Source organism: Streptomyces huiliensis (assembly GCF_020037025.1).
GTDB lineage: Bacteria > Actinomycetota > Actinomycetes > Streptomycetales > Streptomycetaceae > Streptomyces > Streptomyces huiliensis.
Window position 1 is genome coordinate 1 of the sequence record NZ_JAIQLH010000016.1, and the last position, 55,590, is coordinate 55,590.

Annotated in this window: 53 protein-coding genes and 4 pseudogenes; 35 read left to right on the plus strand and 22 right to left on the minus strand. The window is 71.2% G+C overall.

What is annotated here, in order from left to right:
* Window positions 1-332 precede the first annotated feature (332 nt).
* Window positions 333-800, minus strand: a complete 468-nt coding sequence (locus tag JNW98_RS03945) for an SRPBCC family protein (protein ID WP_223766645.1) — start codon at window positions 798-800, stop codon at window positions 333-335.
* A gap of 180 nt (window positions 801-980) precedes the next feature.
* Here JNW98_RS03945 and JNW98_RS03950 point away from each other — a divergent pair, with 180 nt between their 5' ends.
* Window positions 981-1,478 carry a GNAT family N-acetyltransferase gene (locus tag JNW98_RS03950; RefSeq protein ID WP_223766646.1) on the plus strand — a complete coding sequence of 166 codons (498 nt, stop codon included), beginning with the start codon at window positions 981-983 and terminating at the stop codon, window positions 1,476-1,478.
* Between the two features lie 257 nt (window positions 1,479-1,735).
* Here JNW98_RS03950 and JNW98_RS03955 read toward each other — a convergent pair whose 3' ends face one another.
* Window positions 1,736-2,374 (minus strand): HEAT repeat domain-containing protein, encoded by a 639-nt coding sequence (locus JNW98_RS03955; RefSeq protein ID WP_223766647.1) that lies wholly within the window; start codon window positions 2,372-2,374, stop codon window positions 1,736-1,738.
* A 371-nt stretch (window positions 2,375-2,745) separates the two neighbouring features.
* Between JNW98_RS03955 and JNW98_RS03960 the strand changes: the two genes are divergently transcribed.
* Window positions 2,746-4,554, plus strand: a complete 1,809-nt coding sequence (locus JNW98_RS03960) for a 3-hydroxyacyl-CoA dehydrogenase family protein (protein ID WP_223766648.1) — start codon at window positions 2,746-2,748, stop codon at window positions 4,552-4,554.
* Window positions 4,555-4,693: 139 nt separating this feature from the next.
* Window positions 4,694-5,554, plus strand: a complete 861-nt coding sequence (locus JNW98_RS03965) for a TetR family transcriptional regulator (RefSeq protein WP_223766649.1) — start codon at window positions 4,694-4,696, stop codon at window positions 5,552-5,554.
* Window positions 5,555-5,701: 147 nt separating this feature from the next.
* On the opposite strand, the gene JNW98_RS03970 is transcribed toward JNW98_RS03965, so the two are convergent.
* The 3 genes from JNW98_RS03970 to JNW98_RS03980 form a co-directional block, all read right to left on the minus strand.
* Window positions 5,702-6,901, minus strand: coding sequence for an MFS transporter (locus JNW98_RS03970; RefSeq protein WP_308015468.1), 1,200 nt, complete (start codon window positions 6,899-6,901; stop codon window positions 5,702-5,704).
* Between the two features lie 124 nt (window positions 6,902-7,025).
* Window positions 7,026-7,454: an Rrf2 family transcriptional regulator gene (locus tag JNW98_RS03975; protein ID WP_223766650.1), complete on the minus strand. Its 429-nt coding sequence runs from the start codon at window positions 7,452-7,454 to the stop codon at window positions 7,026-7,028.
* 200 nt (window positions 7,455-7,654) lie between these two features.
* On the minus strand, window positions 7,655-8,359 hold the full coding sequence (locus JNW98_RS03980; RefSeq protein ID WP_223766651.1) for an NAD(P)-dependent oxidoreductase: 705 nt from the start codon (window positions 8,357-8,359) through the stop codon (window positions 7,655-7,657).
* A 119-nt stretch (window positions 8,360-8,478) separates the two neighbouring features.
* Between JNW98_RS03980 and JNW98_RS03985 the strand changes: the two genes are divergently transcribed.
* Window positions 8,479-9,273 carry a TetR/AcrR family transcriptional regulator gene (locus tag JNW98_RS03985; protein WP_223766652.1) on the plus strand — a complete coding sequence of 265 codons (795 nt, stop codon included), beginning with the start codon at window positions 8,479-8,481 and terminating at the stop codon, window positions 9,271-9,273.
* A gap of 66 nt (window positions 9,274-9,339) precedes the next feature.
* Here the strand turns inward: JNW98_RS03985 and JNW98_RS03990 are convergent, their stop codons facing one another.
* From JNW98_RS03990 to JNW98_RS36480, 4 genes are all read right to left on the minus strand, one after another.
* Complete coding sequence (locus tag JNW98_RS03990; RefSeq protein ID WP_223766653.1) at window positions 9,340-9,666, minus strand: DUF1048 domain-containing protein; 327 nt, start codon at window positions 9,664-9,666, stop codon at window positions 9,340-9,342.
* 1 nt (window position 9,667) lies between these two features.
* Entirely contained in the window at window positions 9,668-10,024 is a 357-nt protein-coding gene (locus JNW98_RS03995; RefSeq protein WP_223766654.1) for a DUF1048 domain-containing protein, read from the minus strand.
* On the minus strand, window positions 10,021-10,347 hold the full coding sequence (locus JNW98_RS04000) for a PadR family transcriptional regulator (protein WP_223766655.1): 327 nt from the start codon (window positions 10,345-10,347) through the stop codon (window positions 10,021-10,023). The genes JNW98_RS03995 and JNW98_RS04000 overlap by 4 nt, the downstream gene beginning before the upstream one ends.
* Window positions 10,348-11,344: 997 nt before the next feature.
* Window positions 11,345-11,698, minus strand: a complete 354-nt coding sequence (locus JNW98_RS36480; protein ID WP_308015469.1) for a MerR family transcriptional regulator — start codon at window positions 11,696-11,698, stop codon at window positions 11,345-11,347.
* A 66-nt stretch (window positions 11,699-11,764) separates the two neighbouring features.
* On the opposite strand from JNW98_RS36480, the gene JNW98_RS04010 reads away from it, so the two are divergent.
* Window positions 11,765-12,649 carry an NAD(P)H-binding protein gene (locus JNW98_RS04010; protein WP_223766657.1) on the plus strand — a complete coding sequence of 295 codons (885 nt, stop codon included), beginning with the start codon at window positions 11,765-11,767 and terminating at the stop codon, window positions 12,647-12,649.
* Window positions 12,650-12,822: 173 nt separating this feature from the next.
* Here the strand turns inward: JNW98_RS04010 and JNW98_RS04015 are convergent, their stop codons facing one another.
* The 3 genes from JNW98_RS04015 to JNW98_RS04025 all read right to left on the minus strand — a co-directional run bounded on the left by JNW98_RS04015 (window position 12,823) and on the right by JNW98_RS04025 (window position 14,096).
* Window positions 12,823-13,566 carry a glycine-rich domain-containing protein gene (locus tag JNW98_RS04015; protein ID WP_223766658.1) on the minus strand — a complete coding sequence of 248 codons (744 nt, stop codon included), beginning with the start codon at window positions 13,564-13,566 and terminating at the stop codon, window positions 12,823-12,825.
* Between the two features lie 99 nt (window positions 13,567-13,665).
* On the minus strand, window positions 13,666-13,872 hold the full coding sequence (locus tag JNW98_RS04020; protein WP_223766659.1) for a hypothetical protein: 207 nt from the start codon (window positions 13,870-13,872) through the stop codon (window positions 13,666-13,668).
* Between the two features lie 2 nt (window positions 13,873-13,874).
* Entirely contained in the window at window positions 13,875-14,096 is a 222-nt protein-coding gene (locus JNW98_RS04025) for a hypothetical protein (RefSeq protein WP_223766660.1), read from the minus strand.
* Between the two features lie 297 nt (window positions 14,097-14,393).
* Between JNW98_RS04025 and JNW98_RS04030 the strand changes: the two genes are divergently transcribed.
* The 6 genes and pseudogenes from JNW98_RS04030 to JNW98_RS04055 form a co-directional block, all read left to right on the plus strand.
* Window positions 14,394-15,341 carry a helix-turn-helix domain-containing protein gene (locus tag JNW98_RS04030; protein ID WP_223766661.1) on the plus strand — a complete coding sequence of 316 codons (948 nt, stop codon included), beginning with the start codon at window positions 14,394-14,396 and terminating at the stop codon, window positions 15,339-15,341.
* Complete coding sequence (locus JNW98_RS04035; RefSeq protein ID WP_308015471.1) at window positions 15,292-15,417, plus strand: DUF397 domain-containing protein; 126 nt, start codon at window positions 15,292-15,294, stop codon at window positions 15,415-15,417. The genes JNW98_RS04030 and JNW98_RS04035 overlap by 50 nt, the downstream gene beginning before the upstream one ends.
* Window positions 15,418-15,425: 8 nt before the next feature.
* Window positions 15,426-15,620 carry a DUF397 domain-containing protein gene (locus JNW98_RS04040; protein ID WP_223766662.1) on the plus strand — a complete coding sequence of 65 codons (195 nt, stop codon included), beginning with the start codon at window positions 15,426-15,428 and terminating at the stop codon, window positions 15,618-15,620.
* An 81-nt stretch (window positions 15,621-15,701) separates the two neighbouring features.
* The gene (locus JNW98_RS04045) at window positions 15,702-16,229 is read left to right on the plus strand and encodes a hypothetical protein (RefSeq protein WP_223766663.1); all 528 of its coding nucleotides are present in this window, start codon (window positions 15,702-15,704) and stop codon (window positions 16,227-16,229) included.
* Between the two features lie 123 nt (window positions 16,230-16,352).
* Complete coding sequence (locus JNW98_RS04050) at window positions 16,353-16,835, plus strand: nitroreductase family deazaflavin-dependent oxidoreductase (protein ID WP_223766664.1); 483 nt, start codon at window positions 16,353-16,355, stop codon at window positions 16,833-16,835.
* 353 nt (window positions 16,836-17,188) lie between these two features.
* Window positions 17,189-17,368 (plus strand): annotated as a pseudogene (locus tag JNW98_RS04055) (transposase); the annotation flags it as partial.
* Between the two features lie 403 nt (window positions 17,369-17,771).
* On the opposite strand, the gene JNW98_RS04060 reads toward JNW98_RS04055, so the two are convergent.
* Entirely contained in the window at window positions 17,772-17,954 is a 183-nt protein-coding gene (locus tag JNW98_RS04060) for a hypothetical protein (protein WP_223766665.1), read from the minus strand.
* Between the two features lie 489 nt (window positions 17,955-18,443).
* On the opposite strand from JNW98_RS04060, the gene JNW98_RS04065 reads away from it, so the two are divergent.
* From JNW98_RS04065 to JNW98_RS04075, 3 genes and pseudogenes are all read left to right on the plus strand, one after another.
* Entirely contained in the window at window positions 18,444-19,193 is a 750-nt protein-coding gene (locus tag JNW98_RS04065; protein WP_223766666.1) for a transposase family protein, read from the plus strand.
* A gap of 229 nt (window positions 19,194-19,422) precedes the next feature.
* Window positions 19,423-20,067 carry a maleylpyruvate isomerase N-terminal domain-containing protein gene (locus JNW98_RS04070; protein ID WP_223766667.1) on the plus strand — a complete coding sequence of 215 codons (645 nt, stop codon included), beginning with the start codon at window positions 19,423-19,425 and terminating at the stop codon, window positions 20,065-20,067.
* A 64-nt stretch (window positions 20,068-20,131) separates the two neighbouring features.
* Window positions 20,132-20,518: pseudogene (locus tag JNW98_RS04075) on the plus strand (transposase family protein); the annotation flags it as partial.
* 188 nt (window positions 20,519-20,706) lie between these two features.
* Here JNW98_RS04075 and JNW98_RS04080 read toward each other — a convergent pair.
* Window positions 20,707-20,910, minus strand: a complete 204-nt coding sequence (locus JNW98_RS04080; protein ID WP_223766693.1) for a cold-shock protein — start codon at window positions 20,908-20,910, stop codon at window positions 20,707-20,709.
* Here JNW98_RS04080 and JNW98_RS36805 point away from each other — a divergent pair.
* Window positions 20,890-21,395 (plus strand): annotated as a pseudogene (locus JNW98_RS36805) (transposase family protein); the annotation flags it as partial. The gene JNW98_RS04080 and the pseudogene JNW98_RS36805 overlap by 21 nt on opposite strands.
* 46 nt (window positions 21,396-21,441) lie before the next feature.
* Here the strand turns inward: JNW98_RS36805 and JNW98_RS04090 are convergent.
* Together JNW98_RS04090 and JNW98_RS04095 are read right to left on the minus strand one after the other, a co-directional pair.
* Window positions 21,442-21,936 carry an HdeD family acid-resistance protein gene (locus JNW98_RS04090; protein ID WP_223766668.1) on the minus strand — a complete coding sequence of 165 codons (495 nt, stop codon included), beginning with the start codon at window positions 21,934-21,936 and terminating at the stop codon, window positions 21,442-21,444.
* Window positions 21,937-22,287: 351 nt separating this feature from the next.
* Window positions 22,288-23,754: an MFS transporter gene (locus JNW98_RS04095; protein WP_223766694.1), complete on the minus strand. Its 1,467-nt coding sequence runs from the start codon at window positions 23,752-23,754 to the stop codon at window positions 22,288-22,290.
* A 636-nt stretch (window positions 23,755-24,390) separates the two neighbouring features.
* Here JNW98_RS04095 and JNW98_RS04100 point away from each other — a divergent pair.
* The 3 genes from JNW98_RS04100 (at window position 24,391) to JNW98_RS04110 (ending at window position 28,213) form a co-directional block, all read left to right on the plus strand.
* Window positions 24,391-25,806, plus strand: coding sequence for a family 2B encapsulin nanocompartment shell protein (locus JNW98_RS04100; RefSeq protein WP_223766669.1), 1,416 nt, complete (start codon window positions 24,391-24,393; stop codon window positions 25,804-25,806).
* 82 nt (window positions 25,807-25,888) lie between these two features.
* Window positions 25,889-27,322, plus strand: coding sequence for a family 2 encapsulin nanocompartment cargo protein terpene cyclase (locus JNW98_RS04105; protein ID WP_223766670.1), 1,434 nt, complete (start codon window positions 25,889-25,891; stop codon window positions 27,320-27,322).
* 15 nt (window positions 27,323-27,337) lie between these two features.
* Complete coding sequence (locus tag JNW98_RS04110) at window positions 27,338-28,213, plus strand: geranyl diphosphate 2-C-methyltransferase (protein ID WP_223766671.1); 876 nt, start codon at window positions 27,338-27,340, stop codon at window positions 28,211-28,213.
* Between the two features lie 66 nt (window positions 28,214-28,279).
* Here the strand turns inward: JNW98_RS04110 and JNW98_RS04115 are convergent, their stop codons facing one another.
* Window positions 28,280-29,047: a phytanoyl-CoA dioxygenase family protein gene (locus tag JNW98_RS04115; RefSeq protein WP_223766672.1), complete on the minus strand. Its 768-nt coding sequence runs from the start codon at window positions 29,045-29,047 to the stop codon at window positions 28,280-28,282.
* A 404-nt stretch (window positions 29,048-29,451) separates the two neighbouring features.
* Between JNW98_RS04115 and ccrA the strand changes: the two genes are divergently transcribed.
* From ccrA to pssA, 7 genes are all read left to right on the plus strand, one after another.
* Window positions 29,452-30,789, plus strand: a complete 1,338-nt coding sequence (ccrA, locus tag JNW98_RS04120; protein WP_223766673.1) for a crotonyl-CoA carboxylase/reductase — start codon at window positions 29,452-29,454, stop codon at window positions 30,787-30,789.
* Window positions 30,789-32,804: an ethylmalonyl-CoA mutase gene (locus JNW98_RS04125; RefSeq protein WP_223766674.1), complete on the plus strand. Its 2,016-nt coding sequence runs from the start codon at window positions 30,789-30,791 to the stop codon at window positions 32,802-32,804. Before ccrA ends, JNW98_RS04125 begins: the two co-directional genes overlap by 1 nt.
* A complete protein-coding gene (locus JNW98_RS04130) occupies window positions 32,801-33,778 on the plus strand; it encodes an HpcH/HpaI aldolase/citrate lyase family protein (RefSeq protein ID WP_223766675.1) in 978 nt (325 codons plus the stop codon). The genes JNW98_RS04125 and JNW98_RS04130 overlap by 4 nt, the downstream gene beginning before the upstream one ends.
* Window positions 33,779-33,783: 5 nt before the next feature.
* Window positions 33,784-34,296 carry a MaoC family dehydratase gene (locus tag JNW98_RS04135; protein WP_223766695.1) on the plus strand — a complete coding sequence of 171 codons (513 nt, stop codon included), beginning with the start codon at window positions 33,784-33,786 and terminating at the stop codon, window positions 34,294-34,296.
* A 1-nt stretch (window position 34,297) separates the two neighbouring features.
* Entirely contained in the window at window positions 34,298-35,503 is a 1,206-nt protein-coding gene (locus JNW98_RS04140; RefSeq protein ID WP_223766676.1) for an acyl-CoA dehydrogenase family protein, read from the plus strand.
* Between the two features lie 192 nt (window positions 35,504-35,695).
* A complete protein-coding gene (locus JNW98_RS04145) occupies window positions 35,696-36,352 on the plus strand; it encodes a phosphatidylserine decarboxylase (RefSeq protein WP_185943551.1) in 657 nt (218 codons plus the stop codon).
* Window positions 36,339-37,193 carry a CDP-diacylglycerol--serine O-phosphatidyltransferase gene (gene pssA / locus JNW98_RS04150; RefSeq protein WP_223766677.1) on the plus strand — a complete coding sequence of 285 codons (855 nt, stop codon included), beginning with the start codon at window positions 36,339-36,341 and terminating at the stop codon, window positions 37,191-37,193. The genes JNW98_RS04145 and pssA overlap by 14 nt, the downstream gene beginning before the upstream one ends.
* Before the next feature lie 306 nt (window positions 37,194-37,499).
* Here the strand turns inward: pssA and JNW98_RS04155 are convergent, their stop codons facing one another.
* Window positions 37,500-38,615 (minus strand): glycerate kinase, encoded by a 1,116-nt coding sequence (locus JNW98_RS04155; protein WP_223766678.1) that lies wholly within the window; start codon window positions 38,613-38,615, stop codon window positions 37,500-37,502.
* A 187-nt stretch (window positions 38,616-38,802) separates the two neighbouring features.
* On the opposite strand from JNW98_RS04155, the gene JNW98_RS04160 reads away from it, so the two are divergent.
* Window positions 38,803-40,524: a BCCT family transporter gene (locus JNW98_RS04160; RefSeq protein WP_223766679.1), complete on the plus strand. Its 1,722-nt coding sequence runs from the start codon at window positions 38,803-38,805 to the stop codon at window positions 40,522-40,524.
* Window positions 40,525-40,566: 42 nt separating this feature from the next.
* Here JNW98_RS04160 and JNW98_RS04165 read toward each other — a convergent pair whose 3' ends face one another.
* On the minus strand, window positions 40,567-40,755 hold the full coding sequence (locus JNW98_RS04165) for a hypothetical protein (protein ID WP_223766680.1): 189 nt from the start codon (window positions 40,753-40,755) through the stop codon (window positions 40,567-40,569).
* Between the two features lie 156 nt (window positions 40,756-40,911).
* Here JNW98_RS04165 and JNW98_RS04170 point away from each other — a divergent pair, with 156 nt between their 5' ends.
* Window positions 40,912-42,906: a hypothetical protein gene (locus JNW98_RS04170; protein WP_223766681.1), complete on the plus strand. Its 1,995-nt coding sequence runs from the start codon at window positions 40,912-40,914 to the stop codon at window positions 42,904-42,906.
* A gap of 149 nt (window positions 42,907-43,055) precedes the next feature.
* Here JNW98_RS04170 and JNW98_RS04175 read toward each other — a convergent pair.
* Window positions 43,056-44,281: pseudogene (locus tag JNW98_RS04175) on the minus strand (DUF5954 family protein).
* Between the two features lie 11 nt (window positions 44,282-44,292).
* Between JNW98_RS04175 and JNW98_RS04180 the strand changes: the two are divergent.
* From JNW98_RS04180 to lanKC, 6 genes are all read left to right on the plus strand, one after another.
* Window positions 44,293-44,640 carry a hypothetical protein gene (locus tag JNW98_RS04180; protein ID WP_223766682.1) on the plus strand — a complete coding sequence of 116 codons (348 nt, stop codon included), beginning with the start codon at window positions 44,293-44,295 and terminating at the stop codon, window positions 44,638-44,640.
* Between the two features lie 592 nt (window positions 44,641-45,232).
* Window positions 45,233-46,198: a MerR family transcriptional regulator gene (locus JNW98_RS04185; RefSeq protein ID WP_223766683.1), complete on the plus strand. Its 966-nt coding sequence runs from the start codon at window positions 45,233-45,235 to the stop codon at window positions 46,196-46,198.
* A gap of 278 nt (window positions 46,199-46,476) precedes the next feature.
* Window positions 46,477-47,823: a radical SAM protein gene (locus tag JNW98_RS04190; protein WP_223766684.1), complete on the plus strand. Its 1,347-nt coding sequence runs from the start codon at window positions 46,477-46,479 to the stop codon at window positions 47,821-47,823.
* 170 nt (window positions 47,824-47,993) lie between these two features.
* Complete coding sequence (locus JNW98_RS04195; protein ID WP_223766685.1) at window positions 47,994-48,734, plus strand: SIR2 family NAD-dependent protein deacylase; 741 nt, start codon at window positions 47,994-47,996, stop codon at window positions 48,732-48,734.
* A gap of 226 nt (window positions 48,735-48,960) precedes the next feature.
* Complete coding sequence (locus JNW98_RS04200) at window positions 48,961-49,149, plus strand: hypothetical protein (RefSeq protein ID WP_223766686.1); 189 nt, start codon at window positions 48,961-48,963, stop codon at window positions 49,147-49,149.
* 186 nt (window positions 49,150-49,335) lie between these two features.
* On the plus strand, window positions 49,336-52,194 hold the full coding sequence (gene lanKC / locus JNW98_RS04205; protein ID WP_223766687.1) for a class III lanthionine synthetase LanKC: 2,859 nt from the start codon (window positions 49,336-49,338) through the stop codon (window positions 52,192-52,194).
* An 87-nt stretch (window positions 52,195-52,281) separates the two neighbouring features.
* On the opposite strand, the gene JNW98_RS04210 is transcribed toward lanKC, so the two are convergent.
* Entirely contained in the window at window positions 52,282-52,812 is a 531-nt protein-coding gene (locus tag JNW98_RS04210) for a methylated-DNA--[protein]-cysteine S-methyltransferase (protein WP_223766688.1), read from the minus strand.
* Between the two features lie 215 nt (window positions 52,813-53,027).
* Entirely contained in the window at window positions 53,028-54,539 is a 1,512-nt protein-coding gene (locus JNW98_RS04215) for a DNA-3-methyladenine glycosylase 2 family protein (RefSeq protein WP_223766689.1), read from the minus strand.
* 134 nt (window positions 54,540-54,673) lie between these two features.
* Between JNW98_RS04215 and JNW98_RS04220 the strand changes: the two genes are divergently transcribed.
* Both JNW98_RS04220 and JNW98_RS36485 read left to right on the plus strand, forming a co-directional pair.
* Window positions 54,674-54,898, plus strand: a complete 225-nt coding sequence (locus tag JNW98_RS04220; protein ID WP_223766690.1) for a hypothetical protein — start codon at window positions 54,674-54,676, stop codon at window positions 54,896-54,898.
* Window positions 54,899-54,904: 6 nt separating this feature from the next.
* A complete protein-coding gene (locus tag JNW98_RS36485) occupies window positions 54,905-55,501 on the plus strand; it encodes a Clp protease N-terminal domain-containing protein (RefSeq protein ID WP_308015474.1) in 597 nt (198 codons plus the stop codon).
* The last annotated feature ends 89 nt before the right edge of the window (window positions 55,502-55,590 follow it).

Below are 55,590 nucleotides of genomic sequence, written 5' to 3' on the forward strand. Positions count from 1 at the left end.
ATCGCGGCGCCGAGCGGTCCACCCGCCCTGCCCGCGAGCGGCCCCGCCCCGGCCGGGAGTTCCGGCCGGAACTCCCGGCCGGGGCGGGGCCGCTCGCGGGCAGGGCGGGTGGACCGCTCGGCGCCGCGATGGCCTCGGAGATGGACCCGCCCACGTGTCTGCTCCCGTCGTCGCGCCTGGTCCGGCCGCCCTTTTTTCGCATTACGCGACAACGGGGAGCAAGCGCGACGTTTTACCCGGGAGTTCGGCCGTGCGGGCTTTCCGCCGGTCGGAGGCGTTGTGACGGCCCGGCCGGGGGCCGGGAAAACCACTCGAACAGGTGAGGCCGCAGGTCAGCCCGCGGCGGCGGCACCGTCGCCCTTCTCCACCTCAGCGGCGAGCCGCTCCAGGAAGGCGTCGTGGATCCGGGCCAGCCCCTTGGGCGCGAAGGCCCGCTCGAAGAAGCCGCCGATGCCGGTGGCGCCGGTCCAGGTGGTGCTGACGACGACCTTGGCCCGCCCCTCACCGGCGGGCGTGACGGTCCAGGTGTTCACCATCGTGGAGTTCCGGTCCTTCTCCACCAGCTGCCCGGAGGACGGCTCGGTGACCTCCAGCAGGCAGTCCCGGACGCGCTTGCTGGTGGCCTGGAGCTTCCAGTGCACCAGCGTGCCCTCGCCGTCGCCGCCCTCCCGGACCTCGTACTCGCTGTACTGCTCGGGCAGCAGCTTGGCACGGGTGCCGCTGTAGTCGGCGAGCGTGTCGAACACCTCCTCCGGGTCCGCCGCGATGATCCGCTCGGTGGTGGCCTCGACCTGGCCCATGACTTGCCCTCCGGGATGACGATATGTGCAGCAGCCCGCGTGCCCGCGGGTGCGGGCAAAGCCAATCACCATCGCCACACCCGCCCAAATCGGAGTGCGCTCGTTCCGCGTACATACCGACGTTTCCGTCTGCGGACGTCCCCGGCCCGCTAACGTGCGTTCATGGTGCGCATACGGAGAATGACCGACGCAGACGTGGACACCGTGGCGGAGATCCGGGTCGCCGGCTGGCGCGAGGCGTACCGGGGACTCGTCCCCGACGCGTACCTCGACGCCATGGACCCGACGGCGGACGCCGCCACCCACCGCGCACGCCGGGCGGCGGCCGAGTCCCCGGCGGTCGAGCTGGTCGCCGAGTCCCCCGCCGACGGCGTGACCGGCTGGGTCTGCCTCGGCCCCTGCCGCGACACCGACCTCCCGGCGCCCGCCGGCGAGCTCTACGCCCTCTACGTGCGCCCCGCGCTCATCGGCACCGGCGTGGGCCGCGCCCTGTGCGCCGCCGCCCTGGAGAGCGCGCGGGAGCGCGGCGACGCCCGCCTGGGCCTGTGGGTACTACGCGAGAACGCGCGCGCCCGCCGCTTCTACGCTCGGGCCGGCTTCGCGGCGGATGGCGCGGAGCGGGTGGATCCGGTGGACGGGGAGCCGCTGAGGGAGGTGCGGTATGTGCGGGGGTTGTGAGGGGGCACCCCGGTCCCGCCCCTTCGCCGTTTCCTGGGGCTGTGCCCCAGACCCCCTTTTCGCGGCTCCGCCGCTCGTCCTCAAACGCCGGACCGGCTGAAAGTGGGCGCTCAGGCACCATCCAGCCCGTCCGGCGTTTGAGGACAACCGCGCGAAGCGCGGTTTCAGGGGGTCTGGGGGCTTGCCCCCAGGAATCGGCGAAGTGGGGGTACCCCCTCTGGGGGAGGGACCGGGGCGCAGCCCGCCGCAGGCGGACCTCAGGCGCGGGGCACGTTGCGGGCCCGGACCGTCGGGAGGGGCCGCCCGTTGAGCCGGGCGAGCGCCACGACAGCCGCCGGCCGCAGCCGTTCGTGCTCCCGCGCGGCGACGAGAGTCGCCTCGGCCCGCCGATCACCAAGCAGCCCGAGCCCCTCGACACAAGCCCGGGCCACAGGCCAGCAGTGATCCCGAGCGGCAAGCAGCCGCTCCAGCGTGGAGAGAAGAGCGGGCACGGACTCGGGCGCCCGCAACTCGGTGAGCAGCCGCACGGGATGGACCGCGTAAGCGGTCCGCAGCGGATTGGTCGCGAGAGCGGCGGCGGCGCGGGCCGTCCGGGGATCGCGGAGCCGGGCGAGGACGTGGGCCGCGGTCGCGCACCGCACCGGTTCGCGGTAGTTGAGCAGGAGGACCAGGGTCTCGAAGGCCCGCCGGTCCCCCTGGACGCCGAGCGCGAAGGCGGCGATCTCCCGCGCCCAGAGCGGCTGTTCGGGAGCGACGAGCACCTCGGCGAGCTCATCCCGCGCGGCCCGCCCGTCCGTGCGCGCGAGGGCCAGCAGCCGTTCGTACGCCGTGAACTCGGCCGGGGAGACCAGTTCGGCCCGTACCCGCTTCAGCAGTACGCGGAATTCCTCTTCCATTCCCGCTCCTCCCCGAGTGGCCTGTACCACATACTAATTCGGGCCCCCGCCCCCTGGCGCTCGCGGTTACCGGTGAGTTAATCTCCCGGCACGAGCCGCACCCCGGCTCGGGCGGCCGGTGACGCGGCCGTCGTGGCGCCGGCCCCGCCGGTGCCGCCCGCCGGTTCGGCACTCCAGTACGGCACGGCCCCGGGACAGGGCCTGCCGGTCGCGCAACTCCTCCCCCGTGGACGCCCTTTACCCGCCCGCGGAAATCCTTAAGGCCGCCGCGCCCGCCGCAGGGACGCGTCGCGCCCGCGTACCCGGCAGCGTCGCCGGGACGCCCTCCGACCCGTTCCCCGCGCCCGGGAAACACCCACTGGAGTCCCGCCATGGACCGTCAGTCCCCTGCCTCCACCCCCGCCCCCCTGAGGTCCGTCGCCGTGGTCGGCCTCGGCACGATGGGTTCCGGCATCGCCGAGCTCCTCGTCCGGGCCGGCCGCGAGGTCGTCGGCATCGACGTCAGCGCCGAGGCGGCCGCCCGGACCGTCGAGGCCCTCACCGCCGCCACCGCCCGCGCCGTCGCGCGCGGCAGGCTCACCGAGGACGAACGCCGGTCCGCCCTGGCCCGGTTCCGCACCTCGGCCGACCTCGCCGACGCGGCCGGCGCCGACCTGGTCATCGAGGTCGTGCCCGAGGACTACGCGCTGAAGCACGAGGTCCTCACCGCCCTCGACCGCATCGTCGCGCCCACCGCCATCCTGGCCACCGGCACCAACGCCCTCTCCGTCACCCGGCTCGCCGCCGACTCCGCCCACCCCGAACGGGTGCTCGGCCTGCACTTCTTCAACCCCGCCCCGGCCATGAAGCTGGTCGAGGTGGTCTCCTCGGTGCTCACCGCGCCGAGCGCGGTCGCCGCCGTCACCGAGCTCGCCCGCGACCTGGGCAAGGAGCCCGTCCCGGTGGGCGACCGGCCCGGATTCGTCGCGGACGGGCTGCTGTTCGGCTACCTCAACCAGGCCGCCGCCATGTACGAGTCGCGGTACGCGTCCCGGGAGGACATCGACGCCGCGATGAAGCTGGGCTGCGGTCTGCCGATGGGGCCGCTGGCGCTCCTCGACCTGATCGGCGTCGACACCGCCAGGACCGTCCTGGAGGCCATGTACGCGGCCTCGCACGACCGGCTGCACGCCCCCGCCCCGATCCTCGGGCAGCTCGCCGCCGCCGGGCTGACCGGCCGCAAGGCGGGCCGCGGCTTCTACACGTACGCGGCGCCGGGCTCGTCGGAGACGGTCCCGGACACGGAGACGCCCGGCACCGCGGAAGGCGGGAAGACCGCCGGCCGCCCGGTGCGCTCCGTCGGCGTCGTCGGCTCCGGGACGATGGCGAGCGGCATCGCCGAGGTCTTCGCCCGGGCGGGCCTCCCGGTCGTGCTCGCCGCCCGCACGGCCGACAAGGCGGACGGCGCCCGCGCCCGGATCGCGGCGTCGCTGGCCCGCTCGGTCGACAAGGGCAGGATCACCGCCGGGCAGCGGGACGCGACCCTGGAACTGATCACTCCGGCCGGTTCCCTGGACGCCCTCGCCGACGTCGACCTGGCCGTCGAGGCCGTGGCCGAGGACCTCGCCGTCAAGCGGGAGCTGTTCGCCACCCTCGACAAGGTCTGCCGCCCCGGCGCCGTCCTCGCCACCACCACCTCCTCGCTGCCGGTGATCGCCTGCGCCCGGGCGACGTCCCGTCCCCAGGACGTCGTCGGCATGCACTTCTTCAACCCGGCACCCGCGATGAAGCTGGTGGAGGTGGTGCGGACGGTGCTGACGGCGGACGACGCCCACGCCACCGTCCGCGAGATCTGCGCGGCCGTCCGCAAGCACCCGGTGGACTGCGGCGACCGCGCCGGGTTCATCGTCAACGCGCTGCTGTTCCCGTACCTCAACAACGCGGTCAAGATGGTGCAGGAGCACTACGCCTCGCCGGACGACATCGACACCGCCATGAAGCTCGGCGGCGGCTATCCGATGGGCCCCTTCGAACTCCTCGACGTGGTCGGCCTGGACGTCTCGCTGGCCATCGAGCGCGTCCTGCACCGCGAGTTCCGCGACCCGGGCCTGGCGCCCGCGCCGCTGCTGGAGCACCTGGTCGCGGCGGGCTGCCTCGGACGCAAGACGGGGCGCGGCTTCCGCGAGTATGCGCGGGCCTGACGCCCCGGGCGGGCGGGACGCGGCGGCGGACCGGGGCACCGACCGGGACACTGGCCGGGGCGAGGGCTGGGGCGGCCTGCTGGAACCGGCCGGCGGTCCGTCCCCGCACGCCCGCGCGGGCGCGTGTTACGTTCCCCACATGTCCCAGCCCGCCAAGTCCGTCCGCTCCCCGCGCGGGACCGCCGCCCGGAGCTCCGAGGAGCCCGGACCGCCCGGCCCGCGCCCGTCGCCGTCCTCCCCCGCCGCCCCGGAGGCCACCGGCTCCGGTCGCGCCGCCGCCCAGCGCCTCACCATGCGGCGCAAACTCGCCGCCGCGGCCATGGAGTTGTTCGCCGCCAAGGGGTACGAGGCCACCACCGTCGACGAGATCGCGGCGGCGGCCGGCGTCGCCCGCCGGACCTTCTTCCGCCACTTCCGCTCCAAGGAAGAGGCCATCTTCCCCGACCACGACGACACCCTCGTCCGCGCGGCCGGGGTCCTCGACGCCGCCCCCGCGCACGAGAACCCGCTCGACACGGTGTGCCGCGGCATCAAGGAGGTCATGCGCATGTACGCGGCCTCCCCCTCCGTCTCCGTGGCCCGCTACCGCCTCACCCGCGAGGTCCCCACCCTCCGCGAGCGCGAGATCGCCTCGGTCGCCCGCTACGAACGCCTCTTCACCCGCTACCTCCTGGGCCACTTCGAGGAGGGCACCCACCACGACGACGACCCCCTCCTCGCCGAGGTCGCCGCCTCCGCCGTGGTCACCGCCCACAACCACGTCCTCCGCCGCTGGCTCCGCAGCGGCGGCGAGGGCGACGTCGAGGCCCAGCTCGACCACGCGTTCGCCATCGTCCGCGAGACCTTCGGCAAGGGCATCGGCGCGGGCCGCGCCCCCCTCCCGTCCGGCCCGGTGGCCACCGCGCAGACGGAGGGCGAGGTGCTGGTCGCGGTCGCGCGGACGGACGCGCCGCTGGGGGACGTGATGGCGGCGATCGAGAAGGTGCTCAAGAAGAGCTGAAGGTTCTCAAGAAGAGCTGAGAGGCGGGCGGGTGCCCCTCAGCGTGCCGGCCTCCCGCTTACGGGCACCCCTTCACGTGCGGGCCTCCCGCTTACGGGCACCCCTTCGCGAGTGGGGCACCCCCCAACTCCCCTGCCGGACACAGCACTACGCCGCGCGCACCGATTCGCCGCCCTCCGCCACCGGCAGGTCGCGCGGCGCGCGGCGGGCGATCACGGCGTGGGCCGCCTCCGCCGTCACCAGCCCGGCCGCGATCAGCACGGCGCCGACCGGGCCGAGCCAGTGCGCGCCGTACCACGCCATGCCGGCCTGCCCGACCAGGGGAGCGACCGAGACGCCGACGTAGACCGTTGCCGAGGCGAGGCCGGTGAGCAGGGGGGCCGCCGCCGGCATGGCGGAGATCAGCCGGTGGGTCTGCGGCGCCAGAAGTCCCCATCCGCACACGCCCCATACGAGGAGCGCCACGACGGTGGCGGGCAGGTTCGTGCTCGTCCAGGGCAGCAGGGCGAAGTCGGCCGCGGCCACGACGATGCAGGTGTTGATGACGCGACGACCGCCGACGCGGTCCGTCAGTCCTCCGGAGCCGAGCGTTCCGACGGTGGCGGCGAGGCCCCACACGAACAGCAGGGCCGCCAGCGTGGTGCCGCTGCCGCCGGTGGCGCGGTCGAGGCTCTCGCCGATGAACGAGTAGACGGTGTACAGGCCGGTGTAGACGAGAAGGCTCGTGAGCAGGGTCAGGCCGACGCGGCGGTCGGCGAGCGGGGCGACGCGGGTGCGCAGCGAGACCGCGGGCGGCGTGGGGACCGGGGGCAGGAGCAGGGCGGTTCCGACGGCGGCGAGCACGCCGAGGGCGGAGACGAACACCATGGTGGCCCGCCAGTTGCCGCTGACGCTGCCGATCACCGTGCCGAGGGGGGAGCCGAGCGCGGTCGCGGCGCTGAGGCCGGTCATGACGGTGGCGATGGCGCGGCCCCGGCGTTCCGGCGTCGCGAGCGCGGCGGCCGCCGCGACGGCGGCGGGGGTGACCATGGCGCCGCCGAGCCCGGCGAGCGCCCGCCCGGCCAGGGCCACGCCGAAGACGGGGACGAAGGCCGTCACGAGGTTGCCGGCGGTGAAGACGGTGAACCCGGTGAGGAAGAGCGCGCGGCGCGGCCGGCGCGTGGTGCAGGCGGCCATGACGGGGCCGAGGACGGCGTAGGTGAAGGCGTAGGCGCTGAGCAGCCATCCCGCGGTGCCGACGGAGACGCCGAGGGAGTCCGCCGCGTCCGGGAGGATGCCGGCGATGACGAAGCTGTCGGTGCCGATGGCGAACATGCCGGCGGCGAGGACGAGGAGTGACCGGTACACGGGGAGGGGACCTCCGAAGGTTGCTGTAACTGATTTGGTTACGACACAGGGCCGAAAGAAGGCCGGCCCACAAGGACCGGCCGTCCGCGACTTCCGCGCGGCGCACGCCGCTTGAACGCCAGGCTCAGGCCATCGTCTCCCGCAGCACGTCGGCCACGGTGACGGCCGACAGCTCCGCCTTCATCGACCGCTCCGCGCGGTCGTACGCCTCCCGCAGCACGGGCGGGATGCCGCGCCCGACGGGGCAGAGCTGGTTCGGCGGGGTGGAGTGCAGCGCGATGAGCGGTTCCGGCTCGACGGCCAGGTAGACGTCCGCCAGCGTGATCGTCTCCGGGGCGCGCGTCAGCCGCCAGCCCGCGCGCTGCCCGCGCTGCGAGTCCACCAGCCCCGCCGCACGCAGACTGCCGAGCGTGCGGCGGATGACGACGGGGTTGGTGTTGACGCTGTCGGCGATCTGGTCGGACGTCACGAGACCGTCCGGCCGCTTCGGGCAGACCAGCGCCATCCAGGCCAGCGCGTGCGCGGCCACGGTCGTACGACTGCTGACGCTCATGGAACTCCCGTCGTCCCGGGGCGGACGGCCGGTCGGCCCGCCCTGTCGCAACTGATTCTGTTACAACAGGGCCCCGGACGTCCAGCCCCACCGGACGTCCAGCCCCACCGGACGTCCAGCCCCACCGGACGTCCAGCCCCACCGGACGTCCGGTCTCACAGGACGTCCGGTCTCACAAAACGTCCGGTCTCACATGCACCTCAGTAGCCGATCGTGAACCGCCGCTGGACGAACCGCGGCAGCTCCGCCTCGTCCACCAGCGCGACGGCCGCGTCCTCCACCGAGATGCGGCTGCGCCCGTCCGCGTCCAGCACCGGCTGGTCGCCGCCGAGGCGGAACCTGCCCGTGCGCGGCCCGGGTGTGATGTCCTCGGCGGGACTGAAGTACGTCCAGAGCCGGTTGGACGTGCGCAGCACGTTCAGCGCGTCCCGGTGGCCGCGCACCGCCGCCGCGTAGGACCGGGGCAGCCCGAGCCGGTCGAGACTCTCGTTCAGGTGCTCGTCCGAGTCGGCGTGGACGAGGCCGGGCTCGACCTCCAGGCTGCCGGCTCCGCCGATCACGATCAGCCGGGTGCGGGGATGCCCCGCCAGGGCCTTGAGCAGCACCCGCGCGGCGGTCGCGAAGACCGACGGGTCGGCGACCGAACGCTCCACGGTGTCGCCGAAGTCGGCGGCGGCGTTGCCGGGCTGGTAGCCGCTGATCAGTACGTCCATGCCGGGCAGGACGGCGGCGACCCCCTCGGCGTCGAACACGTCGAGGCTCTTCCACACGACGCCCGCCCGCTCCTCGCCGCGGATCCGCGAGGCGTCGCGGGTGAACGCCGTGACCTCGTGCCCCCGTTCGGCGGCCTCGGTGACGACCCGGCTGCCGATGGTCCCGCTCGCTCCGATGACTCCGATGCGCATGACTCTCCCCTTGGTCGTGACGGCGACGACGCCACGCACGATGCGGACGCCGTGCAGAAACTATACGCCGTGAAGTTTGCACACAAGGCTCAGTTCCGAGGCGCTGTACGGTGGCGTCCGTGGAGAGCGAGACGGTGAGCGAGACGACGGGACGCGGGACGCCGGCAGGACGCAGCACGACGACGGGACGCGGGACGACGACGGGGCGCAGGACGACAGGGCGCCGCGAGCGCCTGCGCGCCGAGACGACGGCGGAAATCAAGAAGGTCGCCCTCGAACTGATGGCCTCCGGCGGCCCCGACGCCATCACCCTCCGGGCCATCGCCCGTGAGATGGGCATGACCGCCAACGCCATCTACGGCTACTTCGCCACCCGGGACGACCTGGTCACCGCACTCGTCCACGACGTCTACACCGCCCTGGCCGACGCCGTGGACGCCGCCTGGGAGGCGACCTCCGGCCAGGGCCCGGCCGACCGGATCCGGGCCTGGGCACACGCCTTCCGCGACTGGTCCCTGGCCAACCGGGAGGGTTTCCGCCTGATTTACGGCGACCCCGTTCCCGGCTACCGGGCGCCGGAAGGCGGCGCCGCACCGGAGGCCGCACGCCGGGTCTGCACCGGCCTCGCCGGCCTGGCGGACGCCGCCTGGCCGCAGGCCGCGCACCTCTACGCCGACAGCGAGTTCGACTGGCCCGACTTCGACGCGGGCCTGCTGGACAAGGTCCGCCCGGCCTTCCCGGACCTCCCACCCGCCGCCGTGGCCCTCGCCCTGCGCATCTGGGGGCACCTGCACGGCCTGGTGTCCCTGGAGGTCTACGGCCACCTGCGGACCCAGACGGTCAGCCCGGACAAGCTGTTCCGCGAGGAACTCGCCGCACAGCTACGGTCACTGGGCCTCGCGAGCGGCCGCTAGCGCCGCGACCGTGTACGTGCCGTCGGCGATCGGCACCACCCGATCCGCACCGCGCCGAGACGGGCGTCACTTCCCGCGTGCGCCGGGTTCCGCGCGGATGGATTCCTGGTAGACGTCCGCGTAGGTAGGCGAGCCCTCGACCAGCTCGTCGCAGAACGCGGCGACGTCGGTGCCGATGAGCTCCAGGACGCCCTTGCCCGCGGCGACGCCCTCCTCGAAGAAGTCGACGATCCCGGGGAGCAGGGGCCCGTCGGGCAGGCTGACCGGCCCGACCTTGAACAGGTACTTCTGCATCTCCTTGTAGACGATCCGGTAGTCCGGCGGGAGAGCCTTGACCCGGGCCGCGTGCGCCCGCCACCGCTTCTTGCCCTCGATGATGTCCTGGATGCTCACGTCAGCCTCCCAGCCTGCTCAGTTTCCTCGCGACGTTCCTGTTCAACTGCTCGCGCCACCGGTCGCGATGGGTCCGGGCCCCTTCCCCGCCGGCCAGCGCGGCGCAGAAGCCCCGGATGTCGTCGCCGAGCACCTCGTGGGCGCCCTGCCCGTCCGCCGCCGCCACTTCGAGCAGCCCCAGGGCCGCGTCGAGGATCGGCATCAGGTTGCGGCCTGTGAAGTCCCCGTGAGGGATGAGGTGGGCGGTGATCTGCCCCCACGCCGCCCGGTGGTCGTCCGGCAGGGCCTCGGCCCGGGCTTCGAACGCCTTCCATTCCCTGGTGAGATCGCTGCCGGTGACCTTCTCCCAGAAGTTCATCTCCCGCCCTCCCTGAGCCTGTCGATGCGTGATGAGACGTACTGCCACTTCGCCCAGAACTTCGCGAGTTCCTCGCGTCCGGCGTCGTTGAGCGCGTAGAACTTCCGCGGCGGACCGACCTCCGACGGCCGCTTCGCCACCTGGACGAGCCCGTTCCTCTCCAGCCGAAGCAAGATGGTGTACACCGTCCCCTCGATGACGTCGCTGAAGCCGAGTTCGTTCAGCCGGCGGGTGATGGCGTACCCGTAGGTCTCCTCGTTGCCGATGATCTCCAGCACGCACCCTTCGAGCGTGCCCTTCAACATCTCCGTCAGGTCGTCCATCGCGGGTGCTCCTCAGCCCTGAGCCAGTACTACGTGCTACCGAGTACCGCTATAACGTACCACCGAGTACTGGAGGACGGCGATACCGATCGGGGATCCGGGCGTCGCGCTGGCGGCCCACGGCGACAGACAAGTTCCGGCCGAACAGCCGGGGCGGCGGCTCAGTGGGTGACGCTGTCGGGGATCTTGCAATGTGTTTCCAGACTCGGAAGCAGGCGGTTGACGATCCGCGCTCTTGGTCGGGTGATCCCTGGAAGGCCGGCCGACAGACAGATGCCACCCGGTACATCCGTGACGCGGCCGAGTCCGTGAGGCGTTCATCGCCGCCGGCTGGGGTGTGACAGTCCGGCACGCCGGCGGCCTTGAGGCAGGGGAAGGCGCTACGGCCCGGATCCCGATCCTCGTCGAGCCGGAAACCGAGTCGGGGACGTATGCCGGTTCGGTGTCGGTGAGCAGTCCTGATGACCGGAACCCGGGCAACAACCGACAGCCGTTCGAGTTCGCCGTCGTCGAATCGGTCCAAGGGAGCTGATCACGATTCTCCTCCCGTTGCGGCGGCGGGAGGAGAGACAGCGTTCTCGTCCTGGCCGCGTACCCCCGTCGCACCGCCCACGGCCGTGCCGCTCTCCGCGCCGTCGTCAACGCCCGGCCCCCGCAGGGTCAGCCCTGGAGGAGGGCCCCGGCCTCTGCGGCGGGGCGGCCGGTGCTGGTCGGGTCGGCGGTCGTGTCGTCGCGAGGAGACGGGACGCGCGGTGATGGATGTGCGGCGGGGACCGCGGCCTCTTGCGCCTTCACCGGCGCGGTCCCGGCCGCGTGGCCCCACTCTTCCGTGCCCAGCCCAACCTGCTCCTGCGGCGCCTGACGTGCGATTTGGATCATCCAGTTCCATTCCGAGCGCGTACTTGAAATCGGTTCGGCAGCGGACGGCGCGCGGAGACCGTCCGCCGCCTGAACCTCTGAGCTCTCACTCTCCAAGATCCCCGACAGCGTCACGTTGTCAGGCTTCGCGGACGAAAGTGGCGCAGTCCGGACAGTCGTCGAGATACCGGTGCCGGCACTCGACGGTGTGCCGCAGGAAGGTGATCGCCTCCTGCCTCTGGAGGACTTCGCCTTCAAGTGCGGCGATCTTCGCCAGCACGACCGCCTGCGCCGCCGACTTCTTCGGCGCCATGGCGGCGGTGACCTCGGGCAACGACAGCCCGACGCGCCGCAGCTTCAGCACCGTGCGCGCCTGCTCCACGGCGTCCTCGTCGTAGACGCGGTAGCCGTTGCCATCACGACGCACGGTGAGCGCCCCGACATCTTCCCAGTGCCGCAACACATGCGCCTCGATCCCGAGTTCCGCCGCCACTTCTCCGATCGTCCTCACCACGCGCGCCTTGCCTTCATGTCGACCTGAACCCTTAGCGTCCCGATCATGCCTGACACCACCACGGCCCCCACGGGCTCCCCTCGCCCTCCGTCGATCCTGGTCACCGGCGCCACCGGCAACCTCGGCCGCGAGGTCGTCGACCGCCTCCACGCACACGGCGCGCGCGTACGATGCCTCGCGCGCGGCCAGGCCGGTCCTCGCCCCGGAGTCGAGTGGGCGGTCGGCGACCTCACGGACCCCGCCGCCGTGCGCGCGGCGCTCGTGGGCATCGACGCCGTCTTCCTGATCTGGCCGCTCCTCGACGCCGCCCCCGCCCACGGCCTGATCGCGGAACTCGTCGCGGCGGCGCCCCGCGTCGTCTACCTGTCCTCGACGGCCATCGCCGACGAGGCCGCCCGCCAGAGCGATCCCATCGTCCAGGTGCACGCGGACATGGAAGCCCTGCTGCGCGACGCCGGTCTGCGCCCCACGGTGCTGCGCAGCGACACCCTGGCGTCCAACGCCCGCGGTTGGGCGTCCCAGTTGAAGGCGGGCGACGTGATATCGGGCCCGGACGTCGCGCGCACGGCCGTCGTCGACGAGCGCGACGTCGCCGATGCCGTCGTGGCGGCCCTGCTCGCACACCCCGACCGACTCGATCGCGAACCGTACGTGCTGACCGGACCCGAGGTACTGAGCCGTGCCGGCCAGGTCGTCCTCCTCGGCACCGCCCTCGGGCGCCGACTGCGCTTCCAGGCGGTCACCGCCGAGCTCGCACGGTCGCGCATGCTCGCGGACGGACGTTCCGAGCGGCTGGTCGAAGCGCTGATCGCCGCCTCACTGCGGCGTCCGGAGTCCCATCGCACCACCGACCACGTCGAGCGCCTCACCGGCCGACCGGCCGGCACCTTCGCGAGGTGGGCGATCGACCACGCGGCCGAGTTCAGCTGAGCGTACGCACCGCGAGGTCGTCACCCGGGCTCACGGGAAGGGACCGGCCGTTGTCCGTGTCAGTGAGCGCGATGCACACGGCCGGCCGGGCCTGGACGAATGCCCGGCCGTGGGCAGCCGCCGGTGCCGCGACAGCGCTTCTTGCCCCTTTGACCCCGCCGGGCCGGCCCTCATCAGCCCACCGAGGCGATGATGCAACCGCTCTTCCCTTCGGCGCCGCTCACGCTGCGCCCATACACGGTGTAATTGGCACCGGCACCGCCGATTCCCGCCGACGGACAGGCACTCGGCAGCGCGATGCCGGGGCGGCCCGGCTTGCCGTGCAGCTCACCGGACTGCCTGACAGCCCCGCTCTGCCCGGGTACGACCGTGCACGAACCCAGGCCCTGGCCCGTGCCACCGGCGCCCGCCGCACCGGTCTCCCCCTTTTTGTCTCCCACAGCACGCGTGCCACCGCCTCCCCCTTGTCCTCCGAAGGCGCTGAGGTCGAGCTTGCGGTCGAAGTTCGAGGACACGAAGGACCGTGAACCCGGCTTACCCGGGTTGCCGTCGCTGTAGTCGCCGCCCTTGGGTGTGCCGCCCGCTCCACCCCCGCCCACGAACAGGCTCAACGTCTCGTTCGAGAGGGTGTAGTACGTGCACGTCAGCGCGCCGCCGCCACCGCCGCTCCCGCCGCCCCCGCCCGTGATGGGCATGGTGACACCGGCCGAACCGCTCGCCCCTCCCCCGCCTCCCCCGCCGATGATCGTGAGCTCGACCTTGGTTCCGAACCGGGTGTAAATCGAGTACGAACCGGGGGTGTTGAACACCTTCAACTGGGCCGCCGAGGCGGGCGGGGCGGCGAACTGGCCGGACATCACGACGGCGAACGCCGCCCCCACAGCGGCGAGTCGACGCACACCTGGAAGAGGAGTCATGCGCCAAGCCAAGCAGCCTGCCCCGACTCGGACGGCTTCCGGGACGGCAATCCATCCGAAGGTGTGCTTCAGGCGACGACAGCAGCGCCTGACGCTTCGTCAGGTGAGATGCGGGCCGGGGGCATCCCCGGGCGCGACGGCCGCTCCCCGTCCCCGGCCCGGCCCCCAGTGCGCCACGTACAGGTGCAGCCCTCTGGCGGCCATCACGCGCTCCCCCTCGGCCCGGTCGCCGGTACGCAGTGCGTGGACGAACTCGCCCTTCGAACGGACGCACTCCGGGCACCCCGCACCCTGCCCACCGTTCACCGTCACCACCTGCGCCCCTCCCGGTTGAGCTCGCTCACGCGGGCACGGAGTCTGTCGGTGGCGGTGGCGCGGCGGTAGCACGCGGGCCGCCAGGTCCGCCCGCCGCCGAGGGGACGGAGGGTGATCTGCCGGGTGGCCTGGTCCCATCCGACGACGACGCCGAACCGGTCGAGTTCGGTGTCGAGGATGAGTTCGAGCGGTTGAGGAACCCAGTCGTCAACCACGATGCACCTCGTCCCCGTGCCGCAGCCCCTCCCGCCGCAGCAACTCCACGCGCTTCCAGTCGCCGGCCCGCTCGGCGGCGTACCGCGCTTCGCCGCGCCCCGACCCCGAAGGACATGTGCGTCACGCGGCACCCCTCACGCGATACGCCGACTCGATCATTTGTGCGCCTCCCTGCCGTCCACAGAGCGCAACTTCACGCCCCACCAGCAGAGTTGCGCGGGTCACACCGGGCACGCAACACTTCGTGTCGTGTCAGTGACTCACTGACACGACACGTGATCATGGTTGGAGGGGGCATGTCCGCCCGCAACGCCGCCAGCGTCGCCCCGGGAGGGCGTCGCGCGTTCGGTCAACTGCTCGCGCACTACCGGCGGCAGGCTGGAGAGACACAGGAATCACTGGCCCCGCAGATCCTCTGCGAGCGGTCGGTGCTGAGCCGGATCGAGACCGGCGACAGGGTACCGAGCGAACCGCTGGTGAAGAGATGCGACAAGACGCTGAAGACCGGCGGTGCGCTGCACAAGTTGTGGCGGGAGACCGACTGGTATCCCGATCAGGCGTATCCGGACTGGTTTCAGCGACGACTGAACCTTGAGGCCAAGGCAGTATCTGTCAGCGCGTTTCAGGAGCAGGTCATGCCTGGACTGCTACAGAGCGAGGAGTACGTACACGCGCTGTTCTCCACCGACCCGGACCCGGCGAGAAGGGAACAGCGCATCCGGACTCGTTTGGCCAGACAAGAGCGGTTCCTTCGTCCGGACGGTCCGCTTCTCATCGCCGTCGTGGACGAGAGTGCCTTGCGCAACGTGGTCGGGTCCCCGCAAGTGATGGCGGCGCAGTGCCGGTTCCTGCTGGACGTCGGCAAACTCCCCAACATCCGCATTCAGGTAGCACCGGCGAGTGACAGCAAACTCATGCGTCCCCGAACGTCGATGACCATCCTAAAACTCCCCGACGGAGAGGAATGGGTGTACTACGAATCGCTGGACCGGGGTCACTTCAGCGATGATCCGGCAGTCGTCGCCCGCCACGCCCAGAGCTACGATGTCCTCAGGGCTGACTGCCTGTCGGCAAGCGATTCCGCTGCTTTTATCGAAGATGCGCTGGAAGAGTACGGGAGGGATCGTGAAAGTCAGTACAAGCGTCGCATGCTGGGTGAAGAGCAGCCACAGCCACCCCGACGGCACCAACTGCGTGGAAATCGGCCTAGGTACCCCCGACTCCACCCCCGTCCGGGACAGTAAAAGGCCGGACGGCCCCGTCCTGCGGTTCTCCGCCGCCGCGTTCTCGGGGTTCATATCCTCCCTCAAGGAAAAATGAGTACCGATATGGATGCATGGGTCAAGAGCAGCTACAGCGGCCGGGACGGCACAGACTGCGTCGAATGGGCGCCCGCGTCCGGAGCATCCGGCGCGATCCCCGTCCGCGACAGCAAGCGCCCCACCGGCCCCATGCTGCGCATCCCCGCGAACGCCTTCGCGAGCCTGGTGACCGCCATCAAGAATGACACTCTCAACGCCTAGGCTGAGCAGAGAAGTCGACAAAAGGAGCCCCGTCCGCCGCGACAGCGGACGGGGCTCCCCCATGCCTCAGGGAGGACGACCATGGACCTCAGCTCAGTGATGATCGCCGTAGCCGGCGTGGCAGGCACCCTGGGAGGATCCCTCCTCACCCAGCGCCGCGCCGAACGCGCGAGACGCCGGGAAATACGGTTCGTGCGCGAGCACGACGAAGCTCGCGAGAACCTCGCGCTCCGCCGCACGAGCTACGCGGAACTCAACAGGGACGCCCGCCAGTTCACGACCGCGCTCAACCGCCACCTCCACGTACTCCGCGAGCGCGGAACAGCGACCGACGCCGACAAGACCGCCCTGGACGAGGCCAAGGCCGCCTTCCGGGACCGTTATTCCGAGGCGCAGATGGTCGCTCCCGAGGGGGTGCTCAGCCACGCTGGCGCCGCCAACCACGCGCTGAGCCATGTCTACCGCCAGGTGAAGCGCCTGGAACGCGGCGAACCCGAACCGGGCGAGACGCTCGACTCCGTGTCCCGCGACCAGCACGACATCTGGGACCTGCTCGGCACCATGCGCACCGCGATGCGCCGCGACCTCGGCATCGCGGGAGGCGACTGAGCCTGAAGCAGGACCGCACCCGCGATGGGACGTCGTGACGAGAGCGCGGCGGTCTCCCCTCCCCGCGAGGGTTGTGCTGGACTGTCCGGACACCATCCGTACGCGACGAACGGGGTGAAGACGATGCCTCTTGAGGGCGAGTACGAGCCGAGTCCGGCGCAGTGGATCCGCGAGCAGGTCGAACTGTACGAGAGCTCGGGCGGCACACAGGGCACGACGCTCTGGGACACGGGCCTGCCGGTCGTCATCGTCACGATGCGCGGCGCGAAGAGCGGCAAGCTCCGCAAGGTGCCGCTGATGCGCGTGGAGCACGAGGGGCGGTACGCGGCGGTGGCGTCGAAGGGCGGCTTCCCGCGCCACCCGGTCTGGTACTTCAACCTCAAGGCCGACCCGCGGGTGGAGCTCCAGGACGGCGCCGAACGCCGAACCATGGTGGCCCGTGAGCTCTCCGGAGACGAGAAGGCCCGGTGGTGGGAGCGCGCGGTCGCCGCGTACCCGCCGTACGCCGAGTACCAGGAGAAGGCCGGCCGCGTGATCCCGGTCTTCGTACTCGAACCCGAGCCTCCGGCCGGACCGGCGAACCCCCCGGCCCCGACGGAGAACTGAACTTCGCCCCCCCAATTAGGGGGTGTCCGGCGGATCATGCAGCGCCCCGTAAAGTGGAGGTTTGCGATCCCCGGCCTGGGGGCGAGTGGGCGGCCTACGCTGGGCTCGTGTCCGAGGGCGCGGGGCGGGCCGGGGAGAGGGTCTGCCGGGCGTGTGGTGAGCGGCTGCGGCCGGGGGTCCGGCCGGAGGCGGTGTTCTGTTCGTCGTCGTGTCGCTCCAGGCAGTGGCGGGCGGAGCGGCGGCTGCGGAAGCGGCCGGCGGCAGTGCGGGACGGCGCCGGCGAGGCGGTGTGCCCGGTGTGCAGGGGCCGGTGGATCGCGGGTGTGGACCGGTGGTCGTCGGCGGTGTACTGCTCGCACCCGGAGATCACGATCGTCTGGGCCGACTCCGCCTACGCGGGCAAGCTCGTCACCTGGGCGAAGAGACATCTGAACCTGACGATCAAGATGGTCTCCCGGCCGCGGTACGCCTCCGGGTTCGTGACCCTGCCCCGCCGCTGGGTCGTCGAGAGGAGCCTGGCCTGGATCATCAGTGTGCTCGCCGCCCACATGATCAAGGTTTCGGAGTGCTGGACGAGCCGCTCGTAGTCGGGCGCGTGGTGGCGGGCGTGCATCAGGGGCGCCATAGTCGCTCACGCGGCGGACATACAGCAGCCCATAGCTCACCAGCTGCGGACGCCCGTCGCCGAGCGTCCGACGGCGGGAGTCGTTCCAGGACTTCGCCAGGCGCAGCAGCCGCTCGGCATGCGCCGTCAATCGAGGCTTCAACGCCGTCACCTCCTCGACGCTCGGCGCGACCCCACCCGGACGGACGCCCAGAGCCGCCGCCACCGTCGACCGCACACTCCAAGATCCCCGACAGCGTCACGCACGACCGAGAAGGACCGGCGTCCCGGCCGCGCCGCGGCCGGGACACCAAGCACATCGACCGGTCGGCTTACACGTACTCGAGCAGCCAGCCGACGGGGGCGTTGTCGACCATGTCGCCGGCGCTCTTCTTCACGCGCCCGATGCTGACCTTCTGGGTTCCGGCGGGGAGTTTCTCGGCGAGCCGGGCGTTGCCGGCGATGATGTCCCAGTTCTTGACGACGGTCCACGTCGTGCCGTTGTGCAGGGCCACCCGCAGCCGTACGTCGGCCCAGTCGGAGCCGAAGCTGAGGTAGCCGTCCCCCCCAGACCGTACTGTTGCCCTGGTTGGGGTTCGGGACGGCCAGGACGATGCCGTACTTGTAGTGGATGAGCCCCCCCGACTCGTTGACCATGAAACCATGGGGGACCTCACCGGTCTGGAAGTGGGACTGGGTGGCCACCGGCACTCCTTGTCTGTCCGGCGAGCGGGTCCGAACGGCACCGCAGCAGCCGGACGGTCAGACGCTGCGCCCGCGATCAGCGCTCTCTCACTATGCGGCTGGACGCACACCCCTGGAGCGCCTTGTGATATTCAGGACGAATGTATGGCCAGTAACCGATGAGCGATTTTATGTGCGAATCATTGAGGTTCTTCGAGTCGGCCACTGATCGGGTGACAGGCAAGGACGCGTAACGGACAAGGCTCCCGGACGGTTGAGCGAGAGATCTCACGTCTCAACTCGATCGCCAGGGAGCCTTGTTGGTCACCTATCCTGCCGCACTGGACCTTCCGCATGCCCTCGTGGAATGGGTCACGATACTCATCGTCACCCGCGAGGGTGACCGCCGGTGCAAACTGCCAGCCTCTCAGCGGGCCCTGATCACACTCGTCTACCTGCGCAAGCACGACACCCTCGCCCAGATCGCCGCCGGGTTCCGGATCAGCGAGAGCACCGCCCACGCCTATGTACACAGCGGGATCACACACCTGTCCTCCCGCGCTCCCTCACTCACCCGCGCACTGCGACAAGCCCGCCCCGAGTACGTCCTCGTCGACGGCACTCTCGCCGAGTGCGATCGCGTGGGCAACGGCCAGGACGACTGTTCAGGCAAGCACCGCAAGCACGGCGTGAACATCCAGGCGGTCACCGGCCCGGCCGGTGAGCGCGTCTGGTACTCGCCCGCCCTGCCGGGACGGACCGCGGACATCACTGTCGCCCGCACCCACCACATCGTCACCATCTGTGAACATCTGAAGATCCCCGCTCTCGCGGACAAGGCGTACCAGGGTGCCGGCGGAACGTTCGCCACACCCGTCAAAAAACACCGAAGCCGTGACCTCACCGTCAAAGAGAAGTCCGTCAACCGGGCACATGCCCGACTCCGCTCGCCCGTCGAACGGGCCTTCGCACGACTCAAAGCCTGGCGGATCTTCCGCAAAGCTCACGTCAGCCCCAACAAGCTCACGTCAATCGTCAAGGCCATCATCACTCTGGAGAAGCAACGCTGAAGAAGCTCATTCACTCTGGAGTGACACCTCACGGTCGCCGGCCCCAGGCCCTCTTCGCGGCAAGCCCCGCAGCACGACAGCGGCAGGTTTCACGAGGGTTGAGAAACAGGCTCAGCTGAGAGGGGCGGGGAACTGGGCGATCGGCCACCGACGAGGGGGCTGACGAGGCATGCCTGGCGCCGCATCGGCCCGGAACCCGGGAGAAGACGACCGGCGTTAACCTGACGCCATGACCAGCACCATGCGTTCCCTGTTCCTCGACGCGGCCCGGGCCGCCGCCGGCCTGATCGCCGATCCGAAGGTGGCCGCGGCCTGGGACGAGCCCGGCGCCCTTCCGAAGATGACGGTCGGCGGCATCGCCGAGCACCTGGCATTCCAGTTCCTGGCGGTGCCGGGGGTCGTCGCCGAACCGGTCGAGGGCCGCCAGGAGCTGGATGTTCACGACTATTACGCCCAGATCTCCTGGATCGGCGAGGACGTCGACAGCGAGTTCAACACCGGTATACGCGACAACGCCGAGCGGCACAGCGCCGAGGGCCCGACCGAGCTGGTGGCGCGCACCACCGCCACACTGACGGAGCTGGCGGCCGACCTGCCGTCCGTTCCCGACCACCAGGTGCGGATGGGCCACTGGCCGGAGGCCATCTCGACGAGCGTCGACACCTTTCTCCGCACCCGTCTGCTGGAGTTGCTGATCCACAGCGACGACCTGGCGGCGAGCGTCGGCCTGGACACGCCGGCGGTCCCGGCGGCGGCCACCGAGTCCGTGGTGGACGTGCTGACCCGCATCGCCATCCGCCGCCACGGTCCCGTCGCGGTCCTCCGCGGCCTGTCCCGGGTGGAGCGCGCCCCGGAGGCGGTCAACGCACTCTAGGTTCTCTCCTGCGAACCATGTGATCTTCTACCCGGTCGCTCGTTGGTTCGATCGCGGGTCGGGGCGCCACGGTTCATGGAAAACCGTCTACGAACGGCATCGGCGCTGGTCGGCGGACGGGACGTGGGACAGGATTCTGCCGGCCGTCCAAGCCGATGCCGACGCCGATGCCGACGCCGAGGGCCCGGGCCATGTGAGCGGCGACAAAGCGTACTCATCGCGCCTTAACCGGCGTTACCTGCGGCGTCGACAGATCAAGCACACTATTCCCGAGCGCCGGGACCAGCGGGCCCATCGTCGACGCCGCGGCGGCAATGGCGGCCGGCCCGCTGGATTCGATCCGGCGCTCTATGCCCGGAGGAACGAAGTCGAGCGACTGATCAGCCGGTTGAAGATCTCACGGGCCGTAGCGAAGCGCTTCGCCAAGAGGGCGTATGTCTTTCACGGCACCCGTGACCGTCGCTCACGCAAGCTGGGGCATGGGCATGCCTCCAGGCGTCTTCTTCGCGCGAAGCCGGATGTCACGGCCGTGGGTGGGTCGCCTGATCTATCCCATCGGCCACGCCCTGTCGGCAACCTGGCCGGTACGGCTCTGCCCCTCCTTGTCACCCGAGGAGGGGCAGAGGCCGCGTCGGTGAGCTACAGGGGCCTGATGTTGGCGGCCTGCAGGCCCTTGGGGCCTACCTTGACCTCGAACTCCACCTTCTGGTTTTCCTGCCGGGTCTTGAAGCCGTCCGTGCGGATCTCGCTGAAGTGGGCGAAGAGCTCGTCACCGCCACCCTCCGGGGTGATGAAGCCGAACCCCTTCTCCCCGTTGAACCACAACACAGTGCCGGTGGCAATGTCCCTCCCAAGGGTGTCAACGCGCCGCAAGGCCGGACGGCCCCACAGCGTAAATGGTCATGCCATTCCGGGCGTGGAGCCGGAACCCTCACCCTTCAGGCCCGCTTGAACCAGCTCTTCATCCGCAAAATTCACCTCGCCGGGGCGAAGGCGGCTGCCGCCCTCTGGCTCCCCTGCTGACGCCGAGCCAGCGGGGGGAGACGCCCCGCAGAGGTCGAGACCCCAGACCGGATCCGGGTCCCTCGGCCGCCGGACGGGCGACCCCGGGGCCGAAGGACCGGCGGGCCGACCGGCGGCGCAGAGACCGGGAGGGCGGCAGGGCCGCCGGCTTCGACCGCGCCCGCTACGGGCGCCGCGGCGAAGCCGAGCGGACGATCAACCGACTCAAGAACTCCCGCGCAGCCACGACCCGTTACGACAAGCGGGCTCACGTCTTCCATGGCACCGTCACCGCCGCAGCGATCCGGCTCCGGCTCCGCCAGTGATCCGCCGAACAGAAGCCAGGACGCGGTCTCAGAGAAGGACGCGGTCTCAGAGAAGGCGTTTCAAGGTCAGTGCGTGCATCACTTCCACCAGGCCGACCGCGATCAGCCAGATGCCGGTGAACACGGCGAGTGTGGTGATCGCGGAGAGTGGCCAGGCGATGACGATGCCACCGCCGACGATTGCCAGCACGCCGAGGAAGATGCCCCAGCCGTTGGCCAGTTCGGCGCTGGTCACCGCCGTCGCGATGCCGTACATCAGCAGGCCGATGCCGATCCACAGACTCAGCAGCAGCACGGAACCGCGCAGGGTATTCCGGAAGCAGAACAGACCGAGCATGATCGACAACGCGCCGGCGACGAGGTAGAGGACACGCATGCTGGTGGAGACGAACGCACCGAACGCTGTGACGATCTCCATGACGCCGCTGAGGACGAGGAAGATACCGAACAGCACGCCTACCGCCATGAGTGTCTTGTCCGGCCAGGCCAGCGTCAGCACGCCGACCGCGAGGGCGGCCACGCCCAGCAGCAGTAGGGACACCCACGCCGCTTTGCCGAGTCTCTGCAGGTCGCGAGTGATACGTGTGGCATCAGAAGCAGTCATAAGTGCATATTCAGCCTTTATGCCCCTTCATGCATCCGCGAGGGCAGCATTCCCCCCGAACGGCCGTTCCGAGTGGTCGGCGCCGACGGCGCCGATGACAATGCCGCCCCGGCACGCGACCGGACGGCCCGCCCCGGACGTCAGGCGTCGCGGGACGCCCACACCTCGGCGTACGGGCCTCGGTCCACCCCGTCGACCACGAAGCCCGCACCGGCCACCGCGGCGGCGAACTCGTCACCGGCCGGCGAACTCGTCACCGGCCGGCGGCCAGAGTGAAAAGGATCGCGCTCACACGCTCGCGGCCCTGGCCGCCGCCATCTCCTCCGCCACCTCCTCCGCTTCCTCCTCCGTCGCCACCGACGGCGGCGAGCCCTCCAGCGGCCGCCCGGCCGTCTCCTTCATGCAGGCGACCGCGGCCACGCCGACGAGGGCCGCCCCCGCGGCGTACCAGGCGGGGGCCAGGTCGCTGCCGGTGGCGTGGATCAGGCCGGTGGTGATGAGCGGGGTGGTGCCGCCGAAGAGGGAGGTGGAGACGTTGTAGCCGATGGAGAGGGAGCCGTAGCGGACGCGGGTGGGGAAGAGTGCGGGGAGCGCGGCCGACATCGTGCCGAGGAGGCAGACGAGGGGCAGGCCCAGCAGGAGCATGCCGCCGAGGACGGCGACGACGCCGCCCTGCCCGATCAGCAGGAACGCGGGCACGGACAGGACGACGAACCCGCCCATGCCCGCCATGAGCAGCGGTTTCCGCCCCGCCCGGTCGCTGAGCCGCCCCACGAGGGTGATGACGCACATCAGCAGCAGCATCGTCACGATCAGGATGACGATGCCGTGCGCCTCGTCGTAGCCGAGCCGGTCGGTGAGGTAGGTGGGCAGGTAGGAGAGGAGCATGTAGTCGGTGATGCCGTAGGCGCCGGCCAGGACGACGCACAGGGTCAGCCGGCGCCACTGCGTACGGAAGATCTCCCGCGGCCCGGGCGCCTCCGCCTCCTGCCGGGTCCGGCTCGCGGAGTCCTCGGCCAGCTTCCGGAAGGCCGGCGTCTCCTCCAGCCGCAGCCGCAGGTACAGGCCGACGAGGCCGAGCGGCCCGGCGACGAGGAAGGGGACCCGCCACCCCCACTCCCGCATCCCGTCGCCGCCGAGCCAGGTGCTCATGACGGTGACGAGGCCGGCGGCGCCGACGTAGCCGGCGAGGGTGCCGAATTCGAGGAAACTGCCGTAGTAGCCGCGGCGTTTGTCGGGCGCGTACTCGGCGATGAAGGTGGACGCGCCGCCGTACTCGCCGCCGGTGGAGAACCCCTGGAGCATCCGGAAGCCGATCAGCAGGACCGGGGCCCAGAAGCCGATGACCGCGTACGACGGGATCAGTCCGATGGCGAAGGTGCCGGCGGCCATCAGGACCATGGTCAGCGCCAGCACCCGTTTGCGGCCGACGCGGTCGCCGAGCGGCCCGAAGAACAGCCCGCCGAGCGGCCGGACGAGGAAGGCGACGGCGAAGGTCGCCAGGGACGACAGCAGCCGTACGACACCGTCGCCGGACGGGAAGAACACGTCGCCGATGACGACGGCCAGGTAGCTGTAGACGCCGAAGTCGAACCACTCCATGGCGTTGCCGAGCGCCGCCGCCTTCACCGCGCGTCTGACCAGCCGCTCGTCGGTGACCGTGATGTCCGTGACGTCCGCGCGTCCCGGCCGTGCCGCGCGGCGGCGCTCGGCGGCCCGGTGGAGCGCCGCGTGCCGGCCGGCGCCGGGCGGCATGTCGCCGTCGCCACCTGCGCTGTCGCTGCCGTCGCGCCGGATCGCGGCGCTGCTGCCTCTGGGCAAGACGCGGTTCCTTCCCTGCGGATCGCGGGCCCGGCCGGCGTGTCCGGTGGCGGGCCCCGTGTGCGCGGCTCGCCTTCACACCGGGCACGGTCGTGAAACGGCCACCGGCCGTTTCGCGACGCAGATCACGTTTCTCGGCGAGTTCGGGCGCCGCTCCTCGCGGACGTCCTGCCGTCCCGGCCGGGCGGCTCTCCGGCGACGGACGGAACCGAGGGCGGCCTGGTGCCTGATCACCTGCTTGCCCATTACCGACCACCGGTGAAGAAATGCGGCGCAAAACCGATAGCCGGCGGTGGGCCGAACAAGCTGTAGCGGGAAACCGACTGCGCACATCCCCGGTGAAGGTGGTGCCATATCACTTATTGGTCGGATAAACCGGATTCGAAAGAATATCACCGCTTCGAAGGAAGCTGCTGGGCTTTCCGAGCCAGTCGGCTCGGCCGGCCCATACCTTGCTACCAATGGATGGACCGTCGCAATCGCCCTTCCTGACTTGCCGGATCCTCCGCGTCGCGTATCGGCGCACACCCGTGCGTCGGCCGCCCGGCCACGCAAGGAGTAGCCACCCCGATGACCGTGGACAGCAGCCCGGGAACCGAGGCCGCACCGGCCGCGCCGCAGCAGTCGCTGAGCACCTCCGCCGCGCGCAACCTCACCACCACCACCAAGTCCGCCCCGCAGATGCAGGAGATCACCTCCCGCTGGTTGCTGCGGATGCTCCCCTGGGTCGAGACCAAGGGCGGCGTGTACCGGGTCAACCGGCGGCTGCGGCATACCGTCGGTGACGGGCTCGTCGAGTTCGTACAGGAGGGTGCCCGGGTCCGTGTGATCCCCCGCAAGCTCGGCGAACTGGCCCTGCTGCGGGGCTTCGAGGACCTCACCGCCCTCACCGCTCTCGCCGACCGCTGCGAACAGCGGGACTTCACCGCCGGTGAGGTGCTCGTCGAGCGGGGCAGCCCGGCGGACCGGATCCATCTGATCGCCCATGGACGGGTCCGCCAGACCGGTGAGGGAAAGTACGGCGGGGAGACCTCCCTCGCCGTGCTCGCGGACGGCGGCCACTTCGGTGAGGACGTCCTCCTGGACCCCGACGCCCGCTACGACTACACGGCCACCGCCGAGACCTCCGGCACTCTCCTCACCCTCTCCCGTGCCGACTTCACCGCCGTGCAGAACTCCGTGCCCGGCCTTCGCGCCCACGTCACCGAGTTCGGCTCCGCCGCACAGCGGCGGCAGAACAAGCACGGTGAGGCCGAGATCGCCATGTCAGCCGGGCACGTCGGCGAAGTCGATCTCCCGGGCGCCTTCGTCGACTACGAGCTCAGGCCGCGGGAGTACGAACTGTCGGTCGCCCAGACCGTCCTGCGGGTCCACACGCGGGTCTCGGATCTCTTCAACGGGCCGATGGACCAGCTGGAGGAGCAACTCCGGCTGACCATCGAGGCGCTGCGCGAGCGCCAGGAGTACGAGCTCGTCAACAACCGTGAGTTCGGGCTGCTGCACAACGTCGACTTCAAGCAGCGCATCCAGCCCCACTCCGGCCGGCCGACCCCGGACGACATGGACGATCTGCTCTGCCGCCGCCGTGGCACCAAACTCTTCCTCGCCCACCCGAGGACGATCGCCGCGATCGGACGCGGCTTCAACGCCTACGGGCTCTACCCGGACCACGTCGACCTCGGCGGACAGTCCGTCCCGGCCTGGCGCGGGGTCCCGATCCTGCCCTGCAACAAGATCCCGATCAGCAAGGAGCAGACCAGCTCCATCATCGCCATGCGCACGGGCGAGAAGAGCCAAGGGGTCATCGGCCTGTGGCAGACAGGGCTGCCGGACGAGGTCGAGCCGGGCCTCTCGGCACGCTTCATGGGCATCAACGAGCAGGCGGTCGCCTCGTACCTCGTCAGCACGTACTACTCCGCCGCGGTGCTCGTACCCGACGCACTCGGGGTCATGGAGAACGTGCAGATCGCCCGCGGACGCGACTGAGGGCACGTACGCCGTGGGAAGCGGGCCGACGCGTCCTTCCACGCCGTACGAGCGCTCACCCCACCGCAACGAGGAGGAGTAGATGCCCGATCCCGGGCCCCCCGGGCCATCCGTCCCCGCGCAGCCGTCGAGGCCGGCCGGCACAGCGTCGGACGTCCCCACGCCGCCCGCCCCGCCCTCCGTACCCGTACCCGTACCCGCGCCTCCCGCCGAACCCGCCGTCCGGCAGGTCCTGGGCGGGCCCACCGGGCTGGGCACGACCTCGCTGTCCCTGGCCGGCGGTGCGCGACCGACCAGCGCGCCTCCGCCCCCACCGTCTCCGCCACTTCCACCGCCCCCACCGTCTCCACAACCTCCACCGCCTCCACCGCCTCCACCGGTCACCGACGCGGGAGCGGTCGCACCATCCGAACCGCCGATCGTCCCGGCTGCGCGACGGGTCCTCGGCGGCCCGAGCGGTCCGGGCACCGTCTCGCTGTCCCTGGCCCTCACTTCACACCGGCCACCGCCGGAGCCCGCCCCGGCCCCGCCCGCCGAAGGCCAGGCCGTACCCGGCCTGTACCACCACCCCGTCCCGGAGCCCGACCCCGTCCGCGTCGAGGAGGTGAGCCGCCGGATCAAGCGCTGGGCCGAGGACGAGGTCCAGCTCTATCCCGAGGAGTGGGAGGGCCAGTTCGACGGCTTCTCCGTCGGGCGGTACATGGTCGGCTGCCACCCCGACGCCCCCACGGTCGATCACTTGATGATCGCCACCCGGATGATGGTCGCGGAGAACGCCGTCGACGACTGCTACTGCGAGGACCACGGCGGCTCGCCCGTCGGTCTCGGCGGACGTCTTCTCCTGGCGCACACCGCACTCGACCCGCTCCACACGACCCCGGAGTACGCGTCGGCGTGGGAGGAGTCGCTCGGTTCGGACGCCCCGCGGCGCGCCTATCGCAGCGCGATGGACTACTTCGTCCGCATGGCCACGCCCTCCCAGGTCGACCGCTTCCGCCACGACATGGCCCGGCTGCACCTGGGCTACCTGGCCGAGGCCGCCTGGGCCGAGACCGACCATGACCCGGAGGTGTGGGAGTACCTGGCCATGCGCCAGTTCAACAACTTCCGCCCCTGTCCCACCATCACCGACACCGTCGGAGGCTACGAGCTCCCGGCGGATCTGCACGCACGCCCGGAGATGCAGCGGGTCATCGCGCTGGCCGGGAACGCGACCACCATCGTCAACGACCTGTACTCCTACACCAAGGAACTCGCCAGTCCCGGCAGGCATCTGAACCTGCCCGTGGTCCTCGCCGAACGCCGGCAGCTCTCGGAGCGCGACGCCTATCTCAAGGCGGTCGAGATCCACAACGAACTGATGCACGCCTTCGAGGCGGCAGCGGCCGAGCTCGCCGCGGAGTGCCCGCTGCCCAGCGTGGTGCGCTTCCTCAAGGGCGTGGCCACATGGGTCGACGGCAACCACGACTGGCACCGCACCAACACCTATCGCTACAGCCTGCCCGACTTCTGGTAAGGAACGGACACCCCTATGACCACAGAAATCATCCCCACCGCCGCTGCGGCGATCCCGGCCCCGGCGACCCCCTACCAGGAGGACATCGCCCGGTACTGGAACAACGAGGCCAGGCCGGTGAACCTGCGCCTCGGTGATGTCGACGGGCTCTACCACCATCACTACGGCATCGGGGCCGTCAACCACGAGGCGCTGGGCGACCCGGAGCACAGCGAGTACGAGAAGAAGCTGATCGCCGAGCTGCACCGGCTTGAGTCCGCCCAGGCCGACTTCCTCCTGGATCACCTCGGCCCCATCGGGACCGACGACACCCTCGTCGACGCCGGCTGCGGGCGTGGCGGGTGCATGATCATGGCTCACCGGCGCTTCGGCTGCAAGGTCGAGGGCGTCACCCTGTCCGCCACCCAGGCCGACTTCGGCAACGGGCGGGCACGGGACCTGCTGATCCAGGACCACGTGCGCTCCCGCGTGTGCAACATGCTCGACACCCCGTTCGAGAAGGGCAGCGTGGCCGCCTCGTGGAACAACGAGTCGTCCATGTACGTGGACCTGCACGACCTGTTCGCCGAGCACTCCCGCATCCTCAAGGTGGGCGGCCGGTACGTGACCATCACCGGCTGCTGGAACCCCCGCTACGGCCAGCCGTCGAAGTGGGTCTCCCAGATCAACGCCCACTTCGAGTGCAACATCCACTCTCGCCGCGAGTACCTGCGGGCCATGGCCGACAACCGGCTGGTGCCGCAGACCGTGGTCGACCTGACCCCCGACACCCTGCCGTACTGGGAACTGCGGGCCACGTCCTCGCTGGTCACCGGGATCGAGGAGGCGTTCATCGAGTCGTACCGGGACGGATCCTTCCAGTACGTGCTCATCGCGGCCGACCGCGTCTGACCCGGGCGGCACCCTCGGGGGCGCCCCCGAGGTGGCTCATGGCCGCTCGGGTCGAGCCGATGTCGTTCACCGCCCCAGACCCCGCCGGATCGCGATCTCCACGGGCGAGTACGCGCCGTCGGCCCGCTCGAGTTCGTAGGGCGCGGCGGGCAGCAGGGGCGGCTGGGCCATGAAGCGGGGCCGGGTCCCGTGGTGCGGTTGTGCCGCGTGGACCAGGAAGGGGTGGCAGAGGAAGACGTCGCCCGGGGAGCCGGTGGCCAGGGCGAGGGGCCGGTGGTCGGAGGCGGCCCCCAGGTCGGGGGCGAGCGCGAGGCCGCTCGCGCCGTCCTCCCCGTACTTCTCCAGCACCTTCGGCACGTCCAGGTGGGAGCCGACCCGGATCCGGGTCGGGGCGTCGTCCGGGCCGACCTCGCTGAAGAGGAACAGCATCAGCAGCGCCCGGCCCCGGGAGCGCAGGTTGGTGAAGTACCAGGTCTCGCCCTCCGGCAGGTAGCTCCCCTCGATGTGCCAGCCCGCGTCGTCCGGCTCCTCCGCGTGCGGGAAGCGGAGCGGGAACGTGCCCAGGGAGTAGCGCGGCTCCCAGCGCCCCGGGCCGGCGAGCAGGTCGTAGGCGCGGTGCAGGGCCGGGGAGTTGGGGGCGGCGGCGAAGGGGCCCTGGCCCATGCCCGGCACCCAGTGCACGGGCCGGGCCCAGGTGGCCGGGTCGTCGGGGTCGCAGCCCGTCTCCCGCCACAGCAGCCGTGCGCAGTCCGCGGCCACGCGCGGCGCGACGGCGCCCTCCAGCTTCACGAAGCCGTCGCGGAGGAAGCGGGAGATCAAGGTGGTGTCATCCATGCCCTCATCGTGCGGTGATTCGGGCTCCGGCCACCCGACACTTCCCGTACCGCTTCTGTCGGGTGCCGCCCTCGGGGAACGGCTACGACTCACCAGCTACCGCTCATCTGTGAACCCCCGGTGACAGATGTCTCAAATTCCTGGCACCGAGTGTCTTGTCGAGTGGCACGGCGTGCCATACCTTGATGCTGTCCGGGCGGCCGGCGCACCGACGAAAGCGTCGTGTGCCGGCTGTCCCCGCAAGCACCACCTTGCGCGCCCGGACCGCCTGCGTCACCAGGCACACGTACCGCCTGCGCGGCCACCCCGCGCGCTCCCGCGCCACCCCACCGAACCGACGGCACCATCCCCCGACGTTCCCTCAAGCCGTTTCCCCGAGAACGCGCTTCGCCGGAGGCACTACCGTGAACCAGATACTCGACGCCATCCTCGCCACCGACACCACCAGCGAGGACTTCGCCGCCCTGCCGATCCCCGAGTCGTACCGCGCGGTCACCGTGCACAAGGACGAGGCGGACATGTTCGCCGGGCTGGCGACCCGCGAGAAGGACCCGCGCAAGTCCCTGCACGTCGAGGAGGTGCCGGTGCCCGAACTCGGGCCCGGCGAGGCGCTGGTGGCCGTGATGGCCAGCTCGGTGAACTACAACTCCGTGTGGACCTCGATCTTCGAGCCCGTCTCCACCTTCTCCTTCCTGGAACGCTACGGCCGGCTCTCGCCGCTCGCCGCCCGCCACGACCTCCCGTACCACGTCATCGGCTCCGACCTCGCGGGCGTCGTGCTGCGCACGGGCCCCGGCGTCAACGCCTGGAAGCCGGGGGACGAGGTCGTCGCGCACTGCCTCTCCGTCGAGCTGGAGTCGGCCGACGGGCACAACGACACGATGCTCGACCCGCAGCAGCGGATCTGGGGCTTCGAGACCAACTTCGGCGGCCTGGCGGAGATCGCGCTGGTGAAGTCCAACCAGTTGATGCCCAAGCCCGACCACCTCAGCTGGGAGGAGGCCGCGGCTCCGGGCCTGGTCAACTCCACCGCGTACCGGCAGCTGGTGTCGCGCAACGGCGCGGGCATGAAGCAGGGCGACAACGTGCTGATCTGGGGCGCGAGCGGCGGACTCGGCTCGTACGCCACGCAGTTCGCGCTCGCCGGCGGCGCCAACCCGATCTGCGTCGTGTCGAGCGAGCAGAAGGCGGAGATCTGCCGGCGGATGGGCGCCGAGGCGATCATCGACCGGAACGCCGAGGGGTACCGGTTCTGGAAGGACGAGCACAGCCAGGACCCGCGCGAGTGGAAGCGGTTCGGCAAGCGCATCCGCGAGCTGACCGGCGGCGAGGACGTGGACATCGTCTTCGAGCACCCGGGCCGCGAGACGTTCGGCGCCTCCGTCTACGTCACCCGCAAGGGCGGCACGATCGTCACCTGCGCCTCCACCTCCGGCTACGACCACCAGTACGACAACCGCTACCTGTGGATGTCGCTCAAGCGGATCGTCGGCTCGCACTTCGCCAACTACCGCGAGGCGTGGGAGGCCAACCGACTGGTCGCCAAGGGGAAGATCCACCCGACGCTGTCGAAGACGTACCGGCTGGAGGAGACCGGCCAGGCCGCGTACGACGTCCACCGCAACTTCCACCAGGGCAAGGTCGGCGTGCTGGCGCTGGCCCCCGAGGAGGGCATGGGCGTGCGGAACGAGGAGATGCGGGCCGAGCACGTGGAGGCCATCAACCGCTTCCGGAACGTCTGATGGGTTCCGACCGCGAGAAGGACCGCCCCTGGCTCATGCGGACGTACGCCGGCCACTCCACCGCCGAGGCGTCCAACGAGCTCTACCGCCGCAACCTCGCCAAGGGGCAGACCGGCCTGTCCGTCGCGTTCGACCTGCCGACGCAGACCGGCTACGACCCGGACCACGTCCTCGCCCGCGGCGAGGTCGGCCGGGTCGGCGTCCCTGTCTCGCAACTGGGCGACATGCGACGGCTGTTCGAGGGCATCCCGCTGGAGCGGATGAACACCTCCATGACCATCAACGCCACCGCCATGTGGCTGCTGGCCATGTACCAGGTGGTCGCGGAGGAACAGGGCGCGGACGTCACCACGCTCCAGGGGACGACGCAGAACGACATCGTCAAGGAGTACCTGTCGCGCGGGACGCACGTCTTCCCGCCCGGCCCGTCACTGCGGCTGACCACCGACATGATCGCGTACACGGTCGCCCACATCCCCAAGTGGAACCCGATCAACATCTGCAGCTACCACCTCCAGGAGGCCGGGGCCACCCCGGTGCAGGAGATCGCGTACGCCATGTCCACCGCCATCGCGGTGCTGGACGCGGTGCGCGACTCCGGGCAGGTGCCGGCCGAGCGGTTCGGGGACGTCGTCGCCCGCATCTCGTTCTTCGTGAACGCGGGCGTCCGCTTCGTCGAGGAGATGTGCAAGATGCGGGCGTTCGGCCGCATCTGGGACCGGGTGACGCGGGACCGGTACGGCATCGAGAACGCCAAGCAGCGCCGCTTCCGCTACGGCGTCCAGGTCAACTCCCTGGGCCTGACCGAGGCGCAGCCGGAGAACAACGTCCAGCGGATCGTCCTGGAGATGCTGGCCGTCACCCTCTCCAAGGACGCCCGCGCCCGCGCCGTCCAGTTGCCCGCCTGGAACGAGGCGCTCGGTCTGCCGCGCCCCTGGGACCAGCAGTGGTCGCTGCGCATCCAGCAGGTGCTGGCGCACGAGAGCGACCTGCTGGAGTACGAGGACATCTTCGCCGGCTCGCACGTGATCGAGGAGAAGGTGGCCGGGCTGGTCACCGACAGCCTGGCGGAGATCGACCGGATCCAGGAGATGGGCGGCGCGATGGCCGCCGTCGAGTCGGGATACCTGAAGGCGCAGCTCGTCTCCTCGCACGCCGAGCGGCGGGCGCGGATCGAGTCGGGCGAGGAGAAGATCGTCGGGGTCAACTGCTTCGAGACCACCGAGCCCAACCCGCTCACCGCCGACCTCGACACCGCGATCATGACGGTGGACCCGGCGAACGAGGCGCGGGTGGTCGCGTCGCTGCACCGCTGGCGGGACGACCGGGACGAGTTCCGCGCGCAGGAGGCGCTGTCCGTCCTGAAGAAGACCGCGGCCGGCTCCGAGAACCTGATGCCCGCCACCCTGGAGTGCGTCCGCGCCGGGGTGACGACCGGGGAGTGGGCCTGGGCGCTGCGCGACGTCTTCGGCGAGTTCCGCGCCCCGACGGGCGTCAGCGGCGCGCCGCTCGCCGTCACGGCGGAGGCCGGCACTCCGCTGGCGGCCGTCCGGGAGAAGGTCACCCGGACCGCGTCGGACCTGGGCACCGGGCGGCTGCGGCTGCTCGTCGGCAAGCCCGGCCTGGACGGGCACTCCAACGGCGCCGAACAGATCGCCGTCCGGGCCCGCGACGCCGGCTTCGAGGTGGTCTACCAGGGCATCCGGCTGACCCCCGAGCAGATCGTCGCGGCGGCCGTCGCGGAGGACGTGCACTGCGTCGGCCTGTCCATCCTCTCCGGCTCGCACGCCGAGCTCGTCCCCGACGTGCTGGCCCGGATGCGGGCGGCGGGGGCGGGCGAGGTACCCGTGATCGTGGGCGGGATCATCCCGTCCGCCGACGCCGCCGCGCTCCGGGAGGCCGGGGTGGCGGCGGTCTTCACCCCGAAGGACTTCGGTATCACCGAGATCATCGGCCGTATCGTCGATGAGATCCGCACAGCGAACGCGCTCGACCCCCTGGAGGTCTCCGCATGACCGGCACCCCCGCCACTCCGGTTAACCGGCTTCGTCCCCGCCGCTCCTGCCTCGCCGTCCCCGGCAGCAACCCCCGCTTCCTGGAGAAGGCCCAGGGCCTCCCCGCGGACCAGGTCTTCCTGGACCTGGAGGACGCCTGCGCGCCGATCGCCAAGGAGGGCGCCCGCCACAAGATCGTGGACGCGCTCAACAACGGCGACTGGACGGGCAAGACCCGGGTCGTGCGCGTCAACGACTGGACCACCCACTGGACGTACCGGGACGTGATCACGGTCGTCGAGGGCGCGGGCCAGAACCTGGACTGCATCATGCTGCCCAAGGTGCAGGACGCCCAGCAGATCGTCGCCCTGGACCTGCTGCTGACGCAGATCGAGAAGACCATGGGCTTCGAGGTCGGCCGGATCGGCATCGAGGCGCAGATCGAGAACGCCAAGGGCCTGGTGAACGTGGACGCGATCGCCGCCGCGTCGCCGCGCATGGAGACGATCGTCTTCGGCCCGGCCGACTTCATGGCGTCGATCAACATGAAGTCCCTGGTCGTCGGCGAGCAGCCGCCCGGCTACGGCGCGGACGCCTACCACTACATCCTGATGCGCATCCTGATGGCGGCCCGCGCCCACGACCTCCAGGCGATCGACGGCCCCTACCTCCAGATCCGCAACGCCGACGGCTACCGCGAGGTCGCCGGGCGCGCGGCGGCGCTGGGCTTCGACGGCAAGTGGGTGCTGCACCCGGACCAGGTGGCGCTGGCCAACGAGATCTTCTCGCCGTCGCAGGACGACTACGACCACGCCGAGCTGATCCTCGACGCCTACGCGTACTACACCTCCGAGGCGGGCGGCGCGAAGGGCTCGGCGATGCTCGGCGACGAGATGATCGACGAGGCCAGCCGGAAGATGGCGCTGGTGATCGCGGGCAAGGGCCGCGCGGCCGGCATGTCCCGCACGTCCAAGTTCGAGATCCCGGAGGCGTGACCGACATGCAGTTCGGCCGGACCTACGAAGAGTTCACCGTCGGTGACGTCTACAAGCACTGGCCCGGGAAGACGGTCACCGAATACGACGACCACCTCTTCTGCCTGCTCACGATGAATCACCACCCGCTGCACATGGACAGCAACTACGCGGAGCGGACGACGGATTTCGGGAAGAACGTCGTCGTGGGCAATTACGTCTATTCGCTGTTGCTGGGGATGTCGGTGCCGGACGTGTCCGGAAAGGCCATCGCCAACCTGGAGGTCGAGTCGCTGAAGCACGTGGCGCCGACGTTCCATGGCGACACCATCTACGGCGAGACGACGGTGCTGGACAAGACGCCGTCGAAGTCGAAGAGCGACCGCGGGATCGTGTACGTCGAGACCCGCGGCTACAAGCAGGACGGCACCGTCGTCTGCGTCTTCCGGCGCAAGGTGATGGTGCCCACCGCCACGTACATCAAGGAGCGCGGCGGCGAGCAGCCCGGCCGCCCCGAACCGATCGTCCGGGAGAAGTGAGATGGGCCGCCTCGCACAGACCGAGGGACTGACGGACGTCCAGCGGGAGATCCTCGCCACGGTCCGGGACTTCGTCGACAAGGAGATCATTCCCGTCGCGACGGACCTGGAGCACCGCGACGAGTATCCGACCGAGATAGTCGAGGGCCTCAAGGAACTCGGCCTGTTCGGGCTGATGATCCCGGAGGAGTACGGCGGGCTCGGTGAGTCGCTTCTCACATACGCGCTCTGCGTGGAGGAGATCGCCCGCGGCTGGATGAGCGTGTCGGGGATCATCAACACCCACTTCATCGTCGCCTACATGCTCAAGCAGCACGGGACGCAGGAGCAGCGCGAGTACTTCCTGCCGCGGATGGCCGCCGGCGAGGTGCGGGGCGCGTTCTCGATGTCCGAGCCGGGGTTGGGCTCCGACGTGTCGGCCATCACCTCCAAGGGTGTCCGGGACGGGGACGAGTACGTCCTCACCGGCCAGAAGATGTGGCTGACCAACGGCGGCTCGTCGACGCTCGTGGCGGTGCTCTGCCGGACGGACGAGGGGCTGCCGGAGGGGTCGGCGCCGCACAAGTCGATGACCACGTTCCTGGTGGAGAAGGAGCCCGGGTTCGGGCAGGTCAGGCCGGGGCTCACCATTCCCGGCAAGATCGACAAAATGGGCTACAAGGGCGTCGACACCACCGAGTTGATCATGGACGGCCTGCGGGTGCCGGCGGACCGCGTGCTCGGCGGGACCACCGGGCGCGGCTTCTACCAGATGATGGACGGCGTCGAGGTGGGCCGCGTGAACGTCGCGGCGCGTGGTTGCGGCGTCGCACAGCGTGCGTTCGAACTGGGCGTCGCCTACGCGCAGCAGCGTCACACGTTCGGGAAGGCCATCGCCCAGCATCAGGCCATTCAGTTCAAGTTGGCCGAAATGGGGACAAAGGTGGAAGCGGCTCATGCGATGATGGTGAGAGCCGCCCGCACCAAGGACTCCGGTCAGCGCAACGACCTGGAGGCCGGGATGGCCAAATACCTCGCCTCCGAGTACTGCAAGGAGGTCGTGGAGGACGCCTTCCGCATCCACGGGGGCTACGGCTTCTCCAAGGAGTACGAGATCGAGCGCCTCTACCGGGAGGCCCCGATGCTCCTGATCGGGGAGGGAACGGCCGAGATCCAGAAAATGATCATCGGTCGGCGCCTCCTGGAGGAGTACCGAATTCAGGGGTGAAGCAGTAGGAATTGTCCGAAATGAGAGGCTTTCGTAGAGGATTTGTCGAGAAGTAGATCACACTCTGTCATCGATGTCCGGCCACCTACTGGCCCTGGCGCTTAGCCAGTTGTCGGTCGCAACCGATAGCATCGCCGGAAAGCCGCCGTCCCCCGATCGTTAATGCGGCACCCTCCGCTACGAAGGTCACCCATGCCCCACAGCTCTACCTCTGCACCACGCGACAGCCTCCTCGGTGTACGCCTCGCGCGCGGAGCATCGCCGTGGCTCCTCCCCACCGTCGCCACGGCGGCGGTCAGCCTCACGCGCGCCCGCCGCTCCGGGCGCTGGGCCGCGCTCGCCGTGCCGACGACCGCGCTGGCCGCCGGCATGCTGTGGTTCTTCCGCGACCCGGAACGCGAGATCGCCCAGGGCCGCGTGATCTCCCCGGCCGACGGCGTGGTGCAGAGCATCATGCCCTGGAAGGACGGCCGCACCCGCGTCGCGATCTTCATGAGCCCGCTCAACGTCCACGTCAACCGCGCGCCGCTGGCCGGCACGGTGACGTCGGTCGAGCACATCCCCGGCGGGTTCGTTCCGGCGTTCAACAAGGAGAGCGAGAACAACGAGCGCGTCGTCTGGCACTTCGACACCGAGATCGGTGACATCGAGATGGTGCAGATCGCCGGCGCCGTCGCCCGGCGCATCGTGCCCTACGTCCCGCAGGGCACCAAGGTGGAGCAGGGCGAGCGCATCGGCCTGATCCGCTTCGGCTCGCGCGTCGACGTCTACCTGCCGGAGGGCGTCGAGGCGGCCGTCGAGGTGGGACAAGCCACGACAGCAGGAGTGACCCGCCTTGACCGTGATTGATCCCGACACACAGGCGGCCTGGGTCCCGGAAGCGGAGCCCGAGGACGACGTCGACGACATGCCGCTCTCCACGCGGCTGTCGATAGCGGACACCCTCACCCTGGGCAACGCGATCTGCGGCTTCATGGCGGTGTACTTCACCACCACCGGCATCCTCATCCCGCACCTCACCAACAACGAGGACGGCGGCATGGCGCGCAACAACGCCGCCACCGCGGTGATGCTGATGCTGCTCGCCTCCGTCTTCGACCTCTTCGACGGCCTGGTGGCGCGGAAGCTGCGCAGTTCGGCGATGGGCGCGGAGCTGGACAACCTCTCCGACCTGATCAGCTTCGGCCTCGCCCCCGCGTACTTCGTGGTCGTCTGGGGCGTCGTCGCCCAGGGCGCCCACCAGAAGGTCTCCGCGGTCGCGGCCGTGGTGGTCCTGCTGGCGGTCGTCCTACGGCTCGCCCGCTTCTCCTGCGTCACGCTGCGGGACGGGATCTTCCAGGGCATGCCGAGCCCCTTCGGCGCCCTCACGGTCGTCTCCGTGGTCCTGCTGGAGCTGCCCTTCGTGCCGACCCTGCTCGCGATCGTCGGTGTCGCGTGGCTCATGGTGAGCCGCGTCGAGTACCCGAAGCCGCGGGGGCGACTGGCCGTCGCCATGCTGAGCTGGATCGTGCTCAGCATGGGGCTGCTGGCTGCCTGGGCGTTCGACGCGCCCGGTGGGGAGCTGCTCCTTCAGACGGGGTGCGCCCTGCAGGTCGTGCTCGGTGCGGTGATTCCGCTTTTCGCCACTGCGCGGCGGGTGAACACTTTCCGTGACAACCGGCGAGAGGCTCGGGCGGCGCAGCTGCCGTAGTTTTCGGAGTTTTCGGATGAGGCCCCGGGCGAATGCCCGGGGCCTTTTTCGCGCCTTCGGCGCGGGGGTGCCCCGGTCCCGCCCTTTCACCGTTGCGGGAGGGCCCGCACCCCGGTGAAAGCGGCTCCGCGCGGTTGTCCTCAAACGCCGGACGGGCTGGTTTTCGCGCCCGGGCCCGCATTCCAGCCCGTCCGGCGTTTGAGGACAACCGCGCGGAGCGCGGTTTCGGGGGTGCGGGGGCGCGGGGGCGCAGCCCCCGCAAGAAACGGTGAAAGGGCGGGACCGGGGCAAAACCCCCCTCGGCGCTCAGCCGAGCGCCTCGCGAGCGATCCGTTCCCCCACCCGCTCCAGCAACGGGCCCGCTTGGGCCATGCACCGCTCCGGATCCGGTTCGAGCTCGGACAGCGCGTACGCCCGCCCGATCCCGAGCGCGGCAAGATCACCCCACCCCAGCTCCAGCCGCCCGCACACAGCCACTACCCGCAGACCTCGAGCCGAAGCCTCCGTAGCGACCCCCTGGACCGCCTTCCCGTACAGCGTCTGCGCGTCCAGCGACCCCTCCCCCGTGATCACCACATCGGCGCGCTCCAGCGCGGAAGCGAACCCGACGACGTCGAGCAGCACCTCGATCCCGGGCCGGAAAGCGGCCCCGAGCCCGACGAGCGCGCCATACCCCAGCCCCCCGGCCGCACCGGCGCCGGGGGCAGAGGCCCGGGAGGGGGCGAGGACGTCCGAGAGGCGGCCGAGGACGCGGTCCAGGAGGGATACATCGGCCGGAGAGGCCCCCTTCTGCGGGCCGTAGACAGCTGCCGCCCCCGAGGGCCCGGTCAGCGGATTGTCGACATCGGAGGCGAGAACGACGTCCGTCCCCGCCAGCCGCCCGTCCAGCCCGGACAGATCCGCCTCCACGAGACCGGCGAGCGCCCCTCCCCCAGGCCCCAGAGCCCGCCCCGAGCCGTCGAGGAACCGCGCCCCCAGCGCGGCGAGCATGCCGGCCCCGCCATCCGTCGTGGCACTGCCGCCCACGCCGAGCACGATCCGCCGGACACCCGCGTCGAGAGCGGCCCGCACCAGTTCCCCGGTGCCGTACGTGGTGGCGGTCAGGGGCGCCCGCCGCCCCGGCGGTACGTGCCGGAGGCCGGACGCCTCCGCCATCTCCACGACGGCCGTGTCACCGGCCAGCGCCCACGCCGCCTCGACGGGCTCGCCGAGCGGCCCGGTCACCCGCGCGGTACGCCGGGTGAACCCGGCGGCCACCACCGCGTCCACCGTTCCGTCACCCCCGTCGGCGACCGGCAGCGCCGTCACGTCCAGGCCGGGCGCCGCCCGGCGCAGTCCGGCGGTGAGGTGGGCGGCGACCTCGACGGCCGTCAGCGAGCCCTTGAACTTGTCCGCGGCGATGAGCACCCGCGCGTCCGCCATCTGCTGCTCCTCGGTCCGATGGTCCCCGATGGTCCGGTGATCCCTGGTCGCGCCGCGCCCGCGCACCCTATCCGGGCGGCCGGGGCGGTGCCCATCCCCTCGGCATCCCCTCGGCATCCCCTCGGCGTTCCCCCGGGCGGCGTGCCAGCCCGGGGAATGCGCCCCAATCCGGCCATAGTGGGGCGTCATGAGCACCGAGACCTCCGACGCGTCCTCCCCGGACCCCTCGGCCCCCTCGTCGCGGGACGACCGCCCGGACCCGCCCCTGGTCGCCGTCGGCGCCGCCGCCGTCCTGGCGGTGGTCGCCTGGGCGGCGCTCGGCAAACGCTCCTTCGACCGGGTCTCCACCACGGCCCTCGGCTGGGTGCTGTCCAACTTCGCGTGGCTGTTCGTCATCGCGGCCGACGTGTTCCTCGTCCTGTGCGTGGTCATCGCGCTCAGCCGGTTCGGCCGGATCCGGCTCGGCGCGGACGACGACCGGCCGGAGTTCGGCAACCTGGCCTGGATCGCGATGATGTTCAGCGCCGGCATGGGCATCGGCCTGATGTTCTACGGCGTGGGTGAACCGCTCCAGCACTTCGTCGCGCCCCCGCCGGGCAGCGGCGCCGCCCCGGACTCGCCGGCCGCCGCCCGTACCGCGCTGGAGTACTCGTTCTTCCACTGGACGCTGCATCCCTGGGCGATCTACGGCATGGCCGGCCTCGCCCTCGCCTACGCCGGCTTCCGCAAGGGCCGCGGCAACCGGCTGAGCTCCGTCTTCGTCCCGCTGCTGGGCAAGGAGCAGGCGGACGGCTGGCCGGGCCGGATCATCGACCTGCTGGCCGTCTTCGCGACGGTCTTCGGCACCGCCACCAGCCTCGGCCTCGGCGCCCTCCAGGTGGCCAAGGGGCTGAACATCACCACCGGGATCAAGGACTCGACGTCCGTCGAACTCGTCGTCATCGGCGCCCTCTCCGCCGCGTTCGTGCTCTCCGCCTTCTCCGGCCTGCACAAGGGCGTCAAGTGGCTGAGCACGCTCAACATCGCGCTGGCCGCCTGTCTGATGCTGTTCGTCTTCCTCCTCGGCCCCACCGTCTTCGTCCTCAACACCGTCCCCGCCGCCACCGGTGCCTACCTGCACGACCTCGTCACCCTCGCCACCCGGACCGGAGCCTTCACCGACTCCGCCTGGCTCGGCGCCTGGACGGTGTTCTACTGGGCGTGGTGGCTGTCCTGGGCGCCGTTCGTCGGCACGTTCATCGCCCGCATCTCGCACGGCCGGACCATCCGCGAGTTCCTGATCGGCGTCCTGCTCGTCCCCAGCGGCGCGACGATCGTCTGGTTCTGCGTGATGGGCGGCAGCGCCCTCCGCCTGGACATGACCGGCGCCGCCGACATGGCGGGGACTGTCGCGCAGGGCGCGGAGGCGTCGCTGTTCGCCCTGCTCGACACGCTGCCGCTGGCCACCCTCGTGTCCTGGATCGCCATGCTGCTGGTGATGACGTACTTCATCACCAGCGCCGACTCCGCCTCCCTGGTGATGGGCTCCCTCACCAGCCGTGGCGCCCTGCACCCGCGGAACTGGCTGGTGGTCACGTGGGGTGTGCTGATGGCCGCGGTGGCGGCGGTGCTGCTGGTGGCCGGCGGGCTGAAGTCGCTGCAGTCGGCGACGATCCTCGTCGCCCTGCCGTTCGTCCTGGTGATGCTGGCGCTGTGCTGGTCGCTGCTGACCGAGTTGCGCGCCGACCCGGGCGCGGGGCCGGCCCGGCACCACGCGCTGCACGGGCTGCGGGACGCCCTGCGGACGATGGTCGGGGAGGCGATGACCGAGCAGGGGCCGGGCCCGGTGCGCCACCCCCGGCTGCGGCGGGTCGCCGAGAGCGCCCGGGAGCGCGGGGAGGGGGACGGCGGCGACGGCCGGCCGTCCTGACCTTCCCAGTAAGAACCTGTGTCCAAACCCGAGGCTCACAGGTCAGCGCCATGCGTGACGGCGACGACCCTGCACACGCTCTTCCCACAGCAGGATCGCCGCGTCACGGTCGACGATGTTCACGGTGCCGTCCGCGACCAAGTCCGGCACACTCCAACAGCCGTTCCTGAAGGTCGCCGAGGCCGTATGTTCGGGGACGCGCATGGCCACGTCGGCAGTGGTCCAGGCCATGCCTGCCGGTGAAGGGCGGCCCGGAGTATGGCCGGTTTAGGCGGCGAACCACGATATCCAGCCGTTATGCCCTGTTCCGGTGAACGTTCCGGTTGCGTCTCGCTAGGTTTCCTCCGGGGGCTGACCTGCGGCCCCGCCCGACCGGAGGAGTGATGCATGACCCAGCTCCACACCAACTCCGATGACCGCATTGCCCGGTTGAAGGCCGGTCTGAGCGACGATCCGAAGGTCTCCCGGTCGGTGGACCGGTTACGGCTGCGCCGACCGGCCAACGTCCTGGCCGGTGCCACGTTGCACGCCGCGGCCCGCCAGGAGCAGGGGCTGGAGCTGTCGGAGCTGGAGGACAGCCTGCTGGAGGTGCTGCGCGGGTTCATTCCCGAGGAGGAGATCGCCGCGGCCGGCAAGGCGTACCGGGAGGCGTCCCCCGCGGCCGTGGACCGGGTCTTCCCCGCCGAGGTGGGACACCTGGAGGTCGGGGAGCCGTACACGTTCGCGGACCTGGGCCGCGACCTGTCCGCCCTGGCACCCGGCATTCTGGCGCAGCCGAACGTGAGCATCGTCGACGTCACCACGCTGGCCGAGGGGCAGCCGGTGGACGACGCGGCGTTCCTGGAGGCGATGGCCGCGACCGGGTCCGGCGCGACGGTGCTGACCGCGCCGCGCCAGGAGGTGCCCGACGCGCTGGTGCTGCCCACGGAACTGCCGCTGAAGCGGTTCACGTGTGTGCGCGACACCGCCGACCAGTGGGGTGGCTCGGACGAGATCCACTGGGCGTTCGCCGCCGGCGCCGACTGCGCCGCGCGCAGCACCTACGCCTCACCGCAGTTCGGTGACGTGGACACCGGCGAGAGCAGGGACTTCGCCGCCGACGCGTACGTGTTCGCCGGGGAGGTCGCCCAGCACCTGATCACGAACATCCAGTGCTGGGAGAAGGACCAGGGAGACCTCTTCGGTGAACTGCGCGCACGGTTGCGCGACGTGGCCGACACCTGCTCGCGGGCCGCGGTGGGCATCATGCAGGACGGCGAGAAGCAGGAAGCGGCACTCGCGGCCGTCATCGCGGTCGTGGCGGCGCTGATCGACTGGCTGCTGGGGTGGCTCGTCAACGACGACGACCTGGTGGGCGATCGCAGTGTGGCGTTCACCCGCGCGGGCCTGCAGGCGCTGAACGGCAGGGACACCGTCCTGGACTTCACCTCCTCGGGCCACTACCGGCTGACCTTCGGCTGCCGGACCCAGGCCCTCCGTCAGCCGACGGCCAGCACGCAGATCTCCTACAGGATCCTCGGCAGCAACGAGGCCTACGCCGTCATCGGGTCGAGCCCGTTCGGGCCCGCCGTGGCCCAACGGAACGACCTCAACGTCCTGTATGTAACGGACAGCAGCGGGCAGTCGCTCGGCGGGCGCCGGGGCACCGGCCTGGGTTGGGAGGGATGGTGGAACCTGAGGCACGTGAGCAGCGGTGCCCGTCCCGCGTTGGCGCAGCACGGGACGAAGACCATCTTCGCGGTCCGGGGCGCGGGCACCGACCGCTCGGTGTACTCGGGGATCGTCAGCACCGCCGCCCCGTACAAGTTCCCCGACGTGACCAGCAGCCACGGCCCGGCCCTGGCCGTCTTCAACAACGCGGTGCACTGCGTGGTGGCCGACGGCGCCGACGGCAGGCTGATGCACGCCACCGCGCCCGACGGCACCACCTGGAGCCCCTTCACCCCGGTGGCCGGCGACATCGGCGGCCTCAGGAGCACCGGCAGCCCGGCGCTCGCGGTGTTCAACAACAAGCTCTACTGCGTCTACGCGATGCAGTACCCCGACAGCTCGGCGCAGCACGACGGAACCCTCTGGTCGGTCGTGTTCGACGGCACCAGGTGGTCGGCCCTTCCGCTCCCCGGCGACCGCAAGGTCCCTCCCGGCATCGGCGTGGGCCTGGCGGCCTTCGGCACCACCAAGCTGTACATCGCCACCCGCGGCCCCAAAGGCGACCAGAGCCTGTACTGGGCCGTCTCCTTCGACGGCTCCACCTGGAGCGCCTTCACCCAAATCCCCGGCGCGTGGACCGCGGACACACCCAGCCTCGCCTTCTGGGACGCCACTCCCGTGATGCAGGCCCGCGGCCTCTACCTCACCTACCGGGGCCCCGGCACCGAGTGACCGCTGCGCCGCTGATCACCAAAGGGGCCGACCTGGTCTCCGCCTAGCGGGTCCGCGCGGGCCCGCCGCCCGGGGGCGTTCACCCGCCGGGTTCACGCGACGCGGCGGATACGCAGACCAGGGTCCGCCCCGCCAGATGCCGGCGGTATTCACGCCTCTTCGTCCTCGGGAATGACGTGCCCGTCCTCGTCGAGACTCAGGTGCATGTGGGTCGGCGGCTGGCTGTTCACGTCGGACGGGCGCGGACCCTCCGGCCCCTCGGGGCCCCAGCGGATCAGGCGGCGGGTGCGGCAGATCTGGTGGATGGTGCCGAGGAATTCGAGCCGGTGGAGCATGCCGGTCCGCAGCGCCGCCGAAGCCTCCGCATACGGGGCCAGCGCCGGGTCGGCCTGCCCGTCGGCCGTGCGGTAGGTGGTGGCGTCTTCGCCGACGGCGGCGTAGGGGATGAGGTCGTGCTGGCGCGGCAGTATGTAGGTCAGCGTGAAGTCGAGGGTCTTGCGGGCATCGTGCACGGAGGCGTGCGCGCCGCTGGCAGGCTTCCAGCGGTGTTCGTCGTGGTCGGCGTCGTGCTCGACCAGGACGAACACCGCGGGGAGCAGCAGCACCTCGGGGTGGGTGGTCAGGGCGCGGGCGGAGTCGGCGCGCACGTCGTCGGGGAATCGGTCGCCCGTGTAGTGCAAGGTGCGCAGGGACCAGCGCTCCACGGCGTTCGCCGGGGGCACGGGCGCGGCGATGTCGAGGACCAGGCCGTCGTCGAGCATGCGGTCGCGGTGCGCGCGGTCCCAGTTGGGGACGGGCTGCTCGGGGTCGGTGGGGCGCGGGCCTTCGATGCCGTCCGGGCCGGCGACGGCGTACTCCTCGGCGCGCACCACCCGGTAGCGGGTGCCGGCGACGTCCAGGTCGTCCACCGTCTCGGTCTCCAGCCGCTCCACCGCCGCGAGCAGTTCGCGGCGCACGGCCTTGTCGAGGGGCGGTGCGGGTGCGTCCTCGCCTGCGTACGCCTGGTACCACAAGACGGAGTTGAGCTGTCGCGTGCCAGCTGCGGGCAGCCGTTCGTGATCGGGCACACCACGCGCCACCGCCCGGCGTCTGCCGGGGACTGGGCTGCCACCCCGAACAGCGGGCCCCGCAGCATCAGCACGCTTTCGCGGCGCAGCGCGTCCAGGGCGTCGGCTTCGACGGCGGCCTCGACCGGTTCCACCGGAAGGCGCACCACCGTCGGGTCGTCCCCAACCAACCGAACGGCGTCGTTCCGTGCCTGTTCACGCCATCGGGCGGCTGGAACGGGCCAATCACCGGCGGGTTGCCGCGGCCGGTCCTCGAGACCATGAATGATCTTTGGGACGCGTCGACGCCGATCCGATGCATGCAGCATGAGGAGCGCTCATGACCACCAGCGAAGAACCCACCGCAGCCGTCGCCGACGAAGGCATCCGGCAGATCCCCCCGACGGTCCGAGATGCCCAACCGTCCGCCGTCACCGAAGCCCGCGACCACCTGCTGCGGGCCATCGGCGCCGAGGCCCGACACGTCGCCGACACGTCGCCCGGACAGGCGTCCGCCGCGCTGGCGGAGCTTGCCCGTGCCTACGCCCTCGTGACATCCGGCGTCACGGGCGCCGCGGCGGGTTCCGAGTTCGACGTCCACGCGGGGTACAGGCCGCAGTCGAAGCAACTGGTGCAAACCGGGGAGGCCCACGTCGCCGACGAGAACGGGAATCTGGTGCTCGACTAGGACGGGAATCCGGTCGTCCGGCACCGACCAGGCGCATCGCAGTCGGGAATACGGCCATCCCGTCCCTTGGCGATGCCGGTCCAGGGGCCGCATTCGTTGCGGCTGTCGGAAACGAGGAAGCCGTCAATGGGTCGGCGAGGTCGTGGTTGTCGGTGGCGTGTCGGGTGCCGTCTCGGCCAGCGCGCGAGGCCGCGTTGCCGGGGCAGGAGCTGCGGCTGGGTGCGCAACTTGTCCAGCACGGTCATGCCGAACTTCCCGCGCCCCTTCGAACGCCTCGCTGAGCCCCCGGAGCAGTACGACCCAAACCGGTTGGCGGGCTGAGGGCGGTGGATTGCGGGAGACTGGGCGGGTGGACGATCCCGAGCGCGGGGACGAGGTCCCGGCGGATCTGTGCGACCTGTGCGGGACGGTGGTCACGGACGGCAGCGAGCTCTATGCGCGCGTCCGGGACTCCTCGGCGATCCATGCGCATGACGACCGGTATGAAGGGTTGACCGACCCTCCCAGTAAGGGTTGCCCCTGCCCCTAAGGGTTGACCCTGCCCCCAAGGGCAGGGTTTAGCCTCCGTGAGACAGCAGCGGAGGGGAGCGGCATGCGGATCGGCGACGTCGCCCACCGGGCGGGCGTGACCGTCAAGGCGGTGCGGTACTACGAATCGCTGGGGCTGGTCGTGCCCGACCGGCTGGCGAACGGCTACCGCGACTACGACGAGCACGACGTCCGGGTCATCGGCGAGATCAAGGCCCTCAACCGGCTCGGGATCCCCGTCGAGGACACCCGCCCCTTCCTCGACTGCCTGGCGGCCGGCCGGCCGTACGCCGACGACTGCCCGGCCTCGCTGGCCGGCTACCGGGCGGCGATCGACGACCTGACCCGCCGGATCGACGCCCTCACCGCCCGCCGGGCGGCGCTGACCGCCCACCTGCACGAGGCCGCCCACCGCAACAGCAGCGTCCCACCGGGAGATCCCATGCACGACTTCGCCACTCTGCCCGCCGGCCTGCCCGTCCCCGAGGACGACGGCGCCTGCGACACCCTGCCGGGACAGGCCCTGCCGCCCCTCGAACTCCCGGGCACGGACGGCCGGTCCGTCCGCCTGGACGCGCTGGGCACCGGCCGGTCCGTGATCTACGTGTACCCGCTCACCGGGCGGCCCGGCACCGACCTGCCCGAGGGCTGGAACGCCATCCCGGGGGCCCGCGGCTGCACCCCGGAGTCGTGCGGCTTCCGCGACCACCACGAGGAGCTCACGGCAGCCGGCGCGGCGCGGGTCTTCGGGCTGTCCGGCCAGGACACCGCGTACCAGCGGGAGATGGCCGAGCGGCTGCGGCTGCCGTTCGCCGTCCTCTCCGACCCCGGGCTGCGGCTGGCGGACGAGCTGCGGCTGCCGACCTTCGAGGCGGGCGGGCGGCGGCTGTTCCGGCGGCTCACCCTCGTCGTCCGGGACGGTCTCGTGGAGCACGTCTTCTACCCGGTGTTCCCGCCGGACCGGCACGCGGGGCAGGTCCTCGACTGGCTGCGCCGGCACCCCCGCCGGGAGTCGGCCTCGCGCGGGTGACGAACCCCGCGCAGTGGCGAAGTGTCCGCTATCCGCCGAAAGACCTAGGTCCCGGACGTCCCGTACCCGCGCGCTAGCATCGGCGGAGTGCCGCCCCGGCGCACTCCGTTGCGCGTCGTTGCCCGCGCCGGGGCGGCGCTGTCCGATGGAGGCGGTTCGGTTCGACGAGGGCGGTTCGGTCGGACGAGGACGGTTTGGTCCGACGAGGACGGTTTGGTCCGACGAGGACGGTGCTGTCCGACGAAGCGGGACGCGAGGGACGGGGAGAGGGAGCGGTCATGGAACGCAGCCGTACGGAAGAGGTCGAGGACCTGATGCACCGCTTCCCCGGGGTGCCGCGGGAAGCCGTCATCAAGGAGGACCTGCTGCGCGGCGGCATCGCCTTCGACGAGTCCGCGCTCACCGGGGAGGAGGGCGGCGACGTCAAGCCGAAGTCCTACTTCATCTTCTCCTTCGACCACCGCACCCTCCCCGAACTCGGCGCCGCCGCCCTGCGCCGGCCGCCGGAGGAGATCGTGCTGACCGGCGGCCCCTACGGGCTCCGGCGCACCGTCGTCTCGGTGCGCGTCAACCCCCAGTCCCCCTACCGGGTCGGGGTCACCCCCGACGGGACGCTCGGCCTGATGCTGGACGGCCGGCACATCGCGGACGTGGGCCTGCCGCCGATGCCGGACTACTACCGGCACACGCTGGCCAACGGCAAGTCCGTGATGGAGGTGGCCCCGACCATCCAGTGGGGCTACCTGATCTACCTGACGGTCTTCCGGGTCTGCCAGTACTTCGGCGCCAAGGAGGAGTGCCAGTACTGCGACATCAACCACAACTGGCGCCAGCACAAGGCGGCCGGCCGCCCGTACACGGGCGTGAAGTCGGTGGAGGAGGTGCTCGAGGCGCTGGAGATCATCGACAAGCACGACACGGCAGGCGCCTCCCGCGCGTACACCCTCACCGGCGGTTCCATCACCTCCCGGGTGGACGGCCTCACCGAGGCGGACTTCTACGGCCGTTACGCGCAGGCGATCGAGGAGCGCTTCCCCGGCCGCTGGACCGGGAAGGTCGTCGCCCAGGCCCTGCCGAAGGCGGACGTCCAGCGGTTCCACGACTACGGGATCCGCATCTACCACCCCAACTACGAGGTGTGGGACCGGCGTCTGTTCGAGCTCTACTGCCCCGGCAAGGAGCGCTACGTCGGCCGCGACGAGTGGCACCGCCGCATCCTGGACTCGGCCGAGGTCTTCGGCCCGCGGAACGTCATCCCCAACTTCGTGGCGGGCGTGGAGATGGCCGCGCCGGCCGGCTTCACCTCGGTCGGCGAGGCCGTCGACTCGACGGCGGAGGGGCTGCGGTTCTTCATGTCCCGCGGCATCACCCCCCGGTTCACCACCTGGTGCCCGGAGCCCACGACCCCGCTCGGCCGCTCCAACCCCGAGGGCGCGCCGCTGGAGTACCACATCCGGCTGCTCCAGACCTACCGCGCGACGATGGACGAGTTCGGCCTGACGTCCCCGCCCGGCTACGGCCCGGCGGGGCCGGGGCGGGCGGTGTTCTCGGTGAGCTCGTTCATGGACAGCCTGCCGGCGGACGACTCCGGCCCGTCGAGCACCCCCAGCCCGTCCGGCGCTTGAGGACAAGCGGCGAAGCCGCTTTCGGGGGCGCGGGGGCTCGCCCCCCGCGAGAAACGGTGAATGGGGGTGCCCCCTCTGGGGGAGGGACCGGGGCGCAAAACCCACGGCGCGCACAGCGCGCCGGACGAATTCCCCTCGCCCCGCCCGCCACCACTCCGTACCCTCACCCCATGGCGAAGAACCCCCTGGTGGCAATCCTCACCGGAGCAGGCGTCTCCACAGACTCCGGCATCCCCGACTACCGAGGCCCCAACGGCCTCTGGCGCCGCGACCCGGAAGCGGAGAAGCTCGTCACCTACGGGTACTACATGAACGACCCGGAGATCCGCCGCCGCTCCTGGCTGATGCGCCGCGACGCCCCCACCCTCCGGGCCCGCCCGAACGCCGCGCACGACGCGATCGTCCGGCTGGAACGCTCGGGGACACCCGTACGGGTCATCACCCAGAACGTGGACGGCCTGCACCAGGCGGCCGGCCTGCCGGACCGCAAGGTGCTCGAACTGCACGGCTCCACCCGGTCGGTGGTCTGCACGGAGTGCGACGCGCGCTCGACGATGGAGGCCGCGCTGGAGCGCGTCGCGGCGGGCGACCCGGACCCGGCGTGCGAGGCGTGCGGCGGCATCCTGAAGTCGGCGACCGTGATGTTCGGGCAGCCGCTGGACCCCGCCGTGCTCGGCGACGCGCTGACGGTGACCAAGGCGTGCGACGTCTTCGTCGCGGCCGGCACCAGCCTGATGGTCAACCCGGCGGCGTCCCTCGCCGGAGTGGCGGCCGACCACGGCGCCCGACTGATCATCGTCAACGCCGAGCCCACCCCGTACGACGAACGGGCGGACGAGCTGATCCGGGAACCGATCGGAACGGCGCTGCCGGCACTGCTGCGGCGGTGGGAGGGGCGTCCGGAAAGCTGAGGGGGTCGTGAGGCGGGGGCGGCGCGCGTGATGCGAATTGCGGACGCGGAGGACGCGGCGCACGCTGGAAATGATGCCGCTCTGTGCGGCGATCCGCACGTGTCGAGCGCTCGGCCCGGAGGCCGGTGAGCCGCCTGCTCCCGGAAGGGCCGTGCGCCACCGGACCGATCAACGTCGGTGCACCATTCGGAACGCAGAAGACTCGTCGATGTCGGGAGTGGACGACATGACGGAACCGACCACATCGGGAACGTCGGCCACCGAACTCGCCCAGCAGGTGATGCCCTCGGTTCTCGAACTGCAGAAGGTGCTTCTCGCACACGCGGGAGGCGGCCGTGACGCCCAGGAAATCAGGGGATACGTGAGCCTCACCTCCTGTTACCAGAACAGCTGCGGTGGCCCCACCCTGAAGTGACAGTGCCCAACGTGGGACGGTTGTCCCCGACCACCATCGCGAACGCGGCATCCCCGGTCCCGGTGCCGTCCCACGCGAGCGGCGCCGCCCGAATGCGGGTGGACGGAACACCGTCCGCGGTGTCCACCCCCGCCGACGTGCCCTTGGACGACCGCGAGGCGGTGCCATGCACGACGAGGCGGTGTCATGCACGACTGGGAACTCCTCAACGCCTACGCGCAGTACCACCCCAGGTGGTTCGAGAGCGCGGACGCTTACACGCCGGACCCGGAGCACGCCGGGGTGTTCGAGGCCCTCGCGCCCCCCGGGTGGACGCTCCGCCGCAGCGGCCTCTGGTACGTCGCCGAGTCGCCCCGCGCCACGTCGGTCCCGGCCCCCGAGCAGGGCTGGAAGATCCACGTGGCGGTGCGCTCCCAGGACTCCCCCGCGTGCCTGGAGCGAGCGGCCCGATGCGCCGTGGACGCCGCAGTGCCGTTCAAGTTCCTGGTGGACTCGCGGACGGTGGCCGAGGTCAACGGCAAGCTGTGGCCCCGGGGTTCCAGCGGGAAGTTCATGACCTTCTACCCGCCCGACGACCGGGCGTTCCTCCGCCTCGGGCACACCCTGACGCGGGAACTGCGCGGTTTCGACGGCCCGTACGTCCTCTCCGACCGGAGGTGGCCGCGGTCCTCGTGCGTGTACTACCGGTACGGCGGCTTCAGCCCGCGGACGCTGCTGCGGCCGGACGGCAGCCGCCGGTTCGTCATCGCCGACCGCGACGGAACGTACGTCCCCGACGTCCGGCTCCCGTACTGGCACCTCCCGGAGTGGCTGACCGACCCGCTCGCCCCGGACGGACCGCCGCCGGCGGGGGCCGGGACGGCGCCGGCCCTCCACGACGGGCGCTTCCGCGTGACGTCGGCGTTCGGCTTCTCCAATCGCGGCGGGGTCTACCTCGCCGACGACCGGTCCACCGGCCGACCGGCCGTGCTGAAGGAGGCCCGGCCGCACATCGTGGTGGGATCCGGCCGCCTCGACGCCATAGGGCTGCTGGAGAAGGAGTACCGCATCCTGCGCACCCTCTCCGACTGTGGTTTCTACGTACGCCCGATCGAGATCTTCGAGGAGGGCGGACACACCTTTCTCGTCGAGGAGTACCTGCCGGGTGAGCATCTGGGCCGCCACACCATCAGGACGAATCCGCTCTACCGGGCGGGGCTCACCCGGGCCGCCCTGGACGACTACTACGCCGGCGTCCGCCCCCACTGGGTGCGACTGGCCCGGGCGATCGGAGCGGCCCACCGCCGCGGCGTCGTGCTGGGAGACCTCTCCTTCAACAACGTCATCGTTCCGCACGAGGGCGGAATCCGCGTCATCGACCTCGAATGCGCCGTCGAGGAAGGCGTGGACCCGCCCGTCGGCCTCCACACGCCGGGCATGGCGATGCCCGAGGCGGTGCGGTCGGGGGTCGCCGACCGGGCCAACGACCTTTACGCGCTGGGTGCGGTGGTGTTCGGAAGCGTCATGCTGGCGAACGCGATGACCGAGCTGTACGCGCCGTCGCGCCGCCGCTTCCTCACCGGGCTCACCGGCGACCTCGGGCTGTCCGGTCCGTTCGTCGCACTGCTCGACGAGTTGACGGAACGGCCGGGTTCCGGGCACGTGCGGGACATCGACGAGGTCATCGCGGCCTTGGCGACCGTCCCCGTCACGGCGTCGGCTCCGGCCTTGGCCCGTACGTCGGGTCCAGAGGCCCGTACGTCGGGTCCGGGGGCCCGTACGTCGGGTCCGGGGCGGGCCCCGGGTCCGACAGCCGCTTGGGGACCGGCGTCCGATCGCCCTGGAGCGGACGGGTCACCGGATCGCGGCACGCGCGAACTCGCCCGGGAGGCGCGGACCGCCGCCCTCCGCTACCTGGAACGCACCGCCACGCCGGAGCGCGACGACCGGTTGTTCCCCGCGGACCCCGCGGTCTTCGAGACCAACCCGCTCTCCGTCGCCTACGGCGCCGCGGGCGTCCTGCACACGCTGCACCACACCGGACGCCCGGGCGCGGTCCCGCCCCGCCTGACCGGCTGGCTGGCCGGCCGGGAGATCACCGACGACGCGTACCCGCCGGGCCTCTACCTCGGGCAGGCAGGCATCGCCTGGGTCCTGGCCGAGCTGGGCCGGCCGGAGGCCGCCGCCGCCCTCCTGCGGCGGGCCGGCCGGCACCCCCTGCTCGACGCCTCGCCCGACGTGCTGCACGGACTGGCGGGCTACGGGATCGCTTGCCTCCGGTTCTGGCTCGACGGGTACGGCGACGACTTCCTCGACGCCGCCGTCCGGGCCGGGGAGCGGCTCAGGGACACCCGCCTCCGCGGGCCCCGGGGCCCGTACTGGCCGGATCCGGAGGGCAACGTACCGCTCGGTTACGCCACCGGCGGCAGCGGGATCGCGCTGTTCCTCCTCTGCCTCTCCCTGGCGGCGCACGACGAACGCGCCTTCGCCCTCGGCCGCTCCGCCCTCGGGCACGACCTGGCGTACGGGGTCCGGCACGGGGCGGAGTTCGAGGGGTTCCCGGCCATGGTCCCCCTGGAGGGGGAAGCGGAGGCCGTCGTGCCCAGGTGCTACTGGGACTCCGGTTCCGCGGGCGTCCTCACCACCCTCATCCGCTACCTGGCCGTCCGGCCCGACGACGGGCTCGCACGGTGGCTGGACCCGCTCGTCGAGAACGTCCACCACAAGTACGCCGTTCTCCCGCAGCTCTTCCACGGGCTGTCGGGCATGGGTAACGCGCTGCTCGACGTGTGGCGGTTCACCGGCGACCCCGAGTACCGGAGAGCCGCCTGGACGGTGGCGGAAGGCGTCCTCCTCTTCCGCGTGGACCGCCCGGAGGGGACGGGCTTCCCCGGAGAGCAGGCGGTCCGCGAGAGCGCTGACCTGGCCACCGGGACGGCGGGGGTCGTCGCCTTCCTCGACCGCTTGCTCAGGGCGGACGCCGGTCCCGAGGCCGACGGGAGCCGGGACTTCGTCGTCGACGACCTGATCCCGTGCGCCGGGCGCCGACCGGGCGGAGCGGCTTGAGCGGAGCCGGAACGAGCGGGTCGGAACCGAGCGGGTCGGAACCGAGCGGTTCGGAACTGAGCGGGTCGAGACCGGGCGGGTCGGAAATCAGAAAAGGGAATCCTGCTTCAGCAAGCCCTGCTTGCCGCCCACCCTCCCCAGCTCCACTCCCTCCAGCTCCAGCAGCCGCTGCTTGCGCTCCACGCCCCAGCCGTAGCCCGTGAGGCTGCCGTCGGAGCCGATCACTCGGTGGCAGGGGACGATGATCGAGACGGGGTTCTTCCCGTTGGCGAGCCCGACCGCCCGGGAGGCGCTGGGCGCGCCGATGTGCCGGGCCAGCTCCCCGTAGGACATCGTCTCCCCGTAGGGGATCTCCAGGAGCCCGTCCCAGACCCGGCGCTGGAACGGGGTGCCGCGCAGGTCGAGCGGGACGTCGAAGCGCGTCAGCTCACCGGTGAAATACGCCTTGAGCTGGCGGGTGACCTCGCCGAACGGGCTGTCGTCGGGCCGCCCGAACTTCTCGTCGGCGGGCCGGTGCCGCTGGTCGAGGATGTAGAGCCCGGAGAGCGTGGAGCCGTCGGCGGCCACCAGGGTGAGGGGGCCGTAGGGGCTGTCGATGACGGTGTGTACGGCGGACATGGCGGGTTCTGTTCGCTTCCGTTCGGTGTCAAGGGCAGGCTGGGGCTCGTACTACCGGAGGGTACGCCGTCGGCCCTTCAGCCCGTCCGGCGTTCGAGGACCTCGCGGCGAAACCGCGATGCCGGGGTCCGGGGCGGAGCCCCGGAAGAAACGGTGAAAGGGTGGGACTGGGGCACACCTCACACGGGGCGCACACCCCCGGCACCCCACCCCCGTCATCCGCGCCCCTCCCGGGGGCGCTCCGGCATACGGGCAGCCGGGTGATCATCCGTGGCCCACAGATACTGCACGGCATAAGCCCGCCAAGGCCGCCAGGCCACCGCGTGCCGCGTCAGCGCACCAGGCGTCGCCGGCAGCCCGAGCCCGGCCGCCGCCCGGCGCACGCCCAGGTCCGTGGGCAGAAAGGCGTCGGGGTCCCCGAGCCCGCGCATGGCGATGATGTCGGCGGTCCAGGGCCCGATGCCGGGTATCTCGGCGAGCCGGGCCCGGGCGCGATCCCGGTCGCCGCCCACCCCGAGGTCGAGTTCGCCGGAGGCGAGGGCGGCGACGAGGCGGGTGAAGGCGGCGCGACGGCCGGCCGGCATGGCGAGGGACGCGGGGTCGAGGGCGGCCAGGGCCTCGGTGGACGGGAACAGGTGGGTGAGCCCGCCGGAGCCACCGCCGGAGTCACCGCCGGAGGTCCCGACCCGGGTGCCGTGGGCGGTGACCAGCCGGGCGGCGAGGGTCCGGGCCGCGGCCGTGGACACCTGCTGCCCGAGGACGGCCCGCAGCGCGAGCTCCTCCGCGTCGACCGTACGCGGCACCCGGCGCCCCGGCCCCTTGTCGATCAGCGGCGCGAGATGCGGGTCGGTCCGCAGCAGCGCGTCGACGGCCTCCGGGTCGGCGTCGAGGTCGAGCAGCCGCCGGCAGCGGCTGATGGCCCCGGCCAGGTCGCGCTGGTCGGAGAGGGCGAGGCGGCAGGCGATGTGGTCGGGCATGGGCCGGAGGGCGACGGTTCCGTGCCCGTACGGCAGGCGCAGGGTGCGGTGGTACGCGCCGTCGCGCCACTCCTCCACGCCGGGGACGGCGGTGGCGGCGAGGTGGCCGAAGAGGTTGTCGGGGGTGAACGGGGCACGGAACGGCAGGCGCAGGGTGAGGGCGCCGGGCGTGACCGGCGGCCGGCCGCGCCCGGCGCGGGCCCGGAGTTCGGTGGGGGTCAGGGCGAAGACGGCGCGGACGGTCTCGTTGAAGGCGCGGACGGAGGCGAAGCCGGCGGCGAACGCCACGTCGGCCATGGGGAGTTCACCGGCCTCGATGAGGACGCGGGCGGTCTGCGCGCGCTGGGCGCGGGCGAGGGCCAGCGGTCCGGCGCCGAGTTCGGCGAGCAGCTGGCGTTCGATCTGCCGGGCGCTGTAGCCGAGCCGGGCGGCGAGGCCGGGCACGCCCTCCCGGTCGACCGTGCCGTCGGCGATGAGCCGCATGGCGCGGGCGACGACGTCGGCGCGTTCGTTCCAGCGCGGCGAGCCGGGACTCGCGTCGGGCCGGCAGCGCTTGCAGGCCCGGAACCCGGCCTGCTGCGCGGCGGCGGCGCTCGGGTAGAAGCTCATGTTCCGGTCCTTGGGCAGGACCGCGGGACAGCTGGGACGGCAGTAGATGCGGGTGGTGAGGACGGCGGTGAAGAACCAGCCGTCGAAGCGGGGGTCCTTGGACCGCGCGGCCCGCACGCAACGGTCGAAGTCGGTGTGCATGCAGTAAAGGATCGGTGCCGCGGCCGCCGGAGGCTGGCGGAAATCCGACATGGCCGTCGGCGGAGACCGGCCTGCCCCCATCCATCCGTCAATGACGGTTGACGCGCCACACCTCTGTCATCCATGGTTGACACATGGCCGGAACAGACGCGAAAGACGCGGTCGGCACCACCGAGGCCGCCATGGACACCGACCCCCGCGTGGGGCTGCGCGCCGTCGCCGCGCTGCGGCGGCTGGTCGAACGACTTGAGGCCCTCCAGGTCGACAACGCCCGCAGGCTGGGCTGGTCGTGGGAGGAGATCGGCACCCAACTGGGTGTGAGCAGGCAGGCCGTCCACAAGAAGCACGCCCGGAGGTAGACGACGATGTTCGAACGTTTCACCAAGGAAGCCCGGTTCGTGGTCATCGGCGCCCAGGAGGAGGCGCGCGCCCTGCGCCACTCCCGCATCGGCGTCGAACACCTCCTCGCCGCCACGGCGGGCCGCCCGGAGTCGCTGGGCGGCGCCGCCCTCTTCCGGCTCGGCATCACCCCCGAGACGTGCCGGGAGGCGATCCGGTCGGCGGCCGGGCTGGACGAGGACGACGCGGAGGCGCTGCGCTCGCTGGGCATCGACCTCTCGGCCGTACGTGCCCGCGCGGAACGGTCGTTCGGGCCGGGGGCACTGGACGGGAACGGCGGGCCGGACGGGACCGACGAGTCACCCTCCCGCTGGAGGCCGTTCCGCTCCGCGAAGGGGTCCCGGCAGCACCACATCCCGTTCACCCGGGAGGCCAAGCGGGCCCTGGAGCAGTCCCTGCGGGAGGCGCTCGCCCGCAAGGAGAACTGGATCGGCACCGAGCACGTCGTCCTGGGCGCCCTGGCCCTCGACCACCCGCCGACGGTACGCGTCCTCCGAACCCTCGGCACGGACCCGCAGACGCTGCGCGCCGACCTGCTGGCCCACCTGCGACGGGCGGCGTGAGGCCGAACCAGCCCGTCGGGCGATTGAGGACAACCCCACGAAGCGCGGTTTCGGGAGTGCGGGGGCACGGCCCCCGCAAGAAACGGGAA

Excerpts from the sequence above, each read along its gene's own strand:
- JNW98_RS04105 (WP_223766670.1), top strand. The coding sequence starts at position 25,889 with ATGCCCGATCCCGGGCCCCCCGGGCCATCCGTCCCCGCGCAGCCGTCG.
- JNW98_RS03955 (WP_223766647.1), bottom strand. The coding sequence starts at position 2,374 with ATGGAAGAGGAATTCCGCGTACTGCTGAAGCGGGTACGGGCCGAACTG.
- JNW98_RS04155 (WP_223766678.1), bottom strand. The coding sequence starts at position 38,615 with ATGGCGGACGCGCGGGTGCTCATCGCCGCGGACAAGTTCAAGGGCTCG.
- JNW98_RS04180 (WP_223766682.1), top strand. The coding sequence starts at position 44,293 with ATGACCACCAGCGAAGAACCCACCGCAGCCGTCGCCGACGAAGGCATC.
- JNW98_RS04130 (WP_223766675.1), top strand. The coding sequence starts at position 32,801 with ATGACCGGCACCCCCGCCACTCCGGTTAACCGGCTTCGTCCCCGCCGC.
- JNW98_RS36485 (WP_308015474.1), top strand. The coding sequence starts at position 54,905 with ATGTTCGAACGTTTCACCAAGGAAGCCCGGTTCGTGGTCATCGGCGCC.
- JNW98_RS04110 (WP_223766671.1), top strand. The coding sequence starts at position 27,338 with ATGACCACAGAAATCATCCCCACCGCCGCTGCGGCGATCCCGGCCCCG.
- JNW98_RS04165 (WP_223766680.1), bottom strand. The coding sequence starts at position 40,755 with ATGGCCTGGACCACTGCCGACGTGGCCATGCGCGTCCCCGAACATACG.
- JNW98_RS03975 (WP_223766650.1), bottom strand. The coding sequence starts at position 7,454 with ATGAGCGTCAGCAGTCGTACGACCGTGGCCGCGCACGCGCTGGCCTGG.
- JNW98_RS04190 (WP_223766684.1), top strand. The coding sequence starts at position 46,477 with ATGGAACGCAGCCGTACGGAAGAGGTCGAGGACCTGATGCACCGCTTC.
- JNW98_RS04145 (WP_185943551.1), top strand. The coding sequence starts at position 35,696 with ATGCCCCACAGCTCTACCTCTGCACCACGCGACAGCCTCCTCGGTGTA.
- JNW98_RS04170 (WP_223766681.1), top strand. The coding sequence starts at position 40,912 with ATGACCCAGCTCCACACCAACTCCGATGACCGCATTGCCCGGTTGAAG.
- JNW98_RS04010 (WP_223766657.1), top strand. The coding sequence starts at position 11,765 with ATGCCTGACACCACCACGGCCCCCACGGGCTCCCCTCGCCCTCCGTCG.
- JNW98_RS03960 (WP_223766648.1), top strand. The coding sequence starts at position 2,746 with ATGGACCGTCAGTCCCCTGCCTCCACCCCCGCCCCCCTGAGGTCCGTC.
- JNW98_RS04140 (WP_223766676.1), top strand. The coding sequence starts at position 34,298 with ATGGGCCGCCTCGCACAGACCGAGGGACTGACGGACGTCCAGCGGGAG.
- JNW98_RS04115 (WP_223766672.1), bottom strand. The coding sequence starts at position 29,047 with ATGGATGACACCACCTTGATCTCCCGCTTCCTCCGCGACGGCTTCGTG.
- JNW98_RS03945 (WP_223766645.1), bottom strand. The coding sequence starts at position 800 with ATGGGCCAGGTCGAGGCCACCACCGAGCGGATCATCGCGGCGGACCCG.
- JNW98_RS04215 (WP_223766689.1), bottom strand. The coding sequence starts at position 54,539 with ATGCACACCGACTTCGACCGTTGCGTGCGGGCCGCGCGGTCCAAGGAC.
- JNW98_RS04095 (WP_223766694.1), bottom strand. The coding sequence starts at position 23,754 with ATGCCGCCCGGCGCCGGCCGGCACGCGGCGCTCCACCGGGCCGCCGAG.
- JNW98_RS04015 (WP_223766658.1), bottom strand. The coding sequence starts at position 13,566 with ATGACTCCTCTTCCAGGTGTGCGTCGACTCGCCGCTGTGGGGGCGGCG.
- JNW98_RS04195 (WP_223766685.1), top strand. The coding sequence starts at position 47,994 with ATGGCGAAGAACCCCCTGGTGGCAATCCTCACCGGAGCAGGCGTCTCC.
- JNW98_RS03950 (WP_223766646.1), top strand. The coding sequence starts at position 981 with ATGACCGACGCAGACGTGGACACCGTGGCGGAGATCCGGGTCGCCGGC.
- JNW98_RS04160 (WP_223766679.1), top strand. The coding sequence starts at position 38,803 with ATGAGCACCGAGACCTCCGACGCGTCCTCCCCGGACCCCTCGGCCCCC.
- lanKC (WP_223766687.1), top strand. The coding sequence starts at position 49,336 with ATGCACGACTGGGAACTCCTCAACGCCTACGCGCAGTACCACCCCAGG.
- JNW98_RS04125 (WP_223766674.1), top strand. The coding sequence starts at position 30,789 with ATGGGTTCCGACCGCGAGAAGGACCGCCCCTGGCTCATGCGGACGTAC.
- JNW98_RS04200 (WP_223766686.1), top strand. The coding sequence starts at position 48,961 with ATGACGGAACCGACCACATCGGGAACGTCGGCCACCGAACTCGCCCAG.
- JNW98_RS03965 (WP_223766649.1), top strand. The coding sequence starts at position 4,694 with ATGTCCCAGCCCGCCAAGTCCGTCCGCTCCCCGCGCGGGACCGCCGCC.
- JNW98_RS04135 (WP_223766695.1), top strand. The coding sequence starts at position 33,784 with ATGCAGTTCGGCCGGACCTACGAAGAGTTCACCGTCGGTGACGTCTAC.
- JNW98_RS04040 (WP_223766662.1), top strand. The coding sequence starts at position 15,426 with ATGGATGCATGGGTCAAGAGCAGCTACAGCGGCCGGGACGGCACAGAC.
- JNW98_RS04030 (WP_223766661.1), top strand. The coding sequence starts at position 14,394 with ATGTCCGCCCGCAACGCCGCCAGCGTCGCCCCGGGAGGGCGTCGCGCG.
- JNW98_RS04070 (WP_223766667.1), top strand. The coding sequence starts at position 19,423 with ATGACCAGCACCATGCGTTCCCTGTTCCTCGACGCGGCCCGGGCCGCC.
- JNW98_RS04050 (WP_223766664.1), top strand. The coding sequence starts at position 16,353 with ATGCCTCTTGAGGGCGAGTACGAGCCGAGTCCGGCGCAGTGGATCCGC.
- JNW98_RS04185 (WP_223766683.1), top strand. The coding sequence starts at position 45,233 with ATGCGGATCGGCGACGTCGCCCACCGGGCGGGCGTGACCGTCAAGGCG.
- JNW98_RS04210 (WP_223766688.1), bottom strand. The coding sequence starts at position 52,812 with ATGTCCGCCGTACACACCGTCATCGACAGCCCCTACGGCCCCCTCACC.
- JNW98_RS03980 (WP_223766651.1), bottom strand. The coding sequence starts at position 8,359 with ATGCGCATCGGAGTCATCGGAGCGAGCGGGACCATCGGCAGCCGGGTC.
- JNW98_RS04220 (WP_223766690.1), top strand. The coding sequence starts at position 54,674 with ATGGCCGGAACAGACGCGAAAGACGCGGTCGGCACCACCGAGGCCGCC.
- JNW98_RS04045 (WP_223766663.1), top strand. The coding sequence starts at position 15,702 with ATGGACCTCAGCTCAGTGATGATCGCCGTAGCCGGCGTGGCAGGCACC.
- JNW98_RS03995 (WP_223766654.1), bottom strand. The coding sequence starts at position 10,024 with ATGAACTTCTGGGAGAAGGTCACCGGCAGCGATCTCACCAGGGAATGG.
- JNW98_RS04000 (WP_223766655.1), bottom strand. The coding sequence starts at position 10,347 with ATGGACGACCTGACGGAGATGTTGAAGGGCACGCTCGAAGGGTGCGTG.
- JNW98_RS04100 (WP_223766669.1), top strand. The coding sequence starts at position 24,391 with ATGACCGTGGACAGCAGCCCGGGAACCGAGGCCGCACCGGCCGCGCCG.